Below are 57060 nucleotides of genomic sequence, written 5' to 3' on the forward strand. Positions count from 1 at the left end.
AACTGGAGATCAAGGCTGCTATCGAGGTCGCCCTGTTCCGGAAGACTGCGGAAGAGGAGCTTCGCAAAGCCGCTCATGCACCGCAGGAGAAGGGTGCCCGCCACCCGGGAAGTGATGCCGAGGATGATGGCGGGGCAGAATATATTGACCTGCCGGAGATCAAGACGGTCCTTTTAAAAGATATTTTTACCGATATCGTCCTCTTCCTGTACGCCGATCCGACCTTAAAAGAGCCGATATTCAGGTTTGCCCTCGATGCCGGGCTCAAAAAAGGAGGGCGCAATTTCTTTGCCTATCACCGGTCCACCCTGCAGAAATATTTTTTAAAGGAGATCCAGCACGGCGACCTTTTCATGCGACGGGTAAAGAAGGGCGAGGTGTACCTCCTGCCCGGCATTCTCGAGAAATGTTCAGGATCATTATCCACGGCCCCGCCGGCCGGCACGCTCCAGGTCCTCTTTGATTTTTCCGAAACGGACGAGTTTTCCGATATTCTCACCGTAAAAGATCTTATCCTTTCAAAGAAGGGCCAGGGGGTACCCCTCTCGGGTATCATTGCCGTGAATATGGCCGATATCGATCACAACCAGATAAAACTGCTCTCCGACGGCATTGCAAAGATCATCATCTCCACCGGTAAAGAAACGACCCTCTCTTTTGCCAACCTCTCTTTCCCCTCAGAATCGGTCACCGTTGTCCCCCAGGCAACCATTGACGATGTGGTGAAAAAGTCGCTTGAACCGGTGGTGCTCTCGCTTCTGGAAAAACCCATATCCGGCTATGATATCGTCCACGAAATCCACAACCGCTATAATGTCCTCATCCCCCAGGCACGGATTTACACTTACCTCTATGATCTCGAACAGAAAGGATACCTCCTGATGAAGACCTCGGGAAAATCGAAACTGTATTCGCCGACAGACGCCGGAAAAAAGTATATCCATAATCGGTTGAACGAGTTTAAGTTTGTTTTCCGGCATATCATGGGAGAGAGTGCCCCTGCCATCACTCCCCTCGAGAAGAAATAACCTTTTTTAATAATTGTAAAATATCAGCCCACAAAAAGATAATGGGAAAATCAAAGACTCAATCAATTGATGGTAAAAGATGCAAAAGCATGAGGAATTTGCTCTCGGGAGCTAAACCCCCGCCACCCGGGCACCCCCTCATGATAGTGCCGTAGTAGTACCTGTTCTGGTGCTATCTCAATGCGCCCCGTCCCCCTCGGGGACTGGTGGCGCAAGAGGGGGCAAAAAGGACACCCGAAAACACTTTTCTACAGACTAAAATATACATTTTTCACCGTATTGGGGCTGATTTTTGATAATCATCGGACAATTTTTTAAAGATATCCGCGTTCCCACCAGAATGCCCGAAAAGGACCGGTATTTTCCCTGCCACAAGAGGATATCCGGCCCGCTTTCCGGGATCAGAAACAGGGATGTTATGTCACAAAATATGAAACAATACCTGAAATATCCGGTAACTTATTTGGAGTGGACAAAAGAAAGGGGAGATGTGTGGGTAGTCGATGTACCCACATTCAGGCAAATGCCATGCCAAAAAAAAATCAACCCTCATCAATCTTCGAAAAACACCATGCGGGGAGGAGACCGAACAAGAGAATGGGATGGGGAAGTCAGCCGCATACGCACCAGAAAATTATCTGAGTAAAACTGTTTGCAGACAAATCGCTTAGTCCAACAACAGTATCTGCAGGTTCCCTGTCAAAAGGCAGTGCTGCCGGGGAAAATTCCCTACTAAATAAAAGATGATTTCCCTCATGGCAGAAAGGAATCCATGACGATGTCGACTCCCAGTAAGGAGGTAATGGCTGTTGGCGGGGGACAATAAATCCCCACAAACCTCCCTTAAACCAGACCGGGGTTAAAAGATCCAGTACAGGACGCTGACAGAAATGAGAGAGCGAGAAACTTCTCAGGAAGAGAGCGGGTTTGATCCGTTGATCAGCAAGTCATATACTGGCAGGCTTATCTACCTCACGATCGAGCTCCGGGGAGTGGTAGAAGAACAAATCCGTATAGACCTTGAAAAAACAACTCTTACCCTATCCATATCGGAGAATGAAAAGACGCTCCGGAAAGTGATCCAGGTTCCGGAAGGAGTACGGCTTTTCAGGAAAAAGTTCTCTGATGGAATCCTGGAAATCGTCCTTGAAAAACCGGCATCGCCCTATTACCGGCAAAGAAAAGTCCGTTTTTAAAGATCTATCTCACCCCTGTTCCTTCATTCCAGTTCCAAAATATGTTTCAAAATCTGAACTGAGTGAAAGTTTCTATAACGCTCACCGTTGAAGGAGCATACCGGGTGAGGACCAGCGTTTCGCAAAAGGTCCCCTGCGATAACCGGTCGCGGGAGTTTAGAAGATATAATCCCTGACAAACCGGTTCTGACCAAGAGACAGGTAAGGATGTGACGTGCTATGGACAAATTTGAGGAAATGATGCAGAAAATGCAGAAGATGAGTGCTGCAGAAAGGAAAGCAATGCTCGACAGCGTTAAACCCAAGTGCACCTGTCCGGAATGCCCGACCTACAATGACTGCATGAAAGGAAAAGAGGAGCTCCTCTTCTGCGCAACCGGAAAGACCGGCTGTTCGCCGGCAAAAAAAGCCTGTATCTGCCCGACCTGCCCGGTGACACCCATGATGGGGCTCAAGAATATGCATTACTGTATCAGGGGTTCGGAACAGGAACTGCGGAAGATGTGACGTGCCCCACGGGTTTATTTTTTGTTCTGTCGGTTATTTTCGTTACATCGCGTTAACGCAGACGAAATCGCGCAAATATGAGGAAATTTCCTTCCGGTAACGGGAAGGAGAAAAACCTGTACGAGGTTTGGATCTGAAAACTCATGCCCATTAAACTAAAACGGGTGTACGAACCCCCGGCAGTGGATGACGGATACCGTGTGCTTGTCGAGCGCCTCTGGCCCCGTGGCGTAGCAAAGGAGCGGGCACACGTCGATCTCTGGATGAAGGACGCCGGGGCAAGCCAGGAGCTCCGGGTCTGGTTCGGCCACGACCCGGATAAATGGGAAGATTTCAGGACGATGTATTTTGAAGAGATCAGGGGGAGGCCTCAGGTGATCAGGGAACTTGATAAAATCCTTGCCCGGGAAAAGACTGTCACATTCCTGTTTGCCGCCCATGATGAGTTGCACAACAATGCCGAGGCATTAAAAGAATTTCTTGACGCTCATCTTCAATGATGAATGGGCAGCATGAGGAGAGAGGGGTATCACAGACATCCTGAAGTGATAACAGGAGGTGATAAAAATGACAGATCAGATGGTTCCTTACAAATGCCTGGTGTGCGGATATATCTACGACCCGAAAGTCGGCGATCCGACGGCCGGAATTTTACCCGGCGTGGAATTCGATGCCTTGCCGGATAACTGGGTCTGCCCGGAGTGCGGGGCAGGAAAAGATCAGTTTGAGATGGTCAGGGATGATGCATAGGTAAAACCAACGGACTATGATGGACCCGGAAAAGAGCCTGGAGAATGGCAAAATCCACGAGGACAACCCGGCAACCACAGGTTTATCCCTGTCCGATGAAGAACTGGAAAGGATCCTGAAAACCGGGGCGGGCGGCCTCAACCAGACCGAGGTCCAGGTACGGTTGCAGGAATACGGGTTCAATGATATCCCGGAAGAGAAGAAGCACCCGCTCCTCAGGTTTTTCAGGTATTTCTGGGGCCCGATACCCTGGATGATCGAAGTCGCGGCTCTCCTCTCAGCCATTATCCAGCAGGCAGTTGTCCGGATCGGGAATTACCTGATTGTTCTTGCCGTCTCTCTCGTAAGTGTTGTCTTCATCATTTCCATAATCAGGGGCGTCCCGGTTGAGGAGCTGATGTTTGCGTGTGCATTCGGGTTCTACTGGTCCACGGTCTATGAACGTTTTACCTGGAAGAAGGTGCCTGATCACTATATCCCCGGGTACTGACCAAAAAAGGATTGTTGTTACCATGCGTCACTCTGGCTGTATTGACCTCCCAATGTACCGGGATGTACGGATGCTTCCCTGCAATAATTCCTGTGTAAAAATGCAACAGTTTCCTGATTTTTTCATAAAGGCCCATTCATCCGTTCAGAACCATCCCGACAACTATTAATTAAACATAGTGAATATACCCATAAACGATAATTCTCTCCGGAGAGCAGGGCGGAAGGAAAAATCCGTGGCAATCGAACCTGGATCACTACAAAACGGGATACATCACCCTACCACGGATATAATGTCCGAAAAACTTCTGCTCAGGCGACTCACCATCGCTTTTGGCCTTATCGTAGCTTTTATCAGCATCCTTGCGATATTCACGGCGCATTTCGGTATCACTCTCTTCAGCAGCGTGAACCAGAATTACCGGACAATGGCACTCAGCGCAGCCCTGATCTGGATCTTCATCGGATCCGTGCTCGCATACCAGGTTGCACAACCGCTCCGGCGGATCTCCCTGCGGGTAGTGCAGGCATTCCTTGTTCTCATCGCAGCCATTGAAGCCATCGAATTTATTTTCAGTGTTCGGGGCAGTCATTCTTTCATAGAGACACTCTTTGTCAGGGCCGGGACGGTTGTTCTCGGGCCCACATCCTCACCTATCTCCCCGGTAGCTGCCGGTCTTATAGTTCTCGCGGCAATTGCGCTGGTGTTTGTTCTCCGGGTTAAAGACCTGCCGGGACACTCGAGTCGGACAGCAGATGCAATCAGTATCGCCGGGATCGCGATCTCTGTTATCAGCTTCACCTTTGTCATGAGCTATTTCTATGGCAATCCGTTATTGTATGGAACACAATTCATCCCCATCGCATTCCTGTCAGCATTCGCCTCCATCTTCGCCGGGGCAGCCCTTGTAGCTGCCGCCGGCCCCGGCGCAGTCCCGGTCAGGTACATTATCGGCAATTCCACCAGCGCCGGCCTCCTCCGGGTATTTGTCCCGCTCGTTGTCGGCATTATCCTTATCGAAAATATCATGTTTGTCGGGCTGTCTTCCTGGTTTGACGTCCGCGATGCGGTCCTGCTCTCGACAACTCTGGTGATCTTTATTCTCGTTACCGCTTTTGTGGTGGCTCGGGTTTCCGGTGCGATGGGAAGGAGACTTGAGCGTGCCGAGCAGGAACTGGTCCGGAAAAACGAAGATCTCGGCGCCATGAACGAGGAACTTACCGCAATTGAGGAAGAACTGCGCCAGGCTAACGAAGGACTTCTGGCGAACGAACGCCAACTGCTGCAGAAAAACGAAGATCTCAACGCGGTCAATGAGGAACTCACCGCTACTCATGATGAACTTCACCAGAATATCGAAGAACTCAGCCTCCGTGAAGAGGAACTGATCAGAAGCGAGGCAGATCTCAGGGATGCCCTCGCAGAAAAAGAGGTACTCCTCTCAGAGATCCACCACCGGGTCAAGAACAACCTGACCGCGTTTATCTCGCTTTTGAGTCTTGATGGTTCCTATGAGGACACCGAAGCGGGCCGAGCCCTTAAAAAAGACCTCCAGAACCGGGCCCGGAGCATGGCCCTCATCCACGAGACCCTGTACCGGACCGGAAAATTCTCGAACGTGGATATGGAGGTCTACCTGAATAACCTTGTCGGCCAGCTCGCAAGCTCTTACAAAGAGAATGCAAATGTCCGGATCGTTGTCGATGTTCATGGAGTGGCACTTGATGTCGCCCGGGCCACCACGGCCGGCCTGATCATCAACGAACTGGTGAACAACTCGTTCAAGTACGCATTCCCGCCGGGGTTCGACTGTATGGCTGTGCGGGGAGAATCCTGTACGATCCGGGTCTCGCTTGCCCATGAGGATGGGACGGATGTACTCACCGTGGCTGATAATGGCCGCGGATTACCGGAGAGATTCGATCCCCTGGCAACGAAATCGTTCGGCCTCAAGCTGGTGACCTTCCTTGCCCGCCACCAGCTTCGCGCGGAGATCGGGATCCGGACGGAGAAAGGAACAGAATTTAGCTTCCATCTGAAAAATACCGGGGGATGAAACATGACGGAGAAAACGGTACTGATAGTTGAAGATGAGGGGCTGATCGCACTCCACCTGACAGAGACCCTCGAAAACAGGAGATTCCGGATCATCGGCACGGTTCACTCCGGAGAGATGGCACTCCAGACACTCGAAAAATCTCAAAAACCTGATCTCATCATTATGGATATCGGGCTTACAGGATCACTTGACGGAATCGAGACGGCCCGTAAGATCCGGCAGCAGTATACCATCCCGATCATCTTCCTGACCGCATATTCTGATAAGAACCGTATGGAGAAGGCAAAGGAGCTGTCGGCCGTTGAATACCTCATAAAGCCGGTGACCGAAGAGGATCTTCTTACTGCAATCAGGAATGCGCTGGACATGCCGAAACCATAAGGGCCGGAATGAATCGCCGACCGGGAATGCAAATCCCAAGACCGATGTCGTGATCCCAGCGACGTATTCGTAGCGCTTGAACCCGGGGTTAACGGCAGGTATATCGATGATTCATTCACAGCGATTGAAACACAGGTCGAATTTCGCGTGATGGCAGTTGTTGCAATAAGATCCGCCGGGACTCACTTCATAAAAAGCCAGTCGTACTTTTTCCGGCGTTTCCACATGACCATAATAGTTACACTAAAAAAAATGAGACATGCGGCAAGGATCAGGAAATTTCCGGGTGTGATCCCCGGAAGAACAGGTACCTGCACCCCCAGAATATTCCAGGATTGGCCTTTGTTCTGCGGATTGGCCGTACCTGGAGGGAGAGCCTCGCTTTTCACAGTGATCAGGGCGAATACCGAAAGTCCATAGGGTGAATCGGCTTCAAACACCCGGTTTCCTGATGAATCGGTCCCGGAATACGTAGTCCCGAGAATTTCGGCCACGTTGTCATCCCCCATGTGTACTATGCGGACCGTTGGATTACCGCCGTACCGGTCTACCCATCCGGGAGAAACGGTCATCCGGATAACCCCGGGGCCGGTGGTTGTTATACCATCCTTCCGGAATGCAGCCATGTACCCTGCCGATGTGATCGCTAGATCCTGCCGTGCCGCACTACCCTGGAACGCCTCCATTGTTTCGTCCGGGATGAAGTCGGATACGGTGATACTGGTATGTGCATCATTTTCCGGAATGGCCGGAAGAGATACCCCGGCAATAACCGAGACCTCCCCGATACTGAGCTCCGCAGGACCCGGCTGGAATACGAGATTAACCTCCTTTACGGAACCGGTGATGATACCGGGGCGCCCGGAAGGATTAGCCCGTATACAGCTCCAGCTGCTGAAAGGCCTGTTGTGATTCGGCGACCTTCCCCAGTTTCTTGAGCACCTCCCCTTTGTGGCGGAGCGTTTCGGGAGAACGCGTGTTGATTTCCAGGGCCTTGTTAAAGGCGTCAAGAGCTTCCTCGTTCCTCCCGAGCTTCTCAAGAATAACTCCCATATTGTGCCAGGCCTGGATGTTACTTGACCGGATCTTCAGCGCCTTCTGGTATTCAAGAATCGCCTCTTCGAATTTTCCCATGACCGAGAGTGTGTTCGCCTGTTCAAGATGCATAAGGTCGCTGATCTCTTCCAGGATCCTGGTTATCCGTTCTGAGGACAGCGATTTCAGATTTCCCGGAGCGGCAGGCTCTTTCTGGTTAATGGCTTCGTGCGTCGGTTCTTTTTGGGCAATCTTCAGATATGTACTGGTTATTTCCCCTTTTGCGCGGCTGTCGTCAACCGCAGAAAATGCGATCAGTGCGCCAATTATTATGCCCTTCGTGTCAATCACCGGGGAAAGGACGCAGTCCTTCAATAACTGCCGCCCACCTTTCCGGGAAATGATGTACACGTCTGAAGGGAAGACCGATACGACACCCTTGTTCAGTGTGGGTGTAATATGGAGAATAAAGGGTTGATCGGTGATGGAGTCATAGAATTGCAGGATATCGTCAAGTTGTTTCATATAGGCATCGTGGATGTTCCAGCCCGTCAGCTGTTCCGCATAGGCATTGATCAGGATCGTCCTTCCATTCCGGTCTATGGTGATGATCCCCCGGTCCAGTATCTGGATTGTACGGTTGAGCCAGACAGATGCTGTCCGTATACGGTCATCGAATAATTTTTTTGCAGCAGCAATCTGGATTGTCGAATGAATCGTTTCCTTGACAAAAGGTTTCACCAGGTACCCGTACGGATCCGTCTCTTTCGCACGACTGATGGTAGCATCGTCAGAAAATGCAGTCAGGTAAATAACCGGAATGCCAAACCGTTTCTTGATTTCAGCCGCAGCATCAATCCCGTCCATCGTCCCTTCAAGGACAATGTCCATCAGGACGAAATCCGGACGATGCTTGCCCGCGGTTTTTACGGCGTTCTCGCCGGTTTTCACCCGCGCTACTACGTTATACCCGAGGGAAATCAGCAGGTCCTCGAGAATCTTTGCGGTTATGACTTCATCTTCAACAATCAGAATCTTTTTCTGAGACATTATTTCTCCTCCTTTGGCGATGAATAATGAAATGTGAGGGTGAATATCGTTCCCTTGTTACATTCAATCTGGATTTTCCCGTCGAGCTGATCGTGGCCAAGCAGGTAGATGAGAGCCAGGCCGACGGTCGAAGCCTTGCCTCTCATGCAGGACTCGGGAATACCTATGCCGTCGTCATGGATGGAAAGGGAGACGCAGTTGTTGTCTTTCCTGCGAAATGCCACAGATATGGTTCCGACGCTCCGGCCGGGAAAGGCATGCCTGATGGAATTGGAAATGACTTCAGTGATGAGCAGTCCTAAGTGAAGCAGGGTGGACTGGTCAATCTGGATTTTATCGATAGAATACTCAACGTTGATGTACGTTTTTGTCCCATATGCGTATATCAGGCTGTTAACAAGATCCCTTAAATAGGTTTCCAAGCTGACATTGATAAAATCGTCCGACTTATAGAGCCTTTCATGGATAAGGACCATTGAACGGATACGGGTCTCGGTATCGAGAACGATTCGTGCGATTTCAGGAGACGAGACAGTCGATGCCTGGAAATGGAGCAGGCCGATAACAACCTGCATGTTGTTCTTGACCTGGTGATGGATCTCCCTCAGGAGAGCATTTTTTGCTTCCAGTGATGCTGTCAGCGCCTCTTCTGTCTGTTTAAGCTCGGTGATGTCGCGCGATATGCAGAGAACTGCCCTGATTGTTCCATCCGGATATTTCAATGGATTAAGGATATGATCGAACCATCGTGTCACTCCATGAAGCGGTATCCGGCTTTCGAACCGCCGGGGTTTCCCGGTCATGAAGACCTGATTGAGATGTTCACGCTGCATCAGATTAATTCCCGGGGGAAAGACTGTGTCCCGATCCATGTTGATAATTTCATCACAGGTTTTCCCGAGTGCAGCGGCCGCGCAGCTGTTGACATATTCGATCCGGTCCTGTGCGTTAATAACGTAGATTAGATCCTGAGACGTTTCTGCAAGGGAGTGGTAGAGTTCTTCACTCTTTCTTACCCTCTCTTCAGTCTCTTTCTGTTCTGTGATATCGCGGAGGACTCCGGTTCGTGCAATGACTTTCCCGGCCGGATCCGTCAAAAATGAACTATTATCCTCGAGCCAGACAATATTTCCCTCATGATCTCGGGTGCGGAACGCAGTCCGTATCGGTTTACCGGTAAAAAGAATCCCTTTGGCAGTCTCCAGGACTCTCGAGAGATCTTCCTCAAAAATTATCTCCCTGATATTGTGGGAAATGAAATCTTCCGGCGTAAACCCGTACCTGGCCACCTGTGGCCCGATATAGGTGATTGTGCCTCTGGGGTCCATGGAATAAATGATATCATGGGTGTTTTCTGTGAGCATCCTGTATTTTGTTTCTGATGCACGCAGTTCGTTTTCAATATGCTTGAGCTCATTGTACCTGGCCCGCAGTTCTTCCTCTGTAGCGATGAGTTGCTGCTGGGTTGCCTGGTGGGTTTCTTTGAGACGTTCCTCTTCAGTGATATCCTGGATCGTGGCCTGAAGGAGTTTTTCACCGTTTATTTCAATGCGGGTAATCAGGATGGACGCAGGGAATTCCTGGCCGGTCAAACGCATGCATCTCCACGGAAAAACAAGCTGGCCTTCCGAAATCGCCTTTTCGATTATCGTACGGGATTTTTCAGCAGACGGTTGTCCATCCGGTTGATACAGCGGGGAGAGCTCCAGGAGTTTTTTTGAAAGTAATTCCTCTTTACGTGCTGCCTGAAACAACTTTACGGATGCAATATTACAGGCCGTAATCTCCCACGAGGGTGGTTCGATGGTCAGAATTGCATCCCGTGACAATTCAAACATCGTCTGGAATACCCTGTTGTCAAGGAGCATAACCTGGGAGGATGCAGCAGGGGCCATCATACCTCCTCATGAAGTGCCGGGTTGAAGGTAAAGGTGAACGTCGTCCCGTTGTTGCCTTCAATCAGGATGGTACCGTTCAGCTGGTCGCGGCCAAGAAGGTAGATAAGCTGCAGACCCATCGTAACAGGTTTTTGCCGCAGGCAGGAATCGGGAATGCCTATGCCGTCGTCATGGATGGAGAGAGTCAGATTGTTGCATTCTTTCCGGTAAAAAGACAGGGAGATGGTACCAGTTTCCCGGTCAGGAAACGCATGTTTAAGGGAATTTGAAACTACTTCCGTGATGAGAAGTCCCAGATGAATCAGCATCGGTTGATCAATTTGAATTTTTTCAATATTATATTCTACATCAATAAATGTTTTCGTCCTGTATGTATAGATAAGACTGTCAATAAGGTCCCGGATATAAGACTCCAGCGGGATATTAATAAAATCGTCGGAATTGTAGAGCATTTCATGGATGAGAACCATGGAGCGGATACGGGTTTCGGTATCGAGAACGATCCGTGCGATTTCAGGAGACGAGACGGTCGATGCCTGGAACTGGAGCAGGCCGATAACGACCTGCATGTTGTTCTTCACCCGGTGATGGATCTCCCGTAAGAGCATATTCTTCTCTTCGAGTGATGTTTTCAGGGCCTCTTCTGCACACTTCAGGTCTGTTATGTCCCTTCCGACCGACTGGTATTCAACCAGGGTACCGGTATCATCGAAAATAGCCCTGTCGTTTCTCTGCTGCCACCGGTGGAACCCATCCGGCATGATGATCCGGTGCTCAATGGTCGCTACCGGGTGCTCGCGGGTCAGTGATCTGAGATGGGATTCCACCAGGGCATAATCTTCGGAAGGAACCTGCATTTCGAACCTTCTGCCGAGGATATACTCCTGCTGAACATTAAAATACCGGCAGAACGCGTCGTTTACAAAGAGAAATACCCCGTCAGGCCTGAAGCGTGAGATGATCTCAGTCTGGTCTTCAACCACGTTCCGGAACCTTTCTTCACTTTCCCTGAGCGAGCGTTCCGCCGTGCTTCTTCTCACCGCCTGCCGGATCTTATTCCCGAGATCGGCGAACTGCACTTTTGGGTCCTCTCCTTTCTGTACGTAGAAATCCGCACCGGCATTGAGGGCCTCGATAACGACATTTTCCTCTCCCCTGCCGGTAAAAATGATGAATGGGATGGGATTTCCCTGGTGTCGTAGTTGTTTCAGGAACACAACGCCATCCATATCAGGCATCTGGTAATCTGATACGACAACATCATACGATTCTCTCATCAGCGCCTCCGTCGCATCATGGACTGAAAGCACCGTGTCAACCTTGAATTCCCCACTTCCCTCAAGATAAATACGAGTCAGGTCAAGCAGCGCTGATTCATCGTCAACGTACAATATACGGGATATCCCAGCCGGTGCTGCACCGCGTGTTGAATGTAACCAGCGAGTCGATGGAAGCGACGATGTATTTTTCGTGGTGTATTCCGGCGTGCAGGAAGAAACGTTACGGGCACTTTTTCCGGATCTGGCACTGGTATGTATGTCCAGTTTTTTCCCGCTGTCCGCTGCAACGTTCATCATGTTCCTCTCTCCAACGTCAGCCGGTGTCGCGGGATGTTCCCGGTCTCCGCTGTTTCTTTCCCGGGGCAGTAAACGGCCAGCTTCCCTTTGGCGTGCACCACCTGATCTGCACCAGGCCCTGTCATGCAATCACTTCTTCTTTAGGCCAGGGTGCCATTCGCTCATTCCATGATATCAGGTCTGCATAGGTCTCTATCATCAGGAATTCATGATCGGCAGGGGTACGGTTCGAAGGAAAAACAATACTGAGGACGCCTTTTTGCCATTCATGCCTGAGAACCGGGTACAGCACGATAGAAAACATCCCGTCCTTTCCGGCCCACTCGATCCTGCCTTCAGGTGAACAGGTCCATCCTGACGAAAACCTTCCTTTTCCAATTTTTCGGGACCTTGTATCAATCAGTGCATTATCCGTCAGTGCAAACCGGAGAGGGAGCTCTCCGGCATACCATACGGCGACCGGGGTCCGGGTCCAGTCAGATGTCCGGTGATATGCAGTAAAAATTGCCGATAGGCACCTGCCGCATGTTTCTACCACAACCCCGATATTTTCCTCAAGGGTGTTTTCCGGTAAGAGTCCGAAACGTTTGAGAAGGTAGTCGATAGACATCATACTATCAGTTATTTTCTGTCTGCTGACAACCTGTTCAATCAACTGATGCAGTTCGAAGAAAAATTCGAGGAGATTCGTGTGGATCCTGAACAGGATCACAGGCTGGAGAGGCGTCTGATTCCGGGGAGTCCGTACAGAACAAACGAAGTCCATCAGCATGATGACGGGCGTCGTATCCCCATACGGAAGTACCGATAAGATCCTGTCGGCCGTACCGGGGCTGGTACTATCCTCTTTGAATATAATTACATCATAAGTATGAAACATGAACCAGTCAGAAGAATATTTCAGGTTCTCGAAGGTTTCAACCTGGCAGGCCCCCAGGTATTCGAGAGATTTTTTGCCATATTCCAGCATGGCTTGATCATCGTTGATGTAGGCAACCGAGATCATACACTCCGCTTCGTTTTCTCCTCTACGGTGCGCTGTTCGTCACCTTGACCATATATACCCCGGACCGGGCATTCTCAAGGTATAGGAGTGAGGTATCATTACCACGATGAGATAAACCCACAGAAATTGCACAGCGATGAAAATACTATTAAATACTTGTTTTATATATAAGTCAAAACTTAATGGCAGGATCATCTGAAATACGTGATACCATCACATCCATCCTGAAGGAAACCAGTAAGCCGGTTTCTATTGCCGGTCTCGCCAAAAAAACTGGTATTTCACGGAATACGCTCTCAAAGTACCTTGAGGGAATGGTACAGCAGGGCAATGTCGCCATGATCCATCATGGAATGGCAAAAAAATTTTACATTCCCTCTCAGGATTTATCCAGCCATACCGGAGATGAACAGCGCGAATGTATTCTTATTCTCGATGCCTCACGTTCTGTCCTGATTTTTGATAAAATATACGAGAAAGATTCGATATCGAGCCTTAATCCCGAACGAACTGAGGAGGTGCCATTCCCCCAGGAGATCGCTGCGGTTCTTGAATCAGGGCAGTTCCTCCAATGGTTTTCCGGGTTAAAAACCGCCTCAGGACCACTGCATTCCCTTTATGAAATAAAAAAGACGGACGATACCAACAAAGCTATGATGCTTGCGTACCGGGCATTTCCCATTCCTCTCGGGGGAATGGAGCCTTTTGTCGTAGTATATACGAAGCAATCCTGGAAAACAGCGGCTTTTGGCTCATGGAGCGGTCCCTCTCCTTCTTCAGATGAAAGCAGCCCACCGTCTGATGATTGCGTCATTATTTTACAGAACATGCATATTGTCCACGCCAGCCAGTCGTTTTTGAGGCTTATCGGAAGGCCCCTCGATTCGATAAAAGGGCGTAATATCAAGCGTTTCTTCCAGGCATCATCCGTTCAGGATCTTGAAAAACACATTTCCTCCATTAGGAAAGGAAGCGGTTCGATCGCCCAGCCCATGGATATCTCACTGGCAGGCAGGGAAACGGAAACTGCAGGGAATTATTCATTCCACCTTGGATGGATACCCTATATGGATACAGGCGCCGTTATAGGCGTACTCCGCACAGTAAAATCCAAGCTGGCTGAAACAGCTTCTTTACCTTATGCACCTTCAGCATGGGATAACTACCTGCGGGACTTTTTGACCCGCCTCCAGGTGAATGAAAGGGAGCCATGCGCAGTGCTGGTTCCGTGGGCGCTGGAGAATATGAACCTGCTCCTTAATTCCGACAAATGCATCCTGGACATTCATATCCAGGGTGTGGAGGAGTTCAGGTGCTCGTATTGCTGGCATACATCGAATGCCACAGAGAGGACAGGGACGGGGGTAAACCCTACGGATAAGTCCCCGTATTCGCCATTACCTTTTGGAAAACCGGATCCCGGGCAGCAGGACGACCATGTTCCAAAGAATTCTGATGATTTATTACGAATTCCAATCAGGAAAAACAAAAAGATCCTGGGCCGGTTCAGCTGGCATCCCGGGTCCTCCGATGATGCACCGGTTATTGACTGGGAAAAATTCGAAATGGCATGTACCCTTCTGGCCCTGAAAATATGGCACCAGCACTGCCTCGAGAAATCCCAGGTAAGCCAGCAGGGTTTCAATGAGGTATTTGGAAAAGTGACCATATAGACGGATCCCTTGGAACGATTCCAAGATCCTGCCCGGGTGCTGGCGCAGACTGGCAGTACTTTCCTCTTTGTGCAGGAAGGGAGCACTCCTGTTTTTCGCAGGTGCAGGTTTGTTTCAGCGTATGTTTCAAAATCTGTTTTTCAGGAAAGCTTCTATAAAAAATTCCTTTTCAATACTTGCCACGGGTGGTATTTTTCCTGTCAGGGAAGATACTTCTTCGCTCACCGTACGGGAGAAATTCAGGAAAAGCAGGGAGATTGGGGATCATGACCCGGGAAATTAACATTACTATCAAAAATGAAGACCGCAATGACACAGTAGCGCTGCTTCTTGAGGTTGTTGCCGGCGAGATCCGGCAGGGAAAGTTTTCCGGCGATGAACCGGATTGTTCGTGGCAGATGTCACCGATCGTGAAACCATGAATCGATCGTATGTCTGATCCCGGAGGCTGTACATGGCCGGTGTTTCCTATATCGTCGCATTCCTTGCAGGAATTGTCTCTTTCCTTGCACCCTGCGTCCTGCCACTTGTACCAGGTTTTCTCATTTACCTTGCCGGGACCTCAGTGAAGGAGGGCGCGGGAAAACGATGGGACATCCTCCTTGCTAGCATTCTCTTTGTCGCCGGCTTCTCGCTGGTCTTTGCTCTCCTCGGGGTCCTTTTGAATACGATCCTGAACTCTGTTACGTACACTGTGCAGCTCTGGTTGTCGAGAGCCGGAGGACTCATCATCATTTTCTTTGGCCTCTACCTGGTCGGGTTGATCCGGATCGGCTGGCTCGAGCAGGAGCACAAGTTTGCCGTGACCGGGATAAAATCGAAGTATCTTACCTCGTTTGTATTCGGTGTTGCATTCGCGGCTGGCTGGACTCCCTGTGTCGGGGCTGCACTCGGGGCAATCCTGGGGCTTGCCGCAACGGAACCGACGGTTGCGTTCACCCTCCTCCTTGCATACTCGGCAGGGCTTGGCGTGCCGTTCATTATCACCGGGCTGTTTGCGTCGCAGGCAGTGGGCTGGATCAGTAAATATTCCCGGGTGCTGCATTACGTCAACATTGTTTTCGGCATCCTGTTGATCGTTATCGGTATCCTGATCTTCACGCAGACGCTCTCCCTCATCGCAAACCTGCCGGAGCTCAACGGGTTCCTTCTCGGGAGTTGAAAAAACCATGGAAAAAAGAACACTGGCACTTATCGTGGCGCTCATCCTCATCGCAGCGGTCATCATTGTCCTTACGCCGCTTTCCCCCAACAGGTCCTTCACAGGAACAGCGGTAGCGCCGGGGAACAGGACCGCAATAAACGCAGAAAAGGCGAAACTGTACCCCTATGCAAAGGAAATTGCAGAGCCGTCGGGGTTTGTGAACGTTGACAATATCACTATCGCAAGCCTTGTCGGAAAGGATGTCATCCTCGTGGACTTCTGGACGTACAGCTGCATCAACTGCGAGCGCACGATCCCGTACCTGAACCTGTGGTACGAAGAATATCACGACCAGGGCCTCGAGATCATCGGGGTCCATACCCCGGAGTTCCAGTTCGAGCACGACATCGACAATGTCAGGATGGCGGTCCAGAAATTCGGTATCCAGTACCCCGTTGTGCTCGACAACAACTACGCGACCTGGGATTCGTACGGGAATAAGTACTGGCCCGAGGACTACCTCATCGACATTGACGGCTTCATCGTGTACCACCATATCGGCGAAGGCAATTACAATGAGACCGAGGCCGAGATCCAGGATCTCCTGAGGGAACGGGCAGGGGCGCTCGGTCTCAATATCAGTATCTCAAACGCGACCAGTGTCCCGTCCAATGCCGTTGCCGTAAATTTTTCTGATGTCGGAAGTCCGGAGACGTACTTTGGTGCAGCACGCAACCAGTACCTGGCAAACGGGAATGCCTCGGTGACCGGGCTCCAGATGCTTGCGATCCCCCCACAGGTGCAGCTGAACGGGTTGTACCTGTCCGGGACATGGAATTTTGCCGACCAGTACGCAGAAAACACCGGGACTGCGAGCATCGTGTTCCCGTATGACGCGAAAAACGTCTATTTCGTTGCCAGTGCCAAAAATGCCACGGCAGTACAGGTTCTGCTGGACGGAAAACCGGTTACAGATATGGCGGGTCCCGATGTCACCAACGGGACCGTCACGATCCAGGCTGACCGGCTGTATTCCCTTGTGCAGGGATCTGGTTACGGGCTGCATACCCTGGAGCTCGATATTCCGGAGCCGGGCCTGAATGCGTACACATTTACCTTCGGGTGATAACAAAAGGAAGCTGGAGAGATAGTACCATGGATGAAAAACAGGGAACGGGAAAAAACGTAAAAAAAGCGACCTTCGCCGGGGGCTGCTTCTGGTGCATGCAGCCGCCGTTCCGGGCGCTCGATGGCGTAATCGATGCGGTCTCGGGATATGCAGGCGGAAAAACAGAGAACCCGACATACGAGGAGGTTTCGAGCGGGACAACCGGGCACCTCGAATCGGTGCAGGTGACCTATGACGGGGATACGATCTCGTATGATACCCTGCTTGACACGTTCTGGAAACAGATAGACCCGACCGACCCGGCAGGGCAGTTCGCGGACAAGGGGTCACAGTACAAAACAGCCATATTCTACCACGACGATGAACAAAAAATGCTGGCTGAAGCATCGAAAAAGAAGGTCGATGCTTCTGGAAAGTTTGCACATCCTGTCGCAACCGAGATCCGGCCGTACACGAATTTCTACCCGGCCGAAGAATACCACCAGGACTATGATAAGAAAAACCCCGGGAGATACCAGCAGTACAAGGCATTGTCCGGCCGCGAATCATTCATCAGGAAACTCTGGGGTAAACCTCGCGTTGTCCGGGTCTACGCGACACCGGGGTGTTCCGGCTGCCGTGCAGTCAAGGAATACCTCAGATCGAAGAACGTAGAGTTCACGGAGATCGATATCGCCGCAGATGAGAGAGCGAGGAACCTGGTCATTGAAAAAACCGGCCACATCGGTTCCCCGTATGTGCAGGTCGATGACACTTTCATCTTCGGCTTTGACCGGAAAAAACTGGACCAGTTCCTGCAGGGAACTTAATCGTGAAAGGGCGGGGCAGTGTCCGGAAAGCAGGCCGGACTTCCGGCTCCAAGAGGGGATCATTACGGTGAATTACACGAAGTGATCGTGGAACAGGTACTGACAGGATCCTGCCGCCCCCGGCCGGGCCAAGGATCCTGCAGATCATTTCATTCTGTGTTTCAAAATCTGATTTTCGGGAAAGATCCTTTAAAAGTCACCGGTAAATATCCGGCCCGTTAAAGAACCATCCCTTCCAGGCAAGGGCACGAAAAACAGGAACTGGTGAGATCATGGAAGAAAAAACACTGGAGCTCATGAAAAAATTCGAGCAGGATCACGAGGTCTACGTGAGCGCGACCGACAAACTGACCTACTGGATCATCCATGCGAGGATTCCAAAAGGCGGGGCTCAGGGAGTGCACAACCTACACAAAGGAAGGCAGTACGTATCCGGGCCAAACCAGGACGGTAATGTCCTTGTCATTCCTGACCCCGATAATTCCGAAGCGTATCTTGCGGAATCCTGGGGAACAATGGAAACGATCGACGATTTTGTGAAAAAAGCAATTCCCCACATCCTGGCTGACAAGGAAGCGGCAGACCAGAAAGAGGGGACATGCGGGGCCAGCTGCAGCTGACACCCGGGAATAAGAGTGAGATTATGCAACCGTTACCTCATTCACAAAAAAAAGTTCTCGAGATTCTTGGCACCTGTGGTGCCCTGACCCACAAGGAGATTGCAGAGAAAATGACCTACTCCCCGAGGACAGTACGCTATGCGTTACAACAACTCAAAGAAAAAAAACTCCTCATACGGAAGATGAACCTGCAGGATATGCGCCAGGTCATTTATCAGAACCGGGTAAATTCTTTGCAGGAGGCCGTGGGGACTGATCGCTGAACGGAAGATGCCGCGGCCCTGCCGGGAATCTTTCCATTTTCACAAACGACCATTTCAAACCATGTTTCAAAATATGAATCTTAAGAAAGCTTCTATTACCTCCCCTGTTTTAATGTCCGCTTTACTGGAAAATTCCCTGCCTGCCAGACCATGGAATGTTCTTTCATGGAAAGTGTGCCGGCCATGGAAACAGAGTCTGTTCCGGAGAAAGAGCAGTCAAAAAGGAACATTTACCCCGTAAAAAAAGTGGTGGAGGACGAAATACATGCCAGATGTCTGTATTGGATTTGAAGTGCACCAGCCTTTCCGGCTGAACCGGCACTTTTCACCCGATCCAAAGAAGAAAGAAAAGGATCTCGAATCGCTCTATTTTGACAAACTCAACCGGGAAGTACTGGAACGGGTTGCGGAAAAATGCTACCTGCCGGCCACCCGGATCATTCTTGATAAACTCGACGAAGGCTTCCGCTGTACATTCTCCTTTTCCGGTACGCTCATCGAACAGCTGGAGATGTGGAAACCCGACATCCTGTCCCTCTTTGACCAGGTAGCCCGGCATAAAAACTCCGAGATCCTCGGGCAGACGTATTACCACAGCATTTCCGGCTGCTTCGGCGACAAATCGGAATTTATCGAGCAGGCCGGGATGCATGCCGACCTGATGTATGACCTTTTTGCCATCCGCCCGAATGTCTTTGAAAATACCGAGTTTACCTTCAATAACCAGATTGCCACCTGTGTAAAAAAGATGGGATATGCCGGGATCTTCACCGAGGGAGTAGACCGGATCCTTGACTGGCGCAGCCCGCACCATATCTATTCCTGCAATGATCTGCCCGTTCTCCTCCGCGACATCCAGCTCTCTGACGACATCGCGTTCCGGTTTGGCAACCAGGGCTGGGACAAGTACCCGCTGACCGCGGACACGTATGCCGACTGGATCAGCGGCACATCCGGGGATATTGTGAACATCTTCCTCGATTATGAGACCTTCGGCGAGCATTTCTGGAAAGAGACCGGGATCTTTAATTTCCTCTCTTACCTTCCCGAAGAGCTGGAGAAACGGGGGGTCAGGACAACACTGCCCACAGAGGTCCTGGAACGATACCCCCCGGTTGGTACGATCGATGTGACGGACACCATTTCTTGGGCCGACATTGAAAAGGACGTGTCCGCGTGGATGGGGAACGAGCGGCAGCATACGGCATATTCGGCCATCCAGAAAGCAGCGGCGTTCGCGAAGGACAAAAAGATCTGGCGGTATCTCCAGACAAGCGACCACTTCTATTACATGGCCTCCAAGTACGGGACCTGTGGGGAGGTGCACAACTATTTCAGTCACCACGAGGCCGACGACGCTTTTAAGATCTACATGGCCGTTCTTGCCGATTTTGAGAGGAGGGCAGTCCGGATCATGAAGAACAAGCGATCGGCAAAGACGCTACGAACCCTGACCCCGGAAGAAGCGTTCCATTTTGCCTCGCCCTCCGGTTATGTCGGGTATGCCGCATACAGCCTGGACCAGTTCTGCAACCTGCTTACCGTAGTACCGACAGATTCGATCATGTACCACCAGGTCCGGGGAGACATCGCGCACTGGATCGAACATGTCCTTTCAGACCAGAAGTTAGCCATGGATATCGATGGCCTTTTGGACCGGCAGGATCTCATCACGATACTCGACGAGAGGAGGAAACTGCTATGGAGTCGCTTAACGTAGCATTTTTCTGCTGGGAATCGCTCTATGCAGAACGTGTGGGGGGGCTGGCAAGCGCAGCGACACGGCTTGCAGAGAGCCTCGCAAAAGACCACTCCGTGCACTTCTTTACCCGTGGGTGGATGAAAGACCAGGAAATCAACGGTGTCTCGTATCATTACTGCAGACCACAGGGGAATAACACCGTGCAGTACTGCGATGACATGAGCAACCAGATGGTTGACCTGTTCCGGCAATCCGAAGAGAAAGAAAAATTTGATATCCTGCATTTCCATGATTGGCATCCGGTCCAGGCGCTCCACCAGCTGCAGGACAGGAACACTATCCTTACGTTCCATTCAACGGAATACGGCAGGAACGGAAACCAGTACGGCGACTGGTGGGAGTATAAGGAGATCTCTGGAAAAGAATGGTATGGTGGGCTTATCGCAAAGAAAGTAACTGCTGTCTCCAGCGTTATGAAACAGGAAGTAATGCAGCTCTATAACGTCCCTGGCTGGAAATGCGACGTGGTGCCAAATGGCATCGTGCCTCAGCAGTACCGATCCGACATCGATCCCGGGGACGTGAAGAGGTCATACGGGATCCATCCCTATGCTCCCCTTATTCTATTCATCGGCCGTCTGGTGTACCAGAAGGGCCCGGATCTTTTTATCGAGGCTTTGCGAAAGGTATGCCGCAACCGCTGGGATGCAAAGGTGATTGTTGCCGGGGATGGTGGGATGAAGCAATATCTCCAGCACCGGGCACAGGACCTTCCCGTCAATTTTGTCGGGTATATCCCGGACTCTGAATACATTCGGCTCCTCAACGCCTGCGATCTCGTGGTCATCCCAAGCCGGAACGAGCCGTTTGGCCTTGTGCTCCTGGAAGCATGGAGCGCGGAAAAGCCGGTGGTAGCCTGCGATGTAGGCGGCCTTTCTGAGAACATCGATACATTTATCAACGGCATCAAGGTGCAGCCGGAACCGGATTCACTTGCATGGGGCATCGGTGCAATGATCGATGATCCTACGACGGCACAGGTGCGGGGGCGGCGGGGACGGGCAAAGGTAGACAGGCAATTCCTCTGGAGCCCGATTGCGCACCGGATGGCAGACACCTATTCGAGGGTGTGCGGGTGAAGCGTGCGGGTATGCTCACGGTTCTCGCGGCAGGACGTGAATACGGGTACAAATATTCAACGCCGGGATCAAAAGGAAGGATCGTATGAGTTTGTTTTCCCCGTATGTTTTAGGTGATCTCAGGCTTGCGAACCGTATGGTGATGGCACCCATGACCCGGTGCCGGGCCATCGGCGTTAACGTCCCGGGCCCGCTCTCGGTATTGTACTATGTCCAGCGAGCATCAGCCGGCCTCATCATTACTGAAGGTTCCCAGGTCAGCCCGCAGGGTGTGGGTTTTTTCCGGACGCCCGGGATTTATTCGGATGCACAGGTTACCGGTTGGAAGGAGGTAACCTCTGCCGTCCACCGGGCCGGGGGGAAAATGTTTCTCCAGCTCTGGCATGTGGGCCGCATGTCGCACCCGGATTATCTGTCAGGGAGCCTCCCGGTTGCTCCATCAGCACTCCCGGTCAATGAGACGATTCACACGCCCGCGGGAAAGAAGTTTATCCCGGTCCCCCATGCGCTCGGGCTTACAGAGATCCTAAAAATCGTGCGGGAGTTTCAGGACGCCGCGGCCCGTGCAAAAGAGGCGGGATTTGATGGCGTCGAGATCCACGGGGCAAACGGGTACCTGCTGGATCAGTTCCTGCGGGACGGTTCAAACCACCGTACCGACCGGTATGGGGGAAGCCTGGCGAACCGCGCCCGCCTCCCTGTCGAGATAGCAGAAGCGGTGGTTGCAGTCTGGGGTGCAAAAAAGGTGGGCTACCGGATCTCACCGCACTTTAACCTTCACGCAATGTCGGATACACATCCCCGGGAAACCTTCGGGCATCTGGCAGACCGGCTCAGTAAACTCGGCATCGCGTACATTCACCTTGTTGAACCGGTCGGTGGCAAACTCGGGGCAGTAACTCCTGATGCACAGATGGCCCCGCTTATCCGCAAAAAATTTGACGGGACCTTGATCCTGAATGGTGGGTACGACAAAGAGAGAGCTACCCGGGTAATTGAAGATGGTCTTGCGGACCTTGTCGCATTTGGTACCCCGTTCCTTGCCAACCCGGATCTTCCCGAGCGGTTCATGAGGGATGCCCCGCTGAACCGTGAAGATATGGCCACGTTCTATACCGGTGAAGAAAAGGGGTACACGGACTATCCTGTACTGGGTGGGTAGGACAATTTTTTCCGGCATCCATGCTACATTGTACACTGGGAGTTCCCGGGAGTTTTGTAAGGTAAGGCTCAATGATCACCAATCGCCATTACAAAAGAGTCATTTTTACTCATTAATAGGAGATCAAGGAATCCTATTGGATAATCCTTAAGGATTTTTTTTCGATTGTCGCCTCATAAAAGGAATGAACTATGTTGGGAAAGTAAAGAGGCCAATAAATAATCACCCCACCCATCAAATTCAATCGCACATCAGGATCCCGTAAATGCGTAGCGCAAAATCCGGCAAGGCGTTTTCTCGCGTCTGGCATCGTTTTATTTTCATACTCCCTAAAATCCCGTTGTGATTCCACCCCCCTCATTTGTGGGGGTGGGGGGCTACAGTCCCCACGATATCCCCCAACATAATCCGGAACAAACCGAACCGAACCGACCCGCAGAGTTCCGGAAAAGTATGGGTCATGAGATGAGGATTTTCAAAAATGATCGGATCAGCAGCCAAGAATTTCTTAAAAAAGTTTTACACGGCCACTGATAATTTTGAAAAAAGTGCAGGTCAGTTGCGGAAGATTCCGGGAAATCTTCAACTCAGCAGCTGAAGATTTTTAAAAAGGATCGACCCGGCAGCTGAAGATTCTCAGAAAAGATCGAGACAGTTATGCAGCAAAAACGGCCAACCCACGAATAATCATCACATTTTCAGACGGAGGCTGAGCAAACCCTCTGTTTTTTCAGAAAAAAATCCGGCAACGGACCCGGAGATTCTAAAAAATGTTTGATCACGCGGCCAAGGATTTCAAGAAATGTTTGGGCCCAGAGCTGAGGATTCCGGAAAAACTTCAACTTCGTGGCTGAAGATTTCCAAAAAGGAACGGATCACGAGCAGAGAATTTTCAAAAAAGATCGGATCGGCTGCTGACGATTTCTAAAATTGTGCGACATCGCAGCTGAGGATTTTTTGGAAAAGTCCGGTCCGCGATCCGGCAAATCCTGTAAATGATCACCTTGCCCGTGAGTATGGTCAACCTCCCACCCCCGGATCACCCCACATCACGTACCCTAATCCGGGCCCGATTTAAACCCGGATCATCCTTTCCGGGGTATAAGCGGAGGTCGTATTGGGCTCCGTTTAAAACAAAGCCCAAATTGGCCGTATTTTTGCAATCGGACAAAATAAACGGTTCACGTATTCGCGGTTTACAGCCCGATCCCGGGCCCGGATGGGTTTTCATCCGATCCCGGAAAAAGATGCCCAAAAACAGGCCGCCAATGCCCGTTTTGGGGCATTATATGGGGCTTAATTCTGACGTATTTTGGCAAATAAATCAATTTAAAGGCCCGGATTTACTCCACGGGGAATCGGACGGTTATACGGGCTTATTTTCCGCGGTTTTCCAGGTGACAGCCTTGGTGTATTCTCGTGGCTCCTCTGGATATGACCTTCCCGGCAAAATCGCAATCAGACCGGTTTTTCCCGGGTGTAGGATCGCCCCGGTACAATTTGTGCAGGAAGACAAAGGGCAATATTAATACACTTACCTTTGAACATCAGCTAACGGATTTTTTCCGGAGAATGCAAAAGCACTTCCGGAGAATCGGAAACTTTCAGGAGACGGGAACGGGCATGGGAAACGATAGTATGGACAGGCAGGGAAGTGACCGGAAAACAACTGTTTTCCCGTTCCATACCACGCCGGAAGCCGATGTGCTGAGCACGCTAAGAACCTCGGCGAAAGGTCTCTCCTCTGCCGAATCGGCTGCACGCCTGGCAGAGTTCGGGCCAAACGATGTCTCACGGATCCGCAGGCAGCCGCTTATTGTCCAGTACCTGTCCCATTTCAAAAATCTGCTCGTCATCATCCTGATACTGGCAGCAGCAATCTCGATCTTTGCCGGCGACGCGACATCGGCGATCATTATTATCGTGATCGTGATTGCGAGTGTCACGCTGGACTTTTTCCAGGAATATAAGGCCGGGAACGCGGCCGAACTGCTCCGGCAGAAGATCATCACCAGGGCCTCGGTCCTGCGCGACGGTGAAAAGGAGGAACTGCCTATCACCGTGCTCGTGCCCGGCGACGTGATCATCCTCTCTGCCGGGGACATTGTCCCGGCCGATGCACGCGTCCTCTCCTCAAAAGACCTGTTTGTCAACCAGTCAGCGCTCACCGGGGAACCCTTCCCGGTCGGGAAAGCACCGGGCATGGAGGCACCCGGGAGCCCGCTTGCCGAGGCCGGAAATTATCTTTTCCTGGGTACCTCGGTTGTGAGCGGTACGGCAACCGCGGTTGTCACGATGACGGGGTTGTCCACCGAGTTCGGGCACGTGGCAAAGAGCCTGGTCAGCCGGCCCCCGGAGACCGAGTTTGAGCGGGGCCTGCGCCACTTCAGCTACCTGATGACCCGGATCATCTTTGCGCTGGTCATCGTCGTCTTCTTTATTAACGCCTTTTTCCGGCACGGGCTCCTGGACTCGCTCCTCTTCTCAATAGCGCTCGCTGTCGGTATGACGCCCGAGCTCCTGCCGATGATCCTCTCGCTCAACCTCTCCAAGGGCGCGATCGCCATGTCGGAGAAGGGCGCAATTGTCCGGCACCCGGAATCGATCCAGAACTTCGGCAGCATGGACGTGCTCTGCACCGACAAGACCGGGACCCTCACCGAGAACCAGATCGCACTCGTACGGCACCTGGATACCAGCGGGAACGACAGCGAGTCCGTGCTCCTTTACTCGTATATCAACAGCCTGTTTGGGACCGGCCTCAAGAGCCCGCTCGACGAGGCGGTACTCCGGTTCCGGCACCTGGAGATCGGCAACTGCACAAAGATTGACGAGATCCCCTTCGATTTTATCCGCAAAAGGGTCTCCGTGGTGGTAGAAAAGGACGGCCGGCCGGTCATTATTGGGAAAGGAGCTCCCGAGGAGGTTCTCCGGGTCTGTACCGCGGAAGAGTCCGGGGGTTCGGTCCGGCCGCTGGATGCGGCGGCAAGGGCCCGGATCCAGAAGATCTATGAGGACCAGAGTGCACAGGGCTTCCGGGCGCTCGCGGTCTGTTACCGGAACCTGGCCGGTCCCCAGGCTGCGTTCTCGGTCGGGGACGAAAAAGAGATGGTCCTCGTTGGCCTTGTCACCTTTATTGACCCGCCCAAGGAGAGCGCCCGCGAATCCGTGCAGCTCCTGGCCCGTTCGGGGATTGAGCTCAAGATCCTGACCGGGGATAACGAACTGGTCACCCGCAAGACCTGCGAGCTGATCGGCGTCCCTGTCAGGGGCGTGCTTACCGGGGCAGAGGTCGAGAACCTTGACACCGAAGGACTGGCACGGGTCGTTGACGGCATCACCATCTTCTCGAGGATGACCCCGGTCCAGAAGAACCGGATCATGAACGCCCTGAAAAAGAACGGCCACGTGGTCGGGTTCATGGGCGACGGGATCAACGATGCGCCCTCCATCCGTGAGGCTGATGTCGGGATCTCGGTGGCAAACGCGGTGGACATCGCCAAGGAGTCGGCCGATATCATCCTTGTGGAAAATGACCTGCGCATCCTCAATGACGGTGTGCTCGAAGGACGGAAAACCTTCGGGAACACGATGAAGTACATCCTGATGGGGACCAGCTCCAACTTCGGAAACATGTTCTCGGTGGCCGGGGCCTCCCTTTTCCTGAAGTTCCTCCCCATGCTCCCGATCCAGATCCTGCTCAACAACCTCCTGTATGATTTCTCGGAAGCGACCATCCCCACTGATAACGTGGATGAGGAGTACATCGGCACTCCCAAGAAATGGGACATGGGGTTTATCCAGAAGTTTATCATGATCTTCGGGCCCATCAGCTCGGTCTTCGACTACCTCACATTCCTGATCCTGCTTCTCGTCTTCAATGCGGATGGTGCTCTCTTCCAGACCTCGTGGTTTGTCGAGTCGATCTGCACCCAGACGCTTATCATCTTTGTAATCCGGACCCGGGTCATCCCGTTCTGGAAGAGCCGCCCGAGCCGGCTCCTTGTGGCAAGCACGTTGGCCATCGTGATCATCGCGTGCATCCTCCCGTTCACGCCCGTGGGGGCCCTCTTTGGTTTTGTCCCGCCACCGCCCGCATTCTTTGCCATGCTCGTGGTGCTTGTAGCAGGGTACATCGCGCTTGTTGAGGTAGTCAAGTACTGGTTCTACCGCCGCTATGGCGGCCCTTCACTCCCCCCTGCCCACCCGCAGGCCTGACCGATCCCGGTCACCTCTTTTATCCGGAACCTGCTTTCTGACACCGGTGCGTACCTTAAAGAACCGGTACAATCTACATATTGACTGACCAGTCAATTTATAACGCAGGTGTACTTATGCTCTACCGTACTGTTCCAAAAACCGGTGACTCACTCTCTGTCCTCGGATTCGGCTGCATGCGATATCCCTCAAAGAACGGGAGTATTGATGAAGAGCGGACCATCCGGCAGATCCGGCACGCGATCGATGCCGGCGTCAACTATTTTGATACCGCCCCGGTCTACCATCTCGGGAAGAGTGAACCGACCTTAGCAAAAGCGCTGCAGGACGGGTACCGCGACAAAGTGAAGATCGCAACCAAACTCCCGCACTGGTCCGTGCGTGAGCGTGCCGATATGGACCGGATCCTCGCCAAACAGCTGGCCACGCTCCAGACCGATCATATCGATTATTACCTGCTTCACAGCCTTGCAAAAGAGAGCTGGGAAAAGCTCGTACGGCTCGGGGTGCTGGAATTTCTGGATGCGGCAAAAGCCGCAGGAAAGATCAGGAATGTCGGTTTCTCGTTTCACAGTAATCTGGAGACCTTTAAGCAGATCGTAGATGCGTACAACTGGCAGTTCTGCCAGATCCAGTACAACCTCCTCGACGAGCACAACCAGGCAGGAACGGCCGGGCTCCGGTATGCCGCAGAAAAGAAGCTTGCCGTCATGGTAATGGAGCCACTGAGGGGGGGCAGCCTTGCCGGGCATGTGCCCGAAGCGGTGCAGAAAATCTATGAGGAGTCTCCGGTAAAACGGTCCCCGGCAGAATGGGCCTTGCGCTGGGTCTGGGATCACCCGGAAGTAACGGTGGTTCTCTCGGGAATGAACAACGAGGCCCATATTGACGAAAATATCCGCATTGCCGGTTCTGCCCTTCCGCTGTCCCTTTCTCCTGATGACCGGGCCCTTATCGACCGGGCAAAGGCGACCTTTGGGCAGCTCATGAAAGTGGGCTGCACCGGCTGCGGGTATTGCATGCCCTGCCCGGCCGGGGTCGATATCCCGGGCTGCTTTGCGCTCTACAATGCACACCATCTTTTCCCGAAGGACAAAAGCCCGCGCTTCCAGTACATCGGCCACCATGGCGGTCTCCTCAACAAACCTTCGAATGCCGGCCTCTGCCGGGCATGCGGGAAGTGCGAGAAGGCCTGTCCCCAGCACCTGCCGATCCCCCGGCTCCTCAAAGAGGTAAAAGGTGACATGGAAGGCATGATGGGCATCATTGTCCCGGTCCTCAGGGGCGGCCTCTGGTGCATGAACGCCGCCTCCCGGGTGCGCTCGTACTTCTCGCGGGGCGGTACCCCGTGACGGCAGGATCCGGTTCCCCGGTTATCCCGATCCCTCTTGGCCACGTGAATGCATTCCTGATCCGGGGCACCCGCCCGGTGGTCGTGGATACGGGTTTTCCCGGCAGTGCCCCGAAGATCCTTTCCGTTCTCCAAAAGGAGGGCTACCGTCCATGGGATCTCGGACTGATTATTATCACCCATGCCCATCTCGACCACACCGGGAGCGCAGCGGCGCTGGCAGGGGCAACCGGCGCACCCGTGCTTGTCCATACGGCAGAAGCAGATTACCTTGCGGCAGGAACAAGCGCACCGGTGGTCCCGGCCTCTCTTACCGGCCGGTTCCTCCGGCTGATGATAGGAAAACACGCCCCGGCACCGGATCTCGGCGTGCAGGCTGTGATCCGTATCAATGCCCCGTACCGGATCGACGCCTTCGGTATTAACGGCGCGATCCTGCCTACACCGGGCCATACGAAAGGATCGCTCTCGGTCAGTCTTGCAACCGGCGAGGTAATTGCCGGGGACCTGGTGACCGGGCTCTTTCCTCCTCTTCGGGCCCGGCTCCCGATCTTTGCCGAGGATGCAGCAGAGGTAAAGGCAAGCATCCGTGTACTCCTGGCCACCGCCCCGGCAACCATATACGCCGGTCATGGCGGGCCTTTCCCCGGCAGTGACGTGGAGGCGCTCCTGCAATGAAACCCATGGAGCCGGCACTGGAGAAGCGGGATGCGATCCTCGCAACTGCCCTTGTCCTCTTCTGCGAACGCGGGTTTTTCGGCACACCGACCTCGCTTATTTCCCGGGAGGCCGGGGTGGCGACCGGAACCCTCTTTTTCTATTTTCCGACAAAAGAGGATCTGATCGACACCCTGTACCGCCAGGTCAAGGGTGAGGCAGCCGCGGCCCTGAAAGCCGGCGTGGAGAACGAGCCTTCGGTAAAACAGAAGCTCTGCCGGGTCTGGGAGAACGCGATCGCGTGGGCGGCAGAGAACCCGGCCAAGTTCCGGTTCATGGAACAGTTCGCACACTCGCCCTTTGTCTCCTCCACCGCGCACGAAGAGGGCATGTCCCATTTCCTCTTTCTCCTGGACCTGGTCCGGGATGGTATCAGGGAGGGCATTATCCGGGACTACGATCCGATTCTTCTCTGCTCTCTCCTCGCCGCCTCCCTCTCCGGCCTTACCCCGCGGATCCTGGCGGAAAAGGACCCGGAAAAAAAGGAATTTCTCACCCGCCAGGGCCTGACGTTCCTCTGGAACGGCCTTGCCGCCGGACCCGGGGCAAAAGAGCCCTGCGCATCCCTGGAAAGAACGATAAAAAAGAAGAGGAGCCCACGACCATGATTCTCCTGACAGAATACCTAACGATACCAAATCCCCTCATGGTGAACCACTCATGACTGCACGTTCTCCCATCCCGGAATATCACCCGGGGCGTATGCCCCGGATCCCTGAACCGATCCCAGACTGCTTCCCATCATCCGCGGGGACAGGATTATGACCGCCCCGGTGATTACCGCATCCGGCCTCACCAAGGTATACGGTGACCTCGTCGCCGTTAACGGGGTCAGTCTCGCGGTGGAGAAGGGCGCACTCTGCGGCCTCCTGGGTCCCAACGGCTCCGGCAAATCGACCATGATCAAGATGCTGACCGGACAGATCCGGCCTACCGCCGGGACCGCAACGGTACTGGGTGTCGATGTGCAGCAGGACCCCGTCGGCGTCCGGGAACGGGTCGGGATTATCCCCGAGCAGGAAACCCCGCCCAGCTTCCTTACGGCAAGCGAGTACCTGCAGTTGGTGGGCGCAATCCGGAAAATCCCCGATATCGATGAGCGTGCTGCCTGGTGGTTCGATTTCATGGACTTCGGGGACAAGAAAGACGTGCTCTGCAAGGACCTCTCCCGCGGCACCCGGCAGAAGCTGATGTTTGCCCAGGCCTTCATCCACCAGCCCGCGCTCGCGCTCATTGACGAACCGCTGATCAACTTCGATCCCATCATGCAGCACCAGGTCAAGGACTACCTGGCTGAATATACCAGGAAGGGAAATACCATCTTCCTCTCCACCCACATCCTTGAAGTGGCAGAGGAGATCTGCTCGGATTTTTTGATCCTGCACAAGGGAAACATCCTCCATACCGGCAGGGTCGCTGACCTTGTTGCGGAGCACCGCCACCTGGACGACTTTTTCCTTGAACTCGTGCAAAGGAGCCGGAATGTTTGAGCTCTTTATTGCCATGGTAAAAGAGGAGTGGCGGATCCACTCCACCATGTTCGGGAGCATCTCGTTTGCGCTCTTTCCCATCCTGATCTTCTGGATCGCGTTCATGGGATCCTTTTTGCTCCCGCTGATGCGCCAGGCCCTCCCGACCGGGGAACTCTCGATGGTGCTGCACGCCAATTACCTGATGCTCGGCTTCATGGTCGGGGCATTCGGGCTTCTCGGGTCCGAGGCCATGAACCGGCGCTTCGGGCAGGCAAGCCTGCTCGCCTACGCGGCCCGGAGCCTCCCGCTCCCGGAGCGCTTTATCTTTGCAAACTTCGTGGTCAAGGATACCCTCTACTACTTTGTCCTCTGGGTGCTCCCGCTCGCGCTGGGGTTTTTGCTCGCTTCTCCCTTCATCGGCGTGCCGATCACGCTCCCGCTCCTCCTTGCCCTCACCCTCTCGCTCTCCTTCCTTTCCGGCCTCTGCCTGGTTTTTTTCCTCTCCTCGCTCTACTCGCGCTCGAAACCGGCACTTTTTGCAATCCTCGGTATCCTTGCCCTTCTCGCGGGAGCGGTTGCCCTGGTAACCGGTAAGAACCCGGCCCGGTTTTTCCCGCCGGTCATGCTCTTTAACGCGTTCTCGTGGCTGAACCTGTTCCTCTGCTGTGCCGCAATCGCGATCCTCTTTACCATCTCGATCTGGCTCTTTACTCCCGAGATCGCCGACACGACAAAACACTATCCCGATATGCTTGTGCCGCTCTCCCGGAGACTCTCCTTCTTTCCCACGCCGCCCCTTACTGCAAAGGACATCATCGACATGTACCGGAGCGGCGGGATGGTGGGCCAGACGCTCTTTTCCTTTGTCATCCCTCTCGTTGTGATCTGGTTTTTTTTGTCCCTCCTCAACGGTTACCTGCCCTCCTATGGTGTGCTCCTTGAGTTTGCCATTGTCGCAGGTATCATCGCATCGACGATGTACACGTGGCTGACGATGTTTGACACGTTCGGGGCCTATGCCTGCCTCCCGATCAGTGTCCGCACGCTTATCAAAAGCAAGATCGCAAGCTTTACCGTCCTCCAGATCATTCCCGCGGTCTTCGTTGCGCTTGCCGCCCTCCTCTCCCGGCAGGCAGTTTACCTCATTCCATCGGTGGTGCTCTGCCTCTCGGTCTCATTCTACAGCATGGGGATCACGGTCTGGCTGACCGGCCTCTCGCCCAGCGTGCTCGTGTATAACGTGAAGGTGATGGTGACCTACCTTGTCCTGATCGGTATTGTGCTGATCATCCTCTCGGCTGTTGCGTTCTCCAACCCGTTTGCTGCCCTTGGCGCGGTCATCCTCCTGTTGCCTGCCGCGTTCTTTGCCCGGCTGGGTTTTGCCAAATGGGAGGCCCGGGAGCAGCCGGGATTCTGATCCCTTTTTTAGCAACCTTTCTATCGATAGACAACAGATGAGCAGGATAATGACGCTTCCCGCTCTCTCCCCCACCGAGCGTGTCCTGCTCTGCCTGGCCCTCTTTGTGATCATCATCTTCGGCATACGGATGATCGGGTCGGTTGCCACCATCCTGCTCGTGGCGCTGGTGCTCGCGCTCCTGCTCTACCCGGCAACGGTATGGCTGCAAAGAAGGGGTCTTTCGGTGCTGGCGTCGGTTGGTGCAGTGACCATCGCGGCAGCGCTCTGCATTGTCCTCTTCGTGTACCTGACCGTTGTCTCCTTCAACGTGATTATCGCCGACATGCCGCTGTACCAGAGCGAGCTTGCGCTCCGCCTGGCCGATCTCACCGGTTTCCTCACTTTGCATGGCATCAGCACCGGAGATCTCTTCTCCACCGTACCCAACCTTGCGGCAAGTATCCCGGCGCTTCTCTCATCGATTCTCAATTTCGGCACCGATCTCATGGACGTCTTCTTTGTGGCAGTGACAACCTTTTTTATGCTGCTTGAGGCCCCGCCGATCATTGCCCGGGCAGAAGCAATGCTCGCGGGAAGCCCGGAGAAATGCCGGCAGCTGGCAAAGATGAGCGGGTTTGTCGTGGATTTCATGGTGGTACGCACCGAAACAAACTTTGTCCACGGCGTTCTTTTTGGGGGGTCGCTTGCCCTGATGGGGGTGCACGCGGCCATCCTCTGGGGAGTCCTGACATTTGTTCTTGGCTATATCCCGTATTTCGGCCTGATCCTTGCCGCGATACCGGCCCTCTTCTTTGCCTGGCTCCAGTTCGGGATCTGGGGAGTGATTGCCGTGGTCGCCATTGTCTGCGTGCTGAACCTGATCGTGGAGAACCCGGTATTCTCGTTCCTTGCAGCACGTAAGTTCGAGATCCCGGCGCTTGTGGTGATCCTCTCCGTGATCTTCTGGGGCTGGCTGCTCGGGCTGGCCGGGATGCTCTTTTCCGTCCCCTTCACCCTCATGACCGTGACGCTCTTTGAGTTCAGCGACGAGCTTTCCTGGATCAATACCCTGCTCGGACTGGATCCCCTCTTTGCGGAAAAAGAGGCACCGGGATGAGGAGAACAGAAGGGCAGCCCTACTTTTCGAAAACATTTTGGGGACAGGCCGGCAATAACCGGGTATGCTTTCCCGCGAAGAACAGGAAGAATATGCCGGTTTTGTCGAAACACAGTTGCGGGATTATTCTCTGACGCAAAAGATCAAAACGAAGATCCGGAATTTCTTTATCAGCAATGCAACGATGGAAAATTACCGCGGGGAACTAATCCGGAAGACCGGGCCGTACTTTGCTGATTATATGAACAGGATGACAGCCCATGATACGTTCATGACGGAGCTGCAGGCCCGGTACTTTGAGAGGCGGATCCGCACGTTGCCCAGGCATGCGCTGATCCGGCTCCACGACGAACTGGAACGGATCGAGCAGGTGCGATCTCCTGCAGTCCGGGAGCAATTGTTCGCCAGTTTCTGCAACTCGGTCAACCTCACCTACAGCCTCAACGGCTGGTTCCTCCATATCTTTGCAGACGAGCTGCGGAAAAAGCAGCAGCCATAAACCGGTCCACGGCAGTCCCTGCGTGCGTCCGGTGCAGACCAATCTTTTCTTTTCCGGGTAACTTTGCGGGACCGGGCCGCTCTGCCCTTCCGGGAATGCCGGGAGGACACTTCAGGAAAACGATCACCCCGGCTTTCGGGGGCAGCCCCGATCACCAGCAACGATCCAGCATCTGCAGGCAGGAAATTTCCGACATAACGCATGATTTATGCAGCAGTACCGGTTCCCGGCAAAGCACCAAATTAGCAAATCTTATTTAGATAATACAAGTAAAACTGATCTTGTAGTATTATGCATATTATGGAAGGATATCTCCCCTGGCAATGGTGCGTGTTCTGGTACATCGTATCAGCGCCATTCATTATCTATGGAATTTATCTGCTGAACAAACAGGTAAAGGAACGGCGCGAGACCCTTTCGCTCCTTGCAGTCTCGGGCGCTTTTATCTTCCTGCTCTCCTCACTGAAAATGCCGTCTCCCGTGGTGGGCAGCTGTTCCCATCCCACTGGTACCGGCCTGTCAACCGTCCTCTTCGGTCCGATTATAACGGCGGTACTGAGTGTTATTGTGCTCATCTTCCAGGCACTGTTCATGGCTCATGGCGGCATCACGACGCTGGGTGCCAACGTGTTCTCGATGGGAATTGCCGGACCGCTCCTTGGCTATGCGGTGTACCGGCTGGGAAAAGCGGTGAACCTGAATATCTTTGTCAATGTCTTCCTCGTTACCGCTGTGGCAGATCTTTTTACCTATGTAATTACCTCGATCGAGCTTGCAGCCGCATTCCCGGCAGCGCACGGCGGCTTTATGGTCTCGTGGATGACATTCTTTGCCATCTACGCGGTGACGCAGGTTCCCCTTGCCATTCTTGAAGGTGTGCTGATTGCGCTCGTATTCAAGTATATCATCCAGAGCCGGGGAGACATTTTGGTCAAGCTTGGCGTTCTCTCGCAGGAACAGGTCAACAGGATCATGGGGAGTTTCTCATGATCCCCGCCATTGTGAGGAAATACCGGCTGGAGATCCTCTTTGTCATCGTTGTCGTGATCTTCGCAGCAGCTTTTCTTATCCAGAACGCCAATATCCAGGCAAGTGCCAAGCCAGGGCAGGAGACCTGGCAGGGTTCGGACGATATGGGCAGCGCTGCGATTGAGGCAACGGGATACACTCCTTGGATACAGCCTCTCTGGACACCCCCCAGCACTGAAGTCGAATCCCTGCTTTTCAGTATCCAGTCCGGGCTAGGGGCGCTCGTGATCGGGTACTTCTTCGGGTACTACCGGGGCAAACGGGAGGGCGCTAAATTAGCATAATTTTTTTATCAAGCCCGTTATCCTAATCCTCTCAAGGATCTGCCTGATATGTCCTTCATGGAAGAGAACCTGGAATACTATGCCCAGACCAATGCCTTACGGGATGTGAACTGTTACGTAAAGCTCCTCCTTGGCATGGGAGCGATCCTCATCTGCGTTGTCTCGCCGGGCCCAATCGCCCCGCTCTTTATCCTGGTCACACTCTCTGCTATCACCCTCCTTTTTGCAAAGATCCCGGTGCGGGTATACATCGAACTCCTCCATATCCCGCTCATCTTTGCGCTCTCTTCAGTGATTGTTATCCTCTTCCTTTCCGGGGGAGGTACCCCCATCCTTACCTTCACCGTGTTCGGCATTCCCCTGACCGCGACTACCGGCTCTGCAAATCTTGCGCTTCTCGTCCTTGTCCGGACCTTCGGCGGTATGTGCGGGCTCTTTTTTATCTCGCTCACCACGCCCATGGTCGAGATCTTTGCTGCCATGCACGCGATGCGCATGCCGCAGGTATTCATCGATCTCTCCATGCTGATCTATCACTTCATCTTCGTTTTCATCGGCCAGGCGATTGCGATCCACAATGCCCAGGCCATCCGTCACGGCTACACGTCCTTTAAGCGCTCGATAAACTCGATGGCCATGCTCGGCGGAATGCTTTTTATCCGGGCATGGAAGGAAGCAGAGGACCTGGTGATTGCCATGGATTCACGCTGCTACGACGGAAAACTGGAACCCCCGGGTCGCCAGGAACCCATGAAAACATCAGCGGTGATCTCTGTGGTAGCGTATCTTGGCCTCTGCATTGCCGTTGCAGTCATTACGAGTACGATGGTACTTTTCCGGTGACCCATGACAAACCTGCTCGAATTTGACAATATTCATTATGCCTACCCGAACTGCCGGGAATCACTTTCCGGTGTATCGTTCTCCATAAAAAAAGGAGCAAAGGTTGCCCTGGTCGGCCCGAACGGCGCCGGGAAGACCACCCTGCTCCTGATGTGCAACGGGGTTCTTGAGCCCACAAAGGGGCGGGTACTGCTCGATGGCGAACCGCTCAGGTATGACAGCCGCTCTCTCCGTGAAGTGCGCAAGAAAGTCGGACTGGTATTCCAGAACTCGGATACCCAGCTTTTTGCCCCCACCATCTACCAGGACGTGGCGTTCGGGCCTCTTAACCTCGGGATGACGCAGGACGAGATCCAGTCGGCAGTCGCACGATCCCTTGCAGCTGTAGGGCTTACCGGGTACGAGAAGCGGCCCCCCCACCAGTTGAGCGGCGGTGAGAAGAAAAGGGCCGCAATCGCCGGAACCCTTGCCATGGAGCCGGAAGTTCTTGTTTTCGATGAACCAACCAGCTCGCTCGACCCTGCCGGGGCAGCGGACCTTATGGAACTGCTCGACGAACTGAATGCAAAGGGGACAACGATCATTATCTCCACCCACGATGTGGAGCTGGCATATCTCTGGGCGGACCAGATCATCCTTATGAACAAGGGGACGGTGCTCCACGCGGGAACTCCCGAAGACGTGTTTACGGATCCCGCGCTTGTTACGTCCTCGAACCTCCGGATGCCTGCGGTACTGGAAGTCTACACGGAGCTTGTCTCGCGGCAGATGGTGAAAAAGACACGATCACCAAAGTCTGTCCTGCAGCTGGTCAGTTCACTCGAACAGAATTTCAGGAAACCAAAAGGGGACAGGGCCCTTGGGACCATCGTGGTCTGCAACGTGGATACAACCGGGGCAGATGAGATCACCGCATGGATAGCAGACCATCCGGGGTTCAGGTGTGGTGCAATGGGAACCCGGGCGAAGAATCTTGCCGAACGCGAATCAATAGTGCTCGATTTCACGTATGGGGTGATCGACAAAGGCATCCTGCGGGCACTCGTTGGGGAATGCTCGGTGCTCCTGACACCGGCGTCGATGGTGCCGCATGTATTCCGGCGGGTTGAAACATACTGCCGGGAGAGCGGCAATCCGATTGCGGTTGGCCCCATGAGCACGAAAACAGCATCTCCCGCACCCGGGCTAGGACAGAACGAGGTCAGACAGAATGATCTTTCCCGCTGAAAACCACGGACATCATGACGATGACGACCATGATCACGGCCATGAACATAATCATGGAGAAGGTCATGATAACCATCATGATCATCGTCATGGCCATGGGCATGGCCAAATGCACGGCGTTGTCGATCCTTCAATCTTTGCAACAGAACGGGGTATCTGGGCGGTTAAGTGGTCGTTTATCGGCCTGTTTATCACAGCAATCCTGCAAGTCTTTGTCGTATATTATTCCGGCAGCATTTCACTTCTTGCCGATACTATCCACAACTTCGGCGATGCACTCACCGCGATCCCGCTTCTGTTTGCGTTTCTGCTTTCCTCGCGAAAACCGACTTACCGGTTTACGTACGGGTACGGACGTGTGGAAGATCTTGCCGGAGTGGCAGTTGTCCTGATGATCCTTATATCCGCAATTGTTGCCGGGTATGAATCCATCGACCGGATTATTCACCCGGAGAACGTGACGTTTCTCTGGGCGGTTGCAGTGGCAGCAGTAATCGGATTTATCGGAAACGAAACTGTTGCACAGCTCCGTCTCCGCGTGGGAAAGGAAATCGGCAGCGCGGCGCTTGTTGCGGACGGCTACCATGCACGGACGGATGGGTGGACGAGTCTGGCGGTCCTTTTTGGAGCCATCGGGGTTTATCTCGGGTTCCCGCTTGCCGATCCGATTATCGGTCTTGCTATTACGATCGCAATATTCTGGATTGTCTGGGATTCAGCGAAAACTATCTTCACCCGGCTCCTCGATGGAGTTGACCCGGAGATCCCAAAGGAAATTTTCCACGCTGCACACCATGTCAGCGGTCTCCGTAAAGTTACTGATGTGAAAGTGAGATGGCTGGGACACCGGCTCCATGCAGAGATCAGCATCACGGTAGATGCGTCACTTTCTGTCGAGCAAGGGCATGAGATTGCAAAAGAAGTCCGGCACGAACTCCTCCATCACCTCAGGTACCTCTCGGATGCAACAATTCACGTGGATCCCATAACTGCGTCGGGACCGGCATATCATGGTATCCCGGAGCACACCCATGAGGGTCTGCCCCCGCATTCCCATGAGAGACTGGGCGGATTTGCCGAGAAGAGATAACTCTGTTTTAAACGTGCACGGTTTTTAATCCCCCAGAGTATCCACGCGGTTTAAAAGGGATCAGGGATCGTATCCTGACTTCACAGGTATACTCTTGACAGCGTGAGGACACTCCCCGGAGATTCCTGATCTCATATCCCGGGATCTGTGCCGGCAATCCAGCGAGGAAAGCGGATCACGGCAAAGAGAGGAAAACCCGGAGTGCAAAATTATTTATTATCTTTTAAGGGATGCTAGTGTATGTCAAAACATGCCTGGAGTATCTGGGCAGTTCTTCTCCTCTTCTCACTCTTTGTGAGCGTTACTGCAGATACTACGCCGCAGGCCTGGACCTGGAACACCTACACCGGGACGTACCTCTGGCAGGTAATGGTTACCGAAGACCAGTCCGGCTGCGGGGGAGGAGTCTACACCAACCAGTACTCAGTTCCCATCCAGTACAGGGGTTCGACTGCCGTAATGGGAGATGTCGGCCATGGATCAGCCGCGGGGACCTTTACCTCAGGAAACATCCTGCATATCTCAGGCAGGACCGTGTCCGACCCACCGGGATCATCGGACCTGTCGGCATATGATGTGTTTTTCACCGGGGACTGCACGGCATTTACCGCAAAATACACCTGGGACTATTCTGGTCCAGACGGTGCATGCAGCGGTACCACCACATTAAACGGGGCAAGCACCACCGGCTGCCCGGTACCGGCAGCAGCGGTTACCACCACAACGACCACCCCTCCACCCGCCCAGCCTCCCGAGAGTTCCTATGCTGCGATGCTGACCGGCCCGCATGCGGACCTCCAGAATTATCTCGACCTCTGCACCCAGCGGGACCAGCTTGACCATGCCATCACGGCATTTGAGGCACAGAGCAGCCTGAACCAACGGACGGAGGGAACTGCCCTGCCGGAGCCTGCAGAGATTACCGCGGACCGGTCACAGCTTGCGCAGATCAGGGCCCGGATCAGTGAACAAGGACCGGCGATCGAGAAGGAGTACTCTGTGGTGCTGGTGAAGGATCCGAATAATTTCCAGGCAAACTGGGACATGGCCCAGCTCAAGAAGAGCGAAGGGCAGATCGAGGAGGGGATTGGGTTTGCCAACACCGCTATCAACAGCAACCTTGCCGGTTCCGCGGCGGAAGCCATGAGGAGGGATTTTGCGGAAGGAAACGATCTCACCTCGTACCCGGACCCAAGGAACAGCAACTTTGTTGCCACGATAGCAACCACCCTTCCCGTTGCCGATCAGAACGTCTATGGCACAAACATCCGGCAGGGATCCGGTGAGCCGTCCACGCTGACCACCCTGAAGGATTTCATGATGTATGCAGATCCGAAAGAAGCGTCACGGGCAGGTAACCTGGTAAACCAGGCGGTCTTCGGGTATTGAGGCAGTTATGAACGACAAAAGACAGTATATTACCGGGCTTACCGGCGCCGGGGTCCTGTGTGTGTTCATTTTTTTGATCATCGCTGCCGGCTGTACAGCAAACAGTCCGGCCGGTCCCCAGCAGGGTACCGTTACGCCGGACCAGGCTGCAATCATTGCTGCAGCCAACAATTGTACAGAAACGAGCGTCACTATCACCGATGCGGTCGGGACATTCCGGTACACCTCCACCACAAACTGCAGTCTTACAAAGACGCTGGTACAGCTGAACGCAAGCGAGATGCAGGAGATGAAGACACTGCTTGAAGGAAAGAACATGACCTGCTGGTATACGAAAGGCAGTTTCGACCCCCGGCTGGTCACGTCCCTTGTCGGCGGGATAGAGTACTGCAGCGGTGACTTAAAAGACGACATTACCAAACTGATGCTCTTTACCTGAGCGGGATCCTTATGCGGTAGGATATAGAAAGAGCGGATCTCCTTTTTCTCTCCAAAACCGGCTGGACAGCTCCCGGATCATCTGGCCGGAAAAAGGAGGGTTATCTATGGCCTCCTGAGTGCCCCGGACTCCTGTTTCACCGGGTTTTATTCTTCGAATAACGGATGACGGAACCGGAGAACCTCAATATGCCGGTACTCATTATTTTTGATACAGGGAGTATCTTACTGCAACGCCGGGAGAGAGGAAATCCCAAAAAATGTTCAACCTTGACAGGAAAACAGAAGAAGAGCCTATGGAGGGATTTGAACCCTCGACGTTTACCTTACCAAGGTAACACTCTACCGGGCTGAGTCACATAGGCACGTTATTTTAATTTCCTTTCTTTCAACTTAAACTTTCGTCGTGGGGCAGGAATTCGTTTGGTAGGAATTAATCACTTTGATTACTGACTTACCAAGGAGGTACTCTGCCGGGCTGAGTCACTTAGGCATTTGTCTTTGCGTTCCACCCTGTGAGGAAGTAGTCATATTTCCTTTGTCTGTACCAAGGAAGTACTCTACCGGCCGAGCCACACAGGCAGATTGCCTAGATACATTGTAGGTACAGGTTATAAAATATTGCGGAGAACGACGCCGTCACCACACAAACCGCGCCCAATCCGGCCCCGGTTTTTTCTCCCGGCGGCAGTCCCCCATCTGGCCGGATCAGGACATCTTTCCCAGTACCCGGAGACTCGTTACTGCGTCGTCGAAATCCGCCACTTCAATGATGGGCGGGACACCGCTTCGTTGTACTGCAGCCATCACCGGTAAAAAGTCGATCGTCCCCTTCCCCACCGCCAGATGGGCATCGGCCGTGGAATCGTTGTCGTGGAGATGGTAGTGCTGTGCCGGGCGTTCCAGGAAACCGGCAAGGCAGTGGTTCTGGTGCGCATGACCAACGTCAAGCGTGAAACCGCAGTCCCCGATCAGGGAGAGCTCGGCCGGGGTCTTTAAAAAGAAATATTCCCAGTCTCCCATGTTCTCGACCGAGAAGGCAACCCCGTAATTACGTGCGGCTGCCAAAAGCTCCCCAAGCGATCGGACCAGCTGATCTGCTGCCTCCCTCCGTTCATCGGGCCACGCAAAGTAACCGGGATGGACCACTACATGGGCGTCCACCTCTGCAGCAACGGCAAAACACTCCGCCATCACTTCAACGCTTGCCCGCCGGATCGGTTCGAGAAGGCTTGCCAGGTTTGTCCCACGACAAGGCGCATGGATGGAAAACGTGCAGGAATGGGAGAGGAGCGGCTCCGCGCTTTTGAGGAAGTGGCGGCCCTCATCCATCACCTCGATCACCCCGGTCAGCTCGGCGATCCGGTCAAGCGCCACAGGTAGCGGTTCGTGGTGGAGGCAGAGGGTGGATATGCCAAGCATGTCAGAAGAGGATGTACAGGCAGGGGGGCATAAACGTGCTGATTCAGGACGGGGAGAGGAGAAGGACCAATATTAACGAGGAAGTGACAGCCAGTCAGATCCGAACCAGAGACACAGTTGTTCTTTCCGATGAAAAATGCGAGCATCCCCGCATCCGGGCCCCTCACGGGGCACGGTGGGGGAGGAGGTTTTTCCAAATTGGCATATCATATCTGTGTGAGGAACGGTTCCGGTAATAGTTCATTAGTCCTTCGCCCGCCGCGGGGGTGCCCCTTCGGGAACGGCGTTCATCGCACAAGCGAGGGGTATGAACCCGAACCTTTCCTAATCAGGAGACACCCCATCTGATCTTCGTATTGGGCCTGCTTCCGGGAAAATGTGTCTCTTTTGAAATGCACAAAAAAATTATTTCCTCATATGCACGTCCATCTGCGGGAACGGGATCTCGATGCCCTCCGCCGCAAAGCGTGCCGCGATCCGGGTATTGATCGCATCTTTTACTTCGTCCGGGACATTGTAGGCCCGTGCCCAGACATAGATCACGAACTTTAAGGCAGAGTCCCCGAACTCGGAAAAAAAGATCCTCGGGGCCGGTTCGTTCGCAAAATAGTCCGTATTCTTGATTGCATCGTTGACCACCTCAAAGAGGAGTTCCTTGACCCGGGCAATATCGCTCCCGTATGCCACCGTGACCGGGATCGTAAACCGGAGCCGGATGTCGGGCTCCGAGTAGTTCACGACGCTGTTCGAGGTGATCTTATTATTGGGGATGGTGACGATCTTTCCGTCAATGGTCCGGACACGGGTGCTCCGCGTCCCGATGGCAAGCACATCACCGTAATGGGTGTCCACCTCAATCCGGTCGCCCACCTTGAATGGCTTGTCCACGGTAATAATGGCCCCGCCAAAGAAGTTGGAGATCAGGTCCTGGGCTGCGAGCGCGAGCGCGATACCCGCGATACCTGCACCGGCCAGGAAGGGAGTGATGTTAATCTCCAGGTTGACCATGACGAGCATAAGCCCGACAAACCAGACAATATACCGGACCGCAAGTTCGAGAAGGTCGACAATCCGGTCATCCATGTCCCCTTCGGTCGACTCGGCAATCTGCCGCCCGTAGATCCGGACAATATCATGGAGGAGGGATGCAGCGATCCAGGTCCCGAGCAGGATGTAGATCGAGTCAAGCACCTTGCCGGAAAGCACCCAAGCGTACTGTGCCGGCACGACATCGAAGGACTTCAGGGCAATGTAGATCGACAGAGCAACGATACCGACCTGGACCGGCGTCCCGATCGCGGCAACAATGATGTCGTCCCATTTGGTCTCGGTAGTCTCGGCGAACTTCTCCAGCCACCGCACAATGATCCGTGCGATGATCGCCACAGCAAAGCCCGCAATAATGGTTGCTATGGCGAAGAGCAGGTTGTTATCCATATGAGTACTCTTATGACTGGCGGCGGTAAATAAATGTAAGATACTATGGCGACGGCAAACGAGATTGCAGACACCCTCCGCGGCCTGGTGGACCGGGATATGACCTTCATGCACATCTGTGGCACCCATGAGGCAGCGATCGCGAGAACCGGCCTGCGCAGTATCCTGCCGCCGCAGCTGAAGATCGTGATGGGACCCGGCTGCCCGGTCTGCATCACGCCGCAGGGCGAGATCGATGCAGCGCTCGATCTCGTGGAAAAAGACTGTATTATCGCCACCTACGGGGATCTGCTCCGGGTGCCCGGGTCAAAAGGGTCGCTCGAATCCTGTGGCGGGGACGTCCGGGTTGTTCAGGGGATCCACAAGGCTGTTGAGATCGCGCAGAAAACCGACAGGGAGGTAGTCTTTATCTCGGTCGGCTTTGAGACCACCGCTCCGACTGTTGCCGCGTCCATCTTAAGTCGTCCGCCCAAAAACTTCTCGATCCTGTCCTGCCACCGGGTGGTCCCCCCGGCCATGAAGTGGCTGCTTGAACAGGGCGAAGCAAAACTTTCCGGCTTTATGCTCCCCGGCCATGTCTGCACCGTGATGGGCTACGAAGAGTACGAGCAGTTCCCGGTGCCCCAGGTAGTGGCCGGGTTCGAGGCCGAGGATATCCTGCTCGGCCTGGTCATGCTTGTGGAACAGATCCGGGAAGGAAAGCACCGGGTGGACAATGCATACCCGCGTGCGGTCACCCGCGAGGGCAATGTCAAGGCAAAGAAGATCATGTACGAGGTCTTCGAGCCCTCCGACGTGGAGTGGAGAGGGTTCCCCGTCATCCCGCAGTCCGGGCTCCGGCTGAAACCCGAATTCGAGCAGTACGATGCACAGAAGAAATTCGGTATCGTGTACAAAAAGGTCAGCAAGCACTCGGCCTGTATCTGTGATAAAGTTCTGCGCGGGATTGCTGAGCCTACCGATTGCAAGCTCTTCGGGAAGATCTGCACCCCGAGGACACCGGTCGGCCCCTGCATGGTCAGCCATGAAGGTGCCTGCAAGATCTGGCACCAGTACCAGATAAAAAAGCAGTAACGTCCCGGCAAACCTTCTCTTTTATAAGGAAGTACACAAGATTAAGTAAGGTAAATTTTGCCTCGGTAGGGTAGTGGACATCCTAGAAGCCTCCGGAGCTTTTGACCCGGGTTCAAGTCCCGGCCGAGGCGCTTTCGTTTTTCGCGTTTTTCCATGGACGTGAGGTTTTCCTCAAAGACCTCCCCTTTTCATGGTCAGTTCACGATCCGCTCGATGAGGTTAGTTCTCATGGGCAGGACCAGGTACAGCGCTGCACTCAAGGTATTCCCCGTCTACGCGATCTGCATACAGAAAACGAAGACCCGGACACTGCGATATTGCGTGATGAAACCCTCGGGAGAACCGTGTAAAAAAATATCAGAATACAAGACCCGGCGCAAGGAAGACCGCCACGGCAAATGCTGCTGCCACGACAGAAATGCTGGTGATCAGGAGATAGTCCACGGTCCCGAACCGGCGTTCCCGTACCCGGGTCCGGGTCCCGGTCCGGTATCCCCGCATATCGATAGTAAGGCCGAGCACAGTTGACCGCAACAGTGCATTTGAGACCAGCGGGACGACAATGGGCTGGACGCTCCGTACCTTGCCAAGCAGGCCGGTCCCCGGGTTATAGCCCCGGGCCAGCTGCGCTTCATGGATCCGCGTTCCCTCGATCTGCAGGGTGGGGATAAACCGGAGGGCAATGATAAACATCAGGATATAATCGACCGGCATGTGCAGCCGCTCAAGCGTATGCACGAGGTCACGGGGCTGGGTGGAAATGAGGAAGAGCTGGAATGCAAAGATCAGCACCATGAACCGGAGGGCAAGGATGATCCCGATTATTACCGCCCCGGTCGTCACCGGGATCGCCCCTCCGATCACGGGCACACCCGGCGGGACAAGGGTCCCGAGCGTTGCGCCATTGGGCATGGTCAGTACCGTAATCACGATAAAGACCACGCTCATGACCAGGAGGAGCCGAAGCTGCTGGAGGAGTTCGCGGAGCAGATCGCTTGCATATGCAAGGGCGAGCAGGGCTGCGACCATGAGAAGCAGGAAAGGTATACCGGTGGCAATCACACACATTACTGCTACAACAATGATGAGCAGGATCTTTGAAAACGGCGTGAGCCGGTGGAAGAGACCGTCCTTGTGGACATACTGCAGGATCTCCGCCATTATTCCGCACATCCTGCACGCATGTCCGATCCAACGCGTCCCTGGTCCATGGTGATGACCCGGTCAGCACAATCCCGGGCAATCTCTTTGTTATGGGTGATGACCACCACCGTATGCCCGCGCTGCTGGTGATTCTTTAAGATCTCCATGACCAGCCGCGCCTCGTCACCGTCAAGGCCGGTGGTGGGCTCATCAAGCACGATGATCTTCGGCTGCATGGCCACCACGCAGGCGATGGCCAGCCGCTGGCGCTCGCCCCGGGAGAGCCAGCGGGGGTAGAGCGCCTTTGCCTGCAGGAGGCCGGCTTCGGTGAGTGCTGCATCGATAATGGCGTCCCGGTTCTCCATCCCGAGATTTGCAAGACCGAATGCGATTTCATCTCTTACCGTGTCGGCAAAGAACATGTGATCCGGGTTCTGGAAGACCAGGCCCACGTCCCGGGCAAGCTCGGCGATGGTACAGTCCTTCGTGTTCTTCCCGAGAATGAGGACATCGCCGGCCGTGGGGGTAAGGAGGCGGTTAAACTGGCGCACGAGCGTGGTCTTACCGGAACCATTCTCACCGACAATAGCCACGAACTCACCGGGAGCGATGTTCAGGTTCACATCGTGCAGGGCCGGGACACTGCCATACGAGTACGAGAGGTGCCGGACGTCAATGGCAGGGACTGCGGTACCTGCCGGCAACGCCGTAGCGGGTCCGTTTCGGATCCCGGAGAAGTCCGGGATCACCATCTCCCGGATCCGGTCGTTTTTGAGCACTTCATCCGGAATCCCGATAGCGGAGATGGCACCACGCTCCATCACGACAAGCGTATCCACGATCTCCCGGAAATGCGAGAACTTGTGCTCCACAATAAGGAGCGTCTTTCCCTGCTCCTTGAGGTTTTTGAGGATCGCAACGATCCGCCGGGTGGCGTGCTCGTCCAGTTCCGAAGTAGGCTCATCGAGGATCAGGACCTCGTTTCCGAGCGCAAGCGTAGCCGCAAGGGCCACGCGCTGCTTCTGGCCCCCGGAGAGGTGATGGGGGGAGCGGTCTTTTAATGCCGAGAGGTACGTGACATCCAGGATCTCGGTAAGGCGTTTCTCGATCTCCTCCGGGGAGAGGCCCCGGTACTCGAGCGCAGAGAGGATCTCCTCTTCCACGGTCGTGAAGATCATCTGCGCCTCGGCATCGTCAAAGACGATCCCGATGGTCCGGGCAATCGCGGAGAGGCCGGGGTAATCGGCAACGCTTTTCCCGTTGATCGTTACGATACCGGCCTTCTTTCCGCCATACTCGTGGGCAAGGATCCCGCAGGCTGCAAGGCAGAGCGTGGTCTTCCCGGCCCCGGAGGGACCGGTCACCAGGATACAGCGGCCCCGGGGAAGAACAAGAGAGAGCCGGTGCAGGGCTTCCTGCACCGTATGGGGGTAGGTATAACTGACATCGGAGAGTTCGATCATTCAGGTCCTCGTACAAGCACCCGGCTCGCGGGGAGGTAGAGGATCTGGACAATGATCGCATTAAACACTGCTGTGATGACCACGATCGGGACAAAGACCACGACAAACGCCCCGATGCTGCCATTGTACTTGGATAGGATCGTAGCGCCGACGCAGATGATCGCAATCGCAGCAAAGGAGAAACCGCTCACAAGCGTTGCAAGGAACGTGGTAACAGTCGGGGCAAGCTTGGTCCGGGCCGAGAGGAGTGCGTACAGGCCAAAGCAGGCAAGGGCGCCCAGCGGTTCGCTTATCAGGTTTGCCGGGGGGAATATGGAACTGGATATCAGCATCGAGAGGAGACCGGCAACGATACCAATCCCAAGGGCCTCGTATACCTTCGGGCGGATCAGGATGATCGCAAGGCAATAGAACGCGATGATCATGTTGGGAGTAAGCGGCGTATGGAGCATGGCAAGGAAGTACCGCAGGATTGCGCCGATCGCAAGGAGAATGCCGACAATGGCAATGTCTTTTGACTTCATGATGGTTTCACACCGGTAATATGCATGGGTACCATGGGGAACACGCATGTCTGCGCCCCATCGCCGGGACGCGGCGGCCGTATCGTACCTTATGTATAATTTTGTTCATTGATGTATTAAAATGTAACTTTGTCGCGCCGGAGGGGAAGTTGTCCGTGTTCTGCGGTACAAACCGGGAACAGGAACAATAACAGACAAACGCGGGAGTAATCCCGGGACATCCCTGCACCGTGCTCCCCGCTCAGAAGATTGATTACGTTGTGGGGCGCTCTTTTCGTTAAGGAAGAAAGACCATGCCGGACGCTACCGACCGCGATGAGATCTACCGCGAGTCCCTCGCCCTGCACGCACGGCACCACGGGAAGCTGGAGATCCGGCCCAAAGTCCCGCTCCGGAATGGTGACGATATCGCCCGGGCATACGCCCCCGGCGTTGAAGAGGTCTGCCGCCGGATCGTGAAGAACCGGGACCTCGCGTACCGCTATACCCTCAAGGCAAATACCATCGCCATCGTAACCGACGGGTCGGCGGTGCTCGGCCTGGGAAACATCGGGGGCCTTGCCGCCATTCCCGTGATGGAGGGGAAGGCAATCCTCTTCAGGGAATTTGCCGGTATCGATGCGTTCCCCATCTGCTTTGAGAACTACGAGACTGACTTCGTGGATCAGGTCAGGAATATTGCGCCGGTCTTTGGCGGGATCAACCTCGAGGACATCGCCGCCCCGAAATGCTTCGAGGTGGAAGATGCCCTGCAGGACATTGGGATCCCGGTGATGCATGACGACCAGCACGGCACCGCGGTTGTGGTCCTCGCAGCGCTGCTCAATGCCTGCCGGGTCACCGGGCGGAAGTACGAGGATCTCAACATCGTGGTCTGCGGGGCGGGGGCGGCCGGCTATTCCATCACCCGGCTCCTCAAGTGCATCGGGTATGATCCCCTGGTCTGCACCATGGTGCACGAGATCACGGTCTGCGACACGCAGGGAATTATCCACCGCCGGCGCGAGGGACTGTACCGCAACAAGTACAAGTTTATCCTGAGTGAAGAGACCAACCGTGCAGGGAAGACCGGGTCGCTTGCCGATGCAATGGTGGGGGCAGACGTGGTGATCGGGGTCTCGGCCCCGGGCATCATTACCCAGGATATGATCCGCTCGATGAACAAGGACCCCATCGTCTTTGCCATGGCAAACCCGGTCCCGGAGATCTGGCCGGATGCGGCAACCGAAGCGGGCGCTGCAGTAGTCGGCACAGGACGGAGCGATTTCCCCAACCAGATCAACAATGTCCTCGCCTTCCCGGGCATCTTCCGGGGGGCGCTCGATGCCTGCGCTACCCGGATCTCGGACGAGATGAAGGTAGCCGCGGCCCATGCAATTGCCGGGTGCGTGAAAAAGCCGCACCGCAGCCATATCCTGCCCAGCATCCTTGACCGGAGCGTGACCAAAGCGGTGGCCGCCGCCGTGGCGCAGGCCGCGGAGTCTTCCGGCTGCCGGCGGGCAATCTGATCGCAGGGAGGATCTTTCAGGGATCAGCCATAGCCGGTGATCTCGTAGTCGATGGCGGTAGAGTTCTTTGCGCACTCCTTCCCGTGCTGGAGCACCTCCTCGATCATCTTTTTTAAGAGTGCCGGGTATACCGCGCCCACCATCTCCTGCACAGGTTTACCATCACAAAAAAACTTGAAGGTGGGTGTACTCCGTACCCCGTACCGTTCCGCTGTCCAGGGGCTTTCAAGAATATTGAGCCGGACAAACGCAACCGTCTCCCGGAACTCCGTTGCATAGTTCCGGAAGTAGGGCTCCATCTGGTGGCAGAATGCGCAGGTCGGGGAATAAAACATGACCGCAACGGGTTTCTTTGCCTTCTCCACAAGTGCCTCCCAGGTGAGATCAGATGCATCGGGAAGCGGTTCCGGGGACACTGTACTATCCATGCTACACCCCTTTAGCCAGTGATCTTGAAAAGGGCAAACATATAGTTTGTCCTGCCGGGTAAATCCGGACGAAAAAACGGTATGACCTGCAGGTCCGTGAAAGCAGGGCAAAAAAAGGGTGGTGTTCCGGACAAGCGATCAGAAGCCGAAGATCAGCTCGTTTGTGATCTTGCGGAGTAATTCAATGATAATCCGGTTCTGCTCCCGGATCTCCTCCAGGTTCTTCTGCATGGAAGATTCGGATCTCCCCTTGAGGATATTCCCGGTACCGAAAATAAATGCGACCAGTCCCAGACTGTAGACAACGAGACCGCCGGTAACCGTCAGCTCCCCGGTAGAGATATTCCCGCTTCCCAGAGTACTGATTCCCCCGACGATAAAGACAAGCCCGGTAACGGCAAAAAGGATCCCGGCCAGGACAACGGCAGACTGCCACCGGAGGGACAGGGTGAACGCTTCTCGTTTGGGGAGGAGGACTAACGGCTTTTTATGCCTGCGCCCATATGCTTCCTGTGAAACCCGTGCTTTCCCGGGTTCCCGTTGGGAAGGACGCACTCCAATTAATGATTCATATTTGGAGAGGTGTTCATAAATATCGTCAATATCATCAGTACTCATTGAGTAGATTTAAAAGGGGGACACCTTAAATATTTTTCTTTTATATTTAACTTTTGATTGAATATATGTAACCGGATGAATTATTCCTGACCACAATTTCCTGCCTGATTGTGAAGGAAAAGTCCGTGGGATAATTCCTGTTTATAATCCGGCAGTACCGAATTCTTTATTGTGGATGATCAGGATAGGGTACTGAACCCGCCGGACGGCGACAGGATCACCATATATGTCCCTTGTTACTCCCGTTTTCCCCGCCCCTTTTAAGAGAACCTTTCCCGGTGATGCTGCATGGTAAAACGCTACCTTTCGCTGGTCTCGTTCGATGAGGCACTCCGTATCCTGAAACGATCGTTTGCCGCACCCGGGCGTACGGAGATCATCCCGGTGACAAGGGCCCTGGGAAGGGCAGCAGCCGTACCGGTCTATGCCCGGTACTCGGTACCCGAGGTAAACCTTGCCGCCATGGACGGGATTGCGGTCAGGAGCCGGGACACGCTCGGCGCCTCGGACCAGAACCCGATCACGCTCAATGATGTGGCCCGGGTCAATACCGGTAATGTCCTCCCGGACGGGTTTGATGCCGTGATCATGATCGAGGAGACATGGGAAAATAACGGTTCCTTCCAGATCCGCAAAGCGGCCGTCCCATGGCAGCACGTACGCCCGGCAGGGGAGGATATCCGGGAGGGCAGGCTCGTGCTCCCCAAAGGGCACGTGATCCGGGCCTTCGATATCGGGGCACTGGCAACGTACGGGGTCGCGGAGCTTGCGGTGACCACGGCCCGCGTCGGGATCATCCCCACGGGAAGCGAACTTGTCCCGCTCGGGGCCCGGCCACAGCCCGGTCAGGTTGTAGAGAGCAATACCATCATGGCAGAAGTGCTCCTCGGATCTATGGGGGCGGCCTGCATGCGCCTGCCCATTGTCCGCGACGAACCCGCGCTCATTGAAGAGGCACTAAAAACGGCCGCGGAGAAGAGCGATCTCGTCATCATCTCGGCCGGCTCCTCGGCCGGAACCCGGGATTTCACGGCGGGGGCGATCGCAGCGGTTGGCGAACTGATCTTCCATGGTGTTGCCGTCAAGCCCGGAAAACCGATGATGCTGGGGAAGATCCACGGGACACCGGTCATCGGCCTTCCCGGCTACCCGCTCGCCGCCCAGACGGTGCTGCGCGAATTCGCCGTCCCGCTTCTCGAATACTGGGGCCTGGCACCGTTCCCGAAATATGTTGTCCGTGCCCGCCTCGCCACCCCGCTCTCCTCCGATCTTGGTTTTGACGAGTTTATCCCCGTTTCTGTCGGCAGGATCCATGACAAGTACTGGGGGATTGCCCGATCGCGGGGGGCCGTGGTGCAGATGGCAACCCTCAGGTCAAACGGTTACACACACATTCCGGCCCCGTTAGAGGGATACGAGGCAGAGCACGAAGTAGAGGTCTTTTTGACCACCGACCCGGCCAACATCGAGCGGACGCTCATTTTCTCCGGCGCCATTGACCCGGTCCTCGAGGAGCTGGGCAACCTCGCCCACGACCAGGGGCTCTTCATCCACACGGCAAGCGCCGGGAATACGAGTGCCCTTTTGGCGCTTAAACGCAATGCCTGCCACGCGGCACCGATGAGCCTGCCGGCATTCTCCCTTGTCCGGGAGCGCACCGCCCTCCTTCCCTACCTGGAATCCATGGATCTCGCATTTCTCAACATCGCCACGCAGGAGCAGGGGATCGTCTCGTCAAAAGAGGTCAGCCCGGATAACCTCGGTGCCCTCTGCTGGGTCAACTCCCGCCGGGACTCCCCGGCCCGGCTCCTCTTCGACGCCATGCTTGCATCCCGACACCTGCAGCTGACGCAGATCCGGGGCTATGACAACGAGGCAGCCACACCTGGGGCGGTGGCAGCCGCCGTCCGGGCAGGGCAGGCAGATGCCGGGATCTGTTCTGAAGGGCTCGCCACTTCCCATGGGCTCCGGTTCCTGCCCATTGCCGAGGAGCTGTATGAGCTGGTAATGCGCCGGGAGATGCTCAGCGATCCCCGGATCGCGACCCTGGTCTCGCTCGTGCGGAGCCCGGAGTTCAAGGCCCACCTTGACCGGACCGGTGCCTACCGCACTACCCAGACCGGCATGTTGCGGAGCCTCTCTTCCGGAACCATTGAGATCGGGACACCGTAAATCCCGGCAGCCACCAAGGCTTACCGCTGCCATTTTATAGGCCCGTGGCGGACAGATCCTGCATAGAGGAGCGAGGGATTTTTTATGGAGATGCTCATCAACGGGAAAACGGCGGTGGCAGCCGATGACGGTTGGATCGAAGTAAAAAACCCGGCCACCGGTGAATTGGTCGACCGAGTGCCACGGGGAGGAAAAGACGATGTTGCTGCAGCAGTTGAAGCCGCAGATGCTTGCTTTGGGGCATGGTCGGAGAAGACCATGCGGGACCGCGGCCTTGTCCTTGCCCGGGCCGCAGAACTGATCCGCCGGGACCACAAAGCGCTCGCCGAGCTCCTGACCCGGGAGCAGGGAAAGCCAATCCGGGAGGCTACTGACGAGGTCCGGGGCTGCGCAAACATCCTTGAATATTACGCATCAATTGCGGGCCAGCCGGCCGGCGAAGTAGTCAGCCTGGGAAAGGCCGGGGACTGCCTGGTGACCCGGGTCCCGCTGGGTGTCTGCGGTGCGATCATCCCGTGGAACATGCCGGTAATTATCATGGGCTGGAAGGTGGGACCTGCGCTCCTCGCCGGAAACACCCTGGTCCTCAAACCGGCCTCAACTACCCCGCTCACCAACCTGAAGATCGCCGGCCTCCTCCAGGAAGCCGGCCTGCCCCCGGGCGCGCTCAATGTGGTGACCGGCGCCGGGGAGACGGCCGGTGAAGCGCTCGTAACACACCCACGGGTAAAAAAGATCTCTTTCACCGGCAACTGCGCCACCGGCCACCGGGTGCGCACCCTTGCCGGAGAACAGCTCAAGGCGCTCACGCTGGAGCTCGGGGGCTCCGACCCGATGATCGTGATGCCGGATGCCGATATCCCCAAAGCCGTTGAGGGGGCATTCCGGGGCCGGTTCTACAATGCCGGCCAGATCTGCACTGCGGTAAAGAGGCTGTACCTGCACGAAAAGATTGCCGGAGAGTTCATGCGCCTGCTCACGGCAAAGGTGGAAGGTACCAACATCGGGAACGGCCTTGCGCCCGTAACGGAGATGGGGCCTCTCAACAGCGCCGGCCAGAGGGACCGGATCGCGGGCGTGATGCAGGACGTTGTTGACCGGCAGGAGGGGTGCGTCCTGACCGGCGGCGGCCCGGTGACGGGGAAAGCGTATGAAAACGGTTTCTTCTACCGGCCTACTCTCGTTGCGGATGTACCCGCAGATGCTGCGCTGCTCAGAAAAGAGATCTTCGGCCCGGTACTCCCGGTGATAACCGTCCCGGACCTCTCCACTGCCATCCGGGAGGCAAACCGGTCGCAGTACGGACTGGGTGCATCGGTCTGGTCACGGGATCTCTCTACGGTAAAAGAGGTGTTTGGCCAGGTGCACGCCGGGATCATCTGGGTGAACCGCCACCTGACGGTGCCTCCCGAGGTACCGTTTGGCGGGACCAACGAGAGCGGGATGGGCAGGGAGAACGGCTTCCACGCCATCGACAGTTATACCCAGACAAAGACACTGTTTCTGGGCTGGTAAAAAGATCAGGGCCGCCGGCAGCAGAGCAGGGCCGCCACGGTAATTCCCGCAACGCACAGTGCCGCCGGCAGGGAGGCACCCTGTGTCGTAGAGGGGAGTTTTGTAGTAGCCGCCGAAGGGGATGTGATGACCGGTACCACGGTGCTGTTTTGCGAGGCGGTGACAGCAGGCGTGGTACTGTTAGCGGAAACAAGACTGGGGATGGGGCAGATCTCCCCGGAACCGTTGCAGGAGGATGCCGGGACAACCGTAAACTTTGCGGAGGCGGTTACCGACTGGGTAACCCCGCTCACCGTCACCAGGTATTCGTCCGGGGTAAATGTGGAGGTATCCACGCCGCAGGACCAGACATTCTGTCCGCCACTGCCGGGCTGCACCGTGACCATCCCCGCGGTGCCCGAGAAGCCGGAAGAGCTGGTCTTTGCGGTCGGCCCAAACGAGGACGAGGTGACCTCCACCATCAGGTTATCGCCGGCAGCAAGGCTTGTCGTCCCGTTCAGGATAAAGAGTGTGCCCTGCGGGATGGTGCCGATAGAATTGATCCCCACGATCGGCTGGCTGACGAAGAAGGAGACCGTGGCAAAGGTATCATCGATGTTCTGGCTCCCGATCGCCGTCAGGAGCGCGTTTGCGGCATCGGGACTCTGGAGACTGCCGCTCCCCGTGAGCTGGAAGACAGTCTGGCCGGTCTGGACATTTTTTACCGTCCCGGTTGCTGAATCATAGACGATGTCAAACCTGCCGTTTTCCATCGGGTGCTGGACGATCACGAAGTACTGGCCGGGGGCAAGGTTTACGGTATCAGCCTCCCTGAGGATATAGACGTAGCTATTGTCGTCATTCACCTGGACGGTGGTGACTTTGACAAAATTGTAGCCGATAAACCAAATCTGGAGCCCCACCTGAGGGTGACCGGTTGCGATCCCGCTGATGGTGACCGGGTCGCCCTGTGCAATGGTGGCAACAGACCCGGGACTTCCGGGCGTGAGCGTGATCGCTGATACGCACGGGACAGCAAGCGCGAAGATCAGCAGAGCGAAGCAGGCAGTCCGGTAGGGGTTCCCGGTAAGTGGACGGTAGTTCATGGTACGACTCCTTGGAATGGCAGTATCTTTTCCGGCCATGGGCAGGTGTGGCCGGCTCTACCAGTAATCCGGCGGGATCCCTGAAATACCAAGCGGAAATGATGCGTGGAGCGGCCATCCGGACCGGACTGCCACGGGGATCGCCTGCCCACATCAGAAGACCAAAAAGCCCGGGTCCCCGAAATAAATGTTTAATGGCCTGCAGCGCCAACGGATCCTCATGGACAAAGGACATCATCACCACCATGGCGGGGACTTCGAGGCCCGCCTTGCGGCATGCAATGTTGCCGAACCGGTCCGCACCTACCTCTCGCAGTGCGCACGTTTCCACTCCTCGCCGGCCCCCGGCCTTTTGATTGGCGCCTTCATGGTGGACTATGCCCTCGAACTCCTGAAAGCAACCCCGGACGAGAAACTTTTTGCGGTCTGCGAGACCCCCAAGTGCCTCCCCGACGCACCGCAGGTAATTGCCCATGCCACCACCGGCAACGGGCGTCTCAAGGTGGTCCCCATCGGGCGCTTTGCGATCACCATGAACCGCGTTTCGACCGAGGCCACCACGGAGGGCTTCCGGATTTACGTGGACCAGGAGAAGATCAAGGCCTTCCCGATCATCGACAAGTGGTTTGCGAACAGCCCCGAATTTGTCAAGCGCACCATGGGTGATACCCTCCAAGAGCAGATCCTGAAGACCGGGCGCAGATTTCTCTCGTTCGAGAAGGTCCGGGTACCCGTAAAGATCAAGGAGCACTGGCAGCCGGTCACCTGCCCGTGCTGCGGCGAAACCGTGCCGGACTACCTGGTGGTGGACGGCAAGTGCGGCGCCTGCGGGCCGATGAAATATTACGAGAAGATCTGAACAGATTTGAATTTTTTTTCATTGACAGGCTTTATTTGATTTTATACCATAGAGAACGGGAAATCCGGTTCCTGCTCGATGATGTGCGTTAAACCATCACAAGAGATTTGGTACAATTGAAAAAACTCACGAACACTCTCCAGCTATGGGCTCCTCATGGGGCATGGCGGGGCCCGGATCCTGGAGACCGTCAGTCACACACCCAGAAACACTGGCCGTACTCGCTGCACCAGAAATGACAGTACTGGACCGGGAGCCCGTGGGCAGCCGTTATGCCGATGACAACCTGGACCACAAGGGCCATGACTGCCGAAAGGATCACCACAGACAGGATAAAGACTGCTTGACGGGTGAGATCATTTTCGAGGATTGCCTTCCTCTGCATCTTCCCTCCTTAACTGACTGATATTCCCTGAACCCCACCGGGGGATATAGCCGTCGGTGAGTGAAGGGGGTTTTGCACTCACGGCCTTTTTTTACGTGGCCGGCAGGGGCTTGCGCAGATCGAACAGAACATGGAAAAGTTCCAGATCCTCAATGACCAGATTAGATACCCGCACCAGGCCCTCCTTGGATACTTAAACCTCGATTGCAACGGGAACCAGTTGCAGATCTTGGAACAGATCCGCGTAATCGATAACCTCGTCAGGAAGCTCGATCAGGAGTGAGCGGAGTCCGAAAAGATTTGTCTTTTCCTGCTGCAGCACTATTTCAGCGATACGCGGTCCGATAACCCCGACGAAGAGAGACCGGAAACGCCGCCAACGGTTACTCCGGACAGGGTGCCCTAGACTGCAAGAAGACTGACTGGATACCGGTTACGATGCCGGGATATGCAGGCTTCACCGGAAAACTACCGTTTTTACCCATGTGCTGGAAAAGGAAGGTGAGTGGGAGGAGTAAGCCTCCTTCTGTTCATGCGGCATTCAGCTCTGCGCCAAACCCGGGCGGATACCGGACGATCCATTACCCTGTTCTGGCTTGCACCCGCAGGGATTCGCCGTTTCATCGTATCCTGTTCCGTTAAAACGCTCAGCGGGTTACTCGCGCGGGGGGTTAACCCCGTGCTTCTCGCCCCGAAGGGCTCAGCCGCATCATGACTGGGAACAGGCCGTGTCGTTTCTGTGCCATTGCCGTGACTCTCGCCACCCGTACTTGCGTACGGCTGCGTGCCCGGTGGGTGGGGGGACTTTCCTCAGCGGCCACTATGGGCCACCGTCAGCCGCTCTCTCCCTCTCACGAGAACATATGCGTGACCGGTCCTTAATAAGCGCACGCTGGTACCGGAACCAGAGGCGCCCGTGAAGGATAACTACTTTAACGCCCCCTGCAGAATGTGTCACAACAGAGGCATACACCATGCAGCTCCTGACACCCGAAGAAGGGATTCTTGCCACGCGGCTTGCCCGCGGGGCCATCGAATATACCATTACCAAAAAGCCAAAACCGATGGTACACCTGACTCCGGTCTTTGCCGAGAAACGCGGGGTTTTTGTGACCCTGACCAGAAACCACCAGCTCCGGGGGTGTATCGGGTTTCCCTACCCGGTGATGCCGCTTGGGAACGCGATCGAGGACGCCGCGGTGGCAGCCGCTCTCGAGGATCCCCGGTTCCCGGGCGTGAAAAAGGACGAGCTCTCCTCCCTCGAGTTCGAGGTGACCGTGCTCACCGTCCCGGTCCCGCTTGACTGCGCCCCGGAAGACCGCCCGGCCCACATCGAAGTGGGGCGCCATGGTCTCATCGCCCGGGGATTTGGCACGAGCGGCCTTCTGCTCCCCCAGGTGGCAACGGAGTACGGCTGGGATGCGAAGGTCTTCCTCGACCATACCTGTGAGAAGGCGGGCCTGCCCCGGAACTGCTGGGCAAAGAACAACATAGAGATCCTCACCTTCGAGGGCCAGATCTTTACCGGCTCGTTTAAGGAATCACTTTAACAGACGGAACGGCCAATTTAATAGGCACAGGAGTCCATTTGGGCATGGCGATCACCTTCGAGAGTCTGGACAGCGATATCGCAGGACGCACCGGCAAACTGGGAGCGGGAAAACGGATCATAAAGACTCCAGCACTGCTGCCGGTCATCAACCCTCACCTGATGCTGGTCTCCCCAAAGGAACTCA

The 57060-nt window shown here is 54.8% G+C and carries 56 protein-coding genes, 2 tRNA genes and 1 other RNA gene (2 of these 59 only partly in view); 42 read left to right on the plus strand and 17 right to left on the minus strand.

Features of this window, described 5'->3' with window-relative positions:
• The 8 genes from VMS83_RS02930 to VMS83_RS02965 form a co-directional block, all read left to right on the plus strand.
• On the plus strand, positions 1–1028 hold the 3' portion of the coding sequence (locus VMS83_RS02930; protein ID WP_325409704.1) for a response regulator. Its footprint begins 316 nt before the window's first position; the window shows 1028 of its 1344 coding nt (coding positions 317–1344); the start codon falls outside the window, past its left edge; it ends in the stop codon at positions 1026–1028.
• 890 nt (positions 1029–1918) lie between these two features.
• A complete protein-coding gene (locus tag VMS83_RS02935; RefSeq protein ID WP_325409706.1) occupies positions 1919–2224 on the plus strand; it encodes an Hsp20/alpha crystallin family protein in 306 nt (101 codons plus the stop codon).
• Positions 2225–2443: 219 nt separating this feature from the next.
• A complete protein-coding gene (locus VMS83_RS02940; protein WP_325409708.1) occupies positions 2444–2731 on the plus strand; it encodes a DUF2769 domain-containing protein in 288 nt (95 codons plus the stop codon).
• 143 nt (positions 2732–2874) lie between these two features.
• Positions 2875–3231 (plus strand): DUF488 domain-containing protein, encoded by a 357-nt coding sequence (locus tag VMS83_RS02945; protein ID WP_325409710.1) that lies wholly within the window; start codon positions 2875–2877, stop codon positions 3229–3231.
• Positions 3232–3298: 67 nt separating this feature from the next.
• Positions 3299–3481 carry a rubredoxin gene (locus VMS83_RS02950; protein WP_325409712.1) on the plus strand — a complete coding sequence of 61 codons (183 nt, stop codon included), beginning with the start codon at positions 3299–3301 and terminating at the stop codon, positions 3479–3481.
• Positions 3482–3497: 16 nt separating this feature from the next.
• On the plus strand, positions 3498–3971 hold the full coding sequence (locus VMS83_RS02955) for a cation-transporting P-type ATPase (protein ID WP_325409714.1): 474 nt from the start codon (positions 3498–3500) through the stop codon (positions 3969–3971).
• 292 nt (positions 3972–4263) lie between these two features.
• Positions 4264–6027: a sensor histidine kinase gene (locus VMS83_RS02960; protein ID WP_325409717.1), complete on the plus strand. Its 1764-nt coding sequence runs from the start codon at positions 4264–4266 to the stop codon at positions 6025–6027.
• Positions 6028–6030: 3 nt separating this feature from the next.
• The gene (locus tag VMS83_RS02965) at positions 6031–6411 is read left to right on the plus strand and encodes a response regulator (RefSeq protein WP_325409719.1); all 381 of its coding nucleotides are present in this window, start codon (positions 6031–6033) and stop codon (positions 6409–6411) included.
• Between the two features lie 182 nt (positions 6412–6593).
• Here VMS83_RS02965 and VMS83_RS02970 read toward each other — a convergent pair whose 3' ends face one another.
• From VMS83_RS02970 to VMS83_RS02990, 5 genes are all read right to left on the minus strand, one after another.
• Entirely contained in the window at positions 6594–7097 is a 504-nt protein-coding gene (locus VMS83_RS02970; RefSeq protein ID WP_325409721.1) for a hypothetical protein, read from the minus strand.
• A gap of 184 nt (positions 7098–7281) precedes the next feature.
• The gene (locus VMS83_RS02975) at positions 7282–8496 is read right to left on the minus strand and encodes a response regulator (RefSeq protein ID WP_325409723.1); all 1215 of its coding nucleotides are present in this window, start codon (positions 8494–8496) and stop codon (positions 7282–7284) included.
• On the minus strand, positions 8496–10394 hold the full coding sequence (locus VMS83_RS02980) for a PAS domain S-box protein (protein ID WP_325409725.1): 1899 nt from the start codon (positions 10392–10394) through the stop codon (positions 8496–8498). Before VMS83_RS02980 ends, VMS83_RS02975 begins: the two co-directional genes overlap by 1 nt.
• Positions 10391–11785 carry a sensor histidine kinase gene (locus tag VMS83_RS02985; RefSeq protein ID WP_325409727.1) on the minus strand — a complete coding sequence of 465 codons (1395 nt, stop codon included), beginning with the start codon at positions 11783–11785 and terminating at the stop codon, positions 10391–10393. The genes VMS83_RS02980 and VMS83_RS02985 overlap by 4 nt, the downstream gene beginning before the upstream one ends.
• A 307-nt stretch (positions 11786–12092) precedes the next feature.
• Positions 12093–12977, minus strand: a complete 885-nt coding sequence (locus VMS83_RS02990; RefSeq protein ID WP_325409729.1) for a hypothetical protein — start codon at positions 12975–12977, stop codon at positions 12093–12095.
• Positions 12978–13159: 182 nt separating this feature from the next.
• Here VMS83_RS02990 and VMS83_RS02995 point away from each other — a divergent pair, with 182 nt between their 5' ends.
• The 22 genes from VMS83_RS02995 to VMS83_RS03100 all read left to right on the plus strand — a co-directional run bounded on the left by VMS83_RS02995 (position 13160) and on the right by VMS83_RS03100 (position 36774).
• Positions 13160–14650 (plus strand): hypothetical protein, encoded by a 1491-nt coding sequence (locus VMS83_RS02995; RefSeq protein WP_325409731.1) that lies wholly within the window; start codon positions 13160–13162, stop codon positions 14648–14650.
• Between the two features lie 266 nt (positions 14651–14916).
• Positions 14917–15072, plus strand: a complete 156-nt coding sequence (locus tag VMS83_RS03000) for a hypothetical protein (protein WP_325409733.1) — start codon at positions 14917–14919, stop codon at positions 15070–15072.
• Between the two features lie 32 nt (positions 15073–15104).
• On the plus strand, positions 15105–15812 hold the full coding sequence (locus tag VMS83_RS03005; protein WP_325409735.1) for a cytochrome c biogenesis CcdA family protein: 708 nt from the start codon (positions 15105–15107) through the stop codon (positions 15810–15812).
• Between the two features lie 7 nt (positions 15813–15819).
• On the plus strand, positions 15820–16920 hold the full coding sequence (locus VMS83_RS03010) for a redoxin domain-containing protein (RefSeq protein WP_325409737.1): 1101 nt from the start codon (positions 15820–15822) through the stop codon (positions 16918–16920).
• A gap of 29 nt (positions 16921–16949) precedes the next feature.
• Entirely contained in the window at positions 16950–17732 is a 783-nt protein-coding gene (gene msrA, locus VMS83_RS03015) for a peptide-methionine (S)-S-oxide reductase MsrA (protein ID WP_325409739.1), read from the plus strand.
• A 272-nt stretch (positions 17733–18004) separates the two neighbouring features.
• Positions 18005–18352 carry a hypothetical protein gene (locus tag VMS83_RS03020; protein ID WP_325409741.1) on the plus strand — a complete coding sequence of 116 codons (348 nt, stop codon included), beginning with the start codon at positions 18005–18007 and terminating at the stop codon, positions 18350–18352.
• A gap of 23 nt (positions 18353–18375) precedes the next feature.
• On the plus strand, positions 18376–18615 hold the full coding sequence (locus tag VMS83_RS03025) for a MarR family transcriptional regulator (RefSeq protein ID WP_325409743.1): 240 nt from the start codon (positions 18376–18378) through the stop codon (positions 18613–18615).
• A 265-nt stretch (positions 18616–18880) separates the two neighbouring features.
• Positions 18881–20335: an alpha-amylase gene (locus VMS83_RS03030; protein WP_325409745.1), complete on the plus strand. Its 1455-nt coding sequence runs from the start codon at positions 18881–18883 to the stop codon at positions 20333–20335.
• The gene (locus VMS83_RS03035; RefSeq protein WP_325409747.1) at positions 20317–21456 is read left to right on the plus strand and encodes a glycosyltransferase family 4 protein; all 1140 of its coding nucleotides are present in this window, start codon (positions 20317–20319) and stop codon (positions 21454–21456) included. Before VMS83_RS03030 ends, VMS83_RS03035 begins: the two co-directional genes overlap by 19 nt.
• 85 nt (positions 21457–21541) lie before the next feature.
• Positions 21542–22618, plus strand: a complete 1077-nt coding sequence (locus VMS83_RS03040) for an alkene reductase (RefSeq protein ID WP_325409749.1) — start codon at positions 21542–21544, stop codon at positions 22616–22618.
• 1623 nt (positions 22619–24241) lie between these two features.
• Positions 24242–26836 (plus strand): magnesium-translocating P-type ATPase, encoded by a 2595-nt coding sequence (gene mgtA, locus VMS83_RS03045; protein ID WP_325409751.1) that lies wholly within the window; start codon positions 24242–24244, stop codon positions 26834–26836.
• Positions 26837–26952: 116 nt separating this feature from the next.
• On the plus strand, positions 26953–28188 hold the full coding sequence (locus VMS83_RS03050) for an aldo/keto reductase (RefSeq protein WP_325409753.1): 1236 nt from the start codon (positions 26953–26955) through the stop codon (positions 28186–28188).
• On the plus strand, positions 28185–28865 hold the full coding sequence (locus VMS83_RS03055; RefSeq protein ID WP_325409754.1) for an MBL fold metallo-hydrolase: 681 nt from the start codon (positions 28185–28187) through the stop codon (positions 28863–28865). Before VMS83_RS03050 ends, VMS83_RS03055 begins: the two co-directional genes overlap by 4 nt.
• A complete protein-coding gene (locus VMS83_RS03060) occupies positions 28862–29512 on the plus strand; it encodes a TetR/AcrR family transcriptional regulator (protein WP_325409756.1) in 651 nt (216 codons plus the stop codon). The genes VMS83_RS03055 and VMS83_RS03060 overlap by 4 nt, the downstream gene beginning before the upstream one ends.
• A gap of 153 nt (positions 29513–29665) precedes the next feature.
• Positions 29666–30394, plus strand: coding sequence for an ABC transporter ATP-binding protein (locus tag VMS83_RS03065; RefSeq protein WP_325409758.1), 729 nt, complete (start codon positions 29666–29668; stop codon positions 30392–30394).
• Positions 30387–31793: a hypothetical protein gene (locus VMS83_RS03070; protein ID WP_325409760.1), complete on the plus strand. Its 1407-nt coding sequence runs from the start codon at positions 30387–30389 to the stop codon at positions 31791–31793. Before VMS83_RS03065 ends, VMS83_RS03070 begins: the two co-directional genes overlap by 8 nt.
• 49 nt (positions 31794–31842) lie before the next feature.
• Positions 31843–32892, plus strand: a complete 1050-nt coding sequence (locus VMS83_RS03075) for an AI-2E family transporter (protein ID WP_325409762.1) — start codon at positions 31843–31845, stop codon at positions 32890–32892.
• A 64-nt stretch (positions 32893–32956) separates the two neighbouring features.
• The gene (locus tag VMS83_RS03080; RefSeq protein WP_325409764.1) at positions 32957–33391 is read left to right on the plus strand and encodes a hypothetical protein; all 435 of its coding nucleotides are present in this window, start codon (positions 32957–32959) and stop codon (positions 33389–33391) included.
• Between the two features lie 291 nt (positions 33392–33682).
• Positions 33683–34381, plus strand: coding sequence for an energy-coupling factor ABC transporter permease (locus VMS83_RS03085; protein WP_325409766.1), 699 nt, complete (start codon positions 33683–33685; stop codon positions 34379–34381).
• Positions 34378–34704 carry an energy-coupling factor ABC transporter substrate-binding protein gene (locus VMS83_RS03090; protein WP_325409769.1) on the plus strand — a complete coding sequence of 109 codons (327 nt, stop codon included), beginning with the start codon at positions 34378–34380 and terminating at the stop codon, positions 34702–34704. Before VMS83_RS03085 ends, VMS83_RS03090 begins: the two co-directional genes overlap by 4 nt.
• Before the next feature lie 48 nt (positions 34705–34752).
• The gene (gene cbiQ, locus VMS83_RS03095) at positions 34753–35547 is read left to right on the plus strand and encodes a cobalt ECF transporter T component CbiQ (RefSeq protein ID WP_325409771.1); all 795 of its coding nucleotides are present in this window, start codon (positions 34753–34755) and stop codon (positions 35545–35547) included.
• Between the two features lie 3 nt (positions 35548–35550).
• The gene (locus VMS83_RS03100; protein WP_325409773.1) at positions 35551–36774 is read left to right on the plus strand and encodes an energy-coupling factor ABC transporter ATP-binding protein; all 1224 of its coding nucleotides are present in this window, start codon (positions 35551–35553) and stop codon (positions 36772–36774) included.
• On the opposite strand, the gene VMS83_RS03105 is transcribed toward VMS83_RS03100, so the two are convergent.
• Positions 36749–36889 carry a hypothetical protein gene (locus VMS83_RS03105; protein ID WP_325409775.1) on the minus strand — a complete coding sequence of 47 codons (141 nt, stop codon included), beginning with the start codon at positions 36887–36889 and terminating at the stop codon, positions 36749–36751. The two genes, VMS83_RS03100 and VMS83_RS03105, sit on opposite strands and share 26 nt — an antisense overlap.
• Between VMS83_RS03105 and VMS83_RS03110 the strand changes: the two genes are divergently transcribed.
• The 3 genes from VMS83_RS03110 (at position 36884) to VMS83_RS03120 (ending at position 39692) form a co-directional block, all read left to right on the plus strand.
• Positions 36884–37864: a cation diffusion facilitator family transporter gene (locus tag VMS83_RS03110; RefSeq protein ID WP_325409777.1), complete on the plus strand. Its 981-nt coding sequence runs from the start codon at positions 36884–36886 to the stop codon at positions 37862–37864. The genes VMS83_RS03105 and VMS83_RS03110 overlap by 6 nt on opposite strands.
• Before the next feature lie 240 nt (positions 37865–38104).
• Positions 38105–39253: a hypothetical protein gene (locus tag VMS83_RS03115; protein WP_325409780.1), complete on the plus strand. Its 1149-nt coding sequence runs from the start codon at positions 38105–38107 to the stop codon at positions 39251–39253.
• A 7-nt stretch (positions 39254–39260) separates the two neighbouring features.
• Entirely contained in the window at positions 39261–39692 is a 432-nt protein-coding gene (locus VMS83_RS03120; protein ID WP_325409782.1) for a hypothetical protein, read from the plus strand.
• 290 nt (positions 39693–39982) lie between these two features.
• Here VMS83_RS03120 and VMS83_RS03125 read toward each other — a convergent pair.
• The 3 genes from VMS83_RS03125 to VMS83_RS03135 all read right to left on the minus strand — a co-directional run bounded on the left by VMS83_RS03125 (position 39983) and on the right by VMS83_RS03135 (position 42550).
• Positions 39983–40056: transfer RNA gene (locus VMS83_RS03125), tRNA-Thr, on the minus strand.
• A gap of 343 nt (positions 40057–40399) precedes the next feature.
• On the minus strand, positions 40400–41113 hold the full coding sequence (locus VMS83_RS03130) for a sugar phosphate isomerase/epimerase family protein (protein ID WP_325409784.1): 714 nt from the start codon (positions 41111–41113) through the stop codon (positions 40400–40402).
• 405 nt (positions 41114–41518) lie between these two features.
• The gene (locus VMS83_RS03135) at positions 41519–42550 is read right to left on the minus strand and encodes a mechanosensitive ion channel family protein (RefSeq protein WP_325409787.1); all 1032 of its coding nucleotides are present in this window, start codon (positions 42548–42550) and stop codon (positions 41519–41521) included.
• 45 nt (positions 42551–42595) lie between these two features.
• Here VMS83_RS03135 and hypD point away from each other — a divergent pair, with 45 nt between their 5' ends.
• Together hypD and VMS83_RS03145 are read left to right on the plus strand one after the other, a co-directional pair.
• Positions 42596–43624, plus strand: a complete 1029-nt coding sequence (gene hypD / locus VMS83_RS03140) for a hydrogenase formation protein HypD (protein ID WP_325409789.1) — start codon at positions 42596–42598, stop codon at positions 43622–43624.
• 59 nt (positions 43625–43683) lie between these two features.
• Positions 43684–43755: transfer RNA gene (locus VMS83_RS03145), tRNA-Arg, on the plus strand.
• A 226-nt stretch (positions 43756–43981) separates the two neighbouring features.
• Here the strand turns inward: VMS83_RS03145 and VMS83_RS03150 are convergent.
• From VMS83_RS03150 to VMS83_RS03160, 3 genes are read right to left on the minus strand one after another with little or no spacing between them, the layout of a single operon-like run.
• Positions 43982–44785, minus strand: coding sequence for an energy-coupling factor transporter transmembrane component T (locus VMS83_RS03150; protein WP_325409791.1), 804 nt, complete (start codon positions 44783–44785; stop codon positions 43982–43984).
• The gene (locus VMS83_RS03155; protein WP_325409793.1) at positions 44785–46230 is read right to left on the minus strand and encodes an energy-coupling factor transporter ATPase; all 1446 of its coding nucleotides are present in this window, start codon (positions 46228–46230) and stop codon (positions 44785–44787) included. Before VMS83_RS03155 ends, VMS83_RS03150 begins: the two co-directional genes overlap by 1 nt.
• Complete coding sequence (locus tag VMS83_RS03160) at positions 46227–46754, minus strand: tryptophan transporter (RefSeq protein ID WP_325409795.1); 528 nt, start codon at positions 46752–46754, stop codon at positions 46227–46229. The genes VMS83_RS03155 and VMS83_RS03160 overlap by 4 nt, the downstream gene beginning before the upstream one ends.
• A 293-nt stretch (positions 46755–47047) precedes the next feature.
• On the opposite strand from VMS83_RS03160, the gene VMS83_RS03165 reads away from it, so the two are divergent.
• Positions 47048–48262 (plus strand): NADP-dependent malic enzyme, encoded by a 1215-nt coding sequence (locus VMS83_RS03165; protein WP_325409797.1) that lies wholly within the window; start codon positions 47048–47050, stop codon positions 48260–48262.
• Positions 48263–48285: 23 nt separating this feature from the next.
• Here VMS83_RS03165 and VMS83_RS03170 read toward each other — a convergent pair whose 3' ends face one another.
• A complete protein-coding gene (locus VMS83_RS03170; RefSeq protein ID WP_325409799.1) occupies positions 48286–48690 on the minus strand; it encodes a thioredoxin family protein in 405 nt (134 codons plus the stop codon).
• A 138-nt stretch (positions 48691–48828) separates the two neighbouring features.
• Positions 48829–49308 carry a hypothetical protein gene (locus tag VMS83_RS03175; protein ID WP_325409801.1) on the minus strand — a complete coding sequence of 160 codons (480 nt, stop codon included), beginning with the start codon at positions 49306–49308 and terminating at the stop codon, positions 48829–48831.
• Positions 49309–49596: 288 nt separating this feature from the next.
• On the opposite strand from VMS83_RS03175, the gene VMS83_RS03180 reads away from it, so the two are divergent.
• Together VMS83_RS03180 and VMS83_RS03185 are read left to right on the plus strand one after the other, a co-directional pair.
• A complete protein-coding gene (locus tag VMS83_RS03180; RefSeq protein WP_325409803.1) occupies positions 49597–51480 on the plus strand; it encodes a molybdopterin biosynthesis protein in 1884 nt (627 codons plus the stop codon).
• A gap of 84 nt (positions 51481–51564) precedes the next feature.
• Entirely contained in the window at positions 51565–52995 is a 1431-nt protein-coding gene (locus tag VMS83_RS03185) for an aldehyde dehydrogenase family protein (RefSeq protein ID WP_325409805.1), read from the plus strand.
• 5 nt (positions 52996–53000) lie between these two features.
• On the opposite strand, the gene VMS83_RS03190 is transcribed toward VMS83_RS03185, so the two are convergent.
• Complete coding sequence (locus tag VMS83_RS03190; protein WP_325409806.1) at positions 53001–54080, minus strand: hypothetical protein; 1080 nt, start codon at positions 54078–54080, stop codon at positions 53001–53003.
• A 220-nt stretch (positions 54081–54300) separates the two neighbouring features.
• Here VMS83_RS03190 and VMS83_RS03195 point away from each other — a divergent pair, with 220 nt between their 5' ends.
• Positions 54301–54939 (plus strand): formylmethanofuran dehydrogenase subunit E family protein, encoded by a 639-nt coding sequence (locus tag VMS83_RS03195; RefSeq protein ID WP_325409808.1) that lies wholly within the window; start codon positions 54301–54303, stop codon positions 54937–54939.
• Positions 54940–55129: 190 nt separating this feature from the next.
• Here VMS83_RS03195 and VMS83_RS03200 read toward each other — a convergent pair whose 3' ends face one another.
• Complete coding sequence (locus VMS83_RS03200) at positions 55130–55324, minus strand: hypothetical protein (protein WP_325409810.1); 195 nt, start codon at positions 55322–55324, stop codon at positions 55130–55132.
• A gap of 130 nt (positions 55325–55454) precedes the next feature.
• Between VMS83_RS03200 and VMS83_RS03205 the strand changes: the two genes are divergently transcribed.
• Positions 55455–55607, plus strand: a complete 153-nt coding sequence (locus VMS83_RS03205) for a hypothetical protein (RefSeq protein WP_325409812.1) — start codon at positions 55455–55457, stop codon at positions 55605–55607.
• A 220-nt stretch (positions 55608–55827) separates the two neighbouring features.
• On the opposite strand, the gene rnpB is transcribed toward VMS83_RS03205, so the two are convergent.
• An RNA gene (rnpB, locus tag VMS83_RS03210) (RNase P RNA component) lies at positions 55828–56177 on the minus strand.
• 121 nt (positions 56178–56298) lie between these two features.
• On the opposite strand from rnpB, the gene VMS83_RS03215 reads away from it, so the two are divergent.
• Both VMS83_RS03215 and tgtA read left to right on the plus strand, forming a co-directional pair.
• Entirely contained in the window at positions 56299–56874 is a 576-nt protein-coding gene (locus tag VMS83_RS03215) for a TIGR00296 family protein (protein ID WP_325409814.1), read from the plus strand.
• A 44-nt stretch (positions 56875–56918) separates the two neighbouring features.
• Positions 56919–57060 carry the beginning of a tRNA guanosine(15) transglycosylase TgtA gene (gene tgtA / locus VMS83_RS03220; RefSeq protein WP_325409816.1) on the plus strand. Its footprint extends 1307 nt past the window's final position, so 142 of the gene's 1449 nt are visible here — the first part of the coding sequence; it begins with the start codon at positions 56919–56921; its stop codon lies beyond the right edge, outside the window.

The organism is Methanoregula sp., assembly GCF_035543475.1.
GTDB lineage: Archaea > Halobacteriota > Methanomicrobia > Methanomicrobiales > Methanospirillaceae > Methanoregula.

Bases quoted from the DNA above. Each gene is read 5' to 3' on its own strand.
- VMS83_RS02935 (WP_325409706.1), top strand. From the start codon at position 1,919: ATGAGAGAGCGAGAAACTTCTCAGGAAGAGAGCGGGTTTGATCCGTTG.
- VMS83_RS02940 (WP_325409708.1), top strand. From the start codon at position 2,444: ATGGACAAATTTGAGGAAATGATGCAGAAAATGCAGAAGATGAGTGCT.
- VMS83_RS02945 (WP_325409710.1), top strand. From the start codon at position 2,875: ATGCCCATTAAACTAAAACGGGTGTACGAACCCCCGGCAGTGGATGAC.
- VMS83_RS02950 (WP_325409712.1), top strand. From the start codon at position 3,299: ATGACAGATCAGATGGTTCCTTACAAATGCCTGGTGTGCGGATATATC.
- VMS83_RS02955 (WP_325409714.1), top strand. From the start codon at position 3,498: ATGATGGACCCGGAAAAGAGCCTGGAGAATGGCAAAATCCACGAGGAC.
- VMS83_RS02960 (WP_325409717.1), top strand. From the start codon at position 4,264: ATGTCCGAAAAACTTCTGCTCAGGCGACTCACCATCGCTTTTGGCCTT.
- VMS83_RS02965 (WP_325409719.1), top strand. From the start codon at position 6,031: ATGACGGAGAAAACGGTACTGATAGTTGAAGATGAGGGGCTGATCGCA.
- VMS83_RS02970 (WP_325409721.1), bottom strand. From the start codon at position 7,097: ATGGAGGCGTTCCAGGGTAGTGCGGCACGGCAGGATCTAGCGATCACA.
- VMS83_RS02975 (WP_325409723.1), bottom strand. From the start codon at position 8,496: ATGTCTCAGAAAAAGATTCTGATTGTTGAAGATGAAGTCATAACCGCA.
- VMS83_RS02980 (WP_325409725.1), bottom strand. From the start codon at position 10,394: ATGATGGCCCCTGCTGCATCCTCCCAGGTTATGCTCCTTGACAACAGG.
- VMS83_RS02990 (WP_325409729.1), bottom strand. From the start codon at position 12,977: ATGATCTCGGTTGCCTACATCAACGATGATCAAGCCATGCTGGAATAT.
- VMS83_RS02995 (WP_325409731.1), top strand. From the start codon at position 13,160: ATGGCAGGATCATCTGAAATACGTGATACCATCACATCCATCCTGAAG.
- VMS83_RS03000 (WP_325409733.1), top strand. From the start codon at position 14,917: ATGACCCGGGAAATTAACATTACTATCAAAAATGAAGACCGCAATGAC.
- VMS83_RS03005 (WP_325409735.1), top strand. From the start codon at position 15,105: ATGGCCGGTGTTTCCTATATCGTCGCATTCCTTGCAGGAATTGTCTCT.
- VMS83_RS03010 (WP_325409737.1), top strand. From the start codon at position 15,820: ATGGAAAAAAGAACACTGGCACTTATCGTGGCGCTCATCCTCATCGCA.
- msrA (WP_325409739.1), top strand. From the start codon at position 16,950: ATGGATGAAAAACAGGGAACGGGAAAAAACGTAAAAAAAGCGACCTTC.
- VMS83_RS03020 (WP_325409741.1), top strand. From the start codon at position 18,005: ATGGAAGAAAAAACACTGGAGCTCATGAAAAAATTCGAGCAGGATCAC.
- VMS83_RS03025 (WP_325409743.1), top strand. From the start codon at position 18,376: ATGCAACCGTTACCTCATTCACAAAAAAAAGTTCTCGAGATTCTTGGC.
- VMS83_RS03030 (WP_325409745.1), top strand. From the start codon at position 18,881: ATGCCAGATGTCTGTATTGGATTTGAAGTGCACCAGCCTTTCCGGCTG.
- VMS83_RS03035 (WP_325409747.1), top strand. From the start codon at position 20,317: ATGGAGTCGCTTAACGTAGCATTTTTCTGCTGGGAATCGCTCTATGCA.
- VMS83_RS03040 (WP_325409749.1), top strand. From the start codon at position 21,542: ATGAGTTTGTTTTCCCCGTATGTTTTAGGTGATCTCAGGCTTGCGAAC.
- mgtA (WP_325409751.1), top strand. From the start codon at position 24,242: ATGGGAAACGATAGTATGGACAGGCAGGGAAGTGACCGGAAAACAACT.
- VMS83_RS03050 (WP_325409753.1), top strand. From the start codon at position 26,953: ATGCTCTACCGTACTGTTCCAAAAACCGGTGACTCACTCTCTGTCCTC.
- VMS83_RS03060 (WP_325409756.1), top strand. From the start codon at position 28,862: ATGAAACCCATGGAGCCGGCACTGGAGAAGCGGGATGCGATCCTCGCA.
- VMS83_RS03065 (WP_325409758.1), top strand. From the start codon at position 29,666: ATGACCGCCCCGGTGATTACCGCATCCGGCCTCACCAAGGTATACGGT.
- VMS83_RS03070 (WP_325409760.1), top strand. From the start codon at position 30,387: ATGTTTGAGCTCTTTATTGCCATGGTAAAAGAGGAGTGGCGGATCCAC.
- VMS83_RS03075 (WP_325409762.1), top strand. From the start codon at position 31,843: ATGACGCTTCCCGCTCTCTCCCCCACCGAGCGTGTCCTGCTCTGCCTG.
- VMS83_RS03080 (WP_325409764.1), top strand. From the start codon at position 32,957: ATGCTTTCCCGCGAAGAACAGGAAGAATATGCCGGTTTTGTCGAAACA.
- VMS83_RS03085 (WP_325409766.1), top strand. From the start codon at position 33,683: ATGCATATTATGGAAGGATATCTCCCCTGGCAATGGTGCGTGTTCTGG.
- VMS83_RS03090 (WP_325409769.1), top strand. From the start codon at position 34,378: ATGATCCCCGCCATTGTGAGGAAATACCGGCTGGAGATCCTCTTTGTC.
- cbiQ (WP_325409771.1), top strand. From the start codon at position 34,753: ATGTCCTTCATGGAAGAGAACCTGGAATACTATGCCCAGACCAATGCC.
- VMS83_RS03100 (WP_325409773.1), top strand. From the start codon at position 35,551: ATGACAAACCTGCTCGAATTTGACAATATTCATTATGCCTACCCGAAC.
- VMS83_RS03110 (WP_325409777.1), top strand. From the start codon at position 36,884: ATGCACGGCGTTGTCGATCCTTCAATCTTTGCAACAGAACGGGGTATC.
- VMS83_RS03115 (WP_325409780.1), top strand. From the start codon at position 38,105: ATGTCAAAACATGCCTGGAGTATCTGGGCAGTTCTTCTCCTCTTCTCA.
- VMS83_RS03120 (WP_325409782.1), top strand. From the start codon at position 39,261: ATGAACGACAAAAGACAGTATATTACCGGGCTTACCGGCGCCGGGGTC.
- VMS83_RS03130 (WP_325409784.1), bottom strand. From the start codon at position 41,113: ATGCTTGGCATATCCACCCTCTGCCTCCACCACGAACCGCTACCTGTG.
- VMS83_RS03135 (WP_325409787.1), bottom strand. From the start codon at position 42,550: ATGGATAACAACCTGCTCTTCGCCATAGCAACCATTATTGCGGGCTTT.
- hypD (WP_325409789.1), top strand. From the start codon at position 42,596: ATGGCGACGGCAAACGAGATTGCAGACACCCTCCGCGGCCTGGTGGAC.
- VMS83_RS03150 (WP_325409791.1), bottom strand. From the start codon at position 44,785: ATGGCGGAGATCCTGCAGTATGTCCACAAGGACGGTCTCTTCCACCGG.
- VMS83_RS03155 (WP_325409793.1), bottom strand. From the start codon at position 46,230: ATGATCGAACTCTCCGATGTCAGTTATACCTACCCCCATACGGTGCAG.
- VMS83_RS03160 (WP_325409795.1), bottom strand. From the start codon at position 46,754: ATGAAGTCAAAAGACATTGCCATTGTCGGCATTCTCCTTGCGATCGGC.
- VMS83_RS03165 (WP_325409797.1), top strand. From the start codon at position 47,048: ATGCCGGACGCTACCGACCGCGATGAGATCTACCGCGAGTCCCTCGCC.
- VMS83_RS03170 (WP_325409799.1), bottom strand. From the start codon at position 48,690: ATGGATAGTACAGTGTCCCCGGAACCGCTTCCCGATGCATCTGATCTC.
- VMS83_RS03175 (WP_325409801.1), bottom strand. From the start codon at position 49,308: ATGAGTACTGATGATATTGACGATATTTATGAACACCTCTCCAAATAT.
- VMS83_RS03180 (WP_325409803.1), top strand. From the start codon at position 49,597: ATGGTAAAACGCTACCTTTCGCTGGTCTCGTTCGATGAGGCACTCCGT.
- VMS83_RS03185 (WP_325409805.1), top strand. From the start codon at position 51,565: ATGGAGATGCTCATCAACGGGAAAACGGCGGTGGCAGCCGATGACGGT.
- VMS83_RS03190 (WP_325409806.1), bottom strand. From the start codon at position 54,080: ATGAACTACCGTCCACTTACCGGGAACCCCTACCGGACTGCCTGCTTC.
- VMS83_RS03195 (WP_325409808.1), top strand. From the start codon at position 54,301: ATGGACAAAGGACATCATCACCACCATGGCGGGGACTTCGAGGCCCGC.
- VMS83_RS03200 (WP_325409810.1), bottom strand. From the start codon at position 55,324: ATGCAGAGGAAGGCAATCCTCGAAAATGATCTCACCCGTCAAGCAGTC.
- VMS83_RS03205 (WP_325409812.1), top strand. From the start codon at position 55,455: ATGGAAAAGTTCCAGATCCTCAATGACCAGATTAGATACCCGCACCAG.
- VMS83_RS03215 (WP_325409814.1), top strand. From the start codon at position 56,299: ATGCAGCTCCTGACACCCGAAGAAGGGATTCTTGCCACGCGGCTTGCC.